Origin of the sequence: Salinispora pacifica CNR114, from assembly GCF_000514775.1 — a bacterium.
In the GTDB taxonomy this organism is placed as follows: Bacteria; Actinomycetota; Actinomycetes; order Mycobacteriales; family Micromonosporaceae; genus Micromonospora; species Micromonospora pacifica.
In genome coordinates this window covers 57,060-102,001 of sequence record NZ_AZWO01000022.1, presented here as the reverse complement: position 1 = coordinate 102,001, position 44,942 = coordinate 57,060, and the positions used below count along the sequence as shown (strand labels likewise).

Here is a 44,942-nt window from a genome sequence, read left to right as displayed (position 1 = left end):
GGGGAGGTGGTGGGGGTTCACCAGCGGCCTCCGTTGGCGCGCCATTGTTGGGCGGGGGTGAGCCGGCCGACGCGTCCGGGTTGGGGTTCGGCGAGGGTGGGTTGGGTCATCCACGCCGGCAGGTTGACCGGCAGATTCGCTGGGCGGCTCGGGCCCAGGGCTGGGGCGCGGTACGGCGCGTTTGTGCCGTGCGGGCGGGGCGGTGCGGCGTTCTTCTGACGCCGACGGAACCAGCGGATTCGCATTTGGTCTCCTTGGTGTTGGTGGAGGACCGCCCCACGGGTGGGGGCGGTCCGACAGCGCCTCCGGCGGGATAGGACCTCCACCGGCTCACGCCGTTTCGCGGAATCAGTCTGGCTATCAGTAGTGGACAGTAAAACCCCATCGACGTATGGTCCGAAGACATCCGAAATGCCTTCCGGAGGGGCCCATGAACGAGGCACTTCGGCTGGCCATGAACGAGGCTGGCCACACCGCTCAATCGCTCGCCGAACGGGTCGGGGTCGACCGGAAAACGACGACGCGGTGGCTCGTAAAGGATCATGTTCCGCACCCGGCGCACCGTACGGCGGCGGCGGATGCGCTCGGTGTGGACAAGGAAGACATCTGGCCGGACACTTCGAGACGTCGCAATCCGATCTGGTTCCGCCCGTGGCAGGAATTCGAACGTGAGGCGACGTCGCTGCGGTCATTTGAGTCCGTTGTTGTGCCGGGTTTGCTGCAGACCGAGGCCTACGCACGCGCGGTGCTGTCCAGTGGGGGTTTGCGGGGGCGCACGGCGGTCGACCGGCTCGTCGCCACCCGGCTCTCGCGCCAGGCCATCCTCACCAGGGAGGACCCGCCACAGTTCGCGGCCGTGGTTGACGAGGTCGCCCTCCGGCGCCCGGTCGGTGGCCGGGAGACGATGCGGGAGCAGGTGTCTGCGCTGTTGGCGGCGTGCGCGGCCCCCCACGTCCGGTTGCACGTGGTGCCGTTGACCGTCGGTGCCTACGCGGGCCTCAACGGGCCGTTCGTCATCGGCACCGGTGCGGACCATCGGATGGCGGTCTACCTGGACAGCCAGCTGGAGGGAGAGATGGTTAGCACCCCGAACGACGTAGCGGCGATACTGGAGGTGTGGGAGAACGTGCGGGGTGAGGCGTTGTCCCACTGGCAGTCAGTTGATCTTCTGAGGGAAGTGGCTGAATCATGGACTTGACCGGGGCACATTGGCGTAAGAGCAGCCGCAGCAGCGGCAACGGCGGTAACTGCGTCGAGGTCGCCGACAATCTGCCCGGTGTGGTGGGGGTCCGGGATTCCAAGGATCCGACCGGCCCGGCGCTGCTCTTCGGGCCGGCGTCGTGGCGGGCGTTCATCGCCCAACTCCCAGGACGCGACTGACCGACCACCGATACGCGACGCGCCCGTCCCCTCGCGGGGCGGGCGCGTCGTCGTCGGGCCACCTACCGCTTGTCGCGACGTCCGGCAGGAACCAACAGAACGCCAATCGCTCGCTATTGACCCCGCTCCTGGCCACCCGAGCTAAGGATGGCGAACGCCCCCGGATCATGTGCGGCGAACAGGGCCAGATCCGGTTCCGCGCGAGCCCGCACGGCCGCGAGGCGGGCGTGGTTCTCGCGTACCCGCTCTCGGTCGAACGCGGCGAGAGTTTCCAGCGCCCGCAGGACGAACGGCGTGCCCCCAGCCCCACCGATGCTGCCGGGGTGATAGAAGGTGTCACCGGCGTGCAGCAGCCACCGGTCGCCCGCGTCGACCGCTACGGCGGCGTGACCGCGAGTGTGACCGGGCAGCGGGATCAGGACAATCCCGGGCGCTATCTCATCCAGCGGCTTCACCCCTGCGAAGCCACGCCACGGTTCTCCCGCCGCACCATGTTCGATGATTCGTGGACCATGCCCCCACTGGGCGGGGCGAAACCGACTTCTCTCGCGCCGGGTCGGTGGGTTCTGCGCACCGAGCACCTCATCGGCGGTGGTGTGAACAGCCGCGTGCGGGAAGTCGGAGAGGCCGCCGATGTGGTCGGGGTCGAAGTGGGTGACGACGATATGCCGTACGTCGTCACGTCGGAAACCGAGCCGTTCGACCTGACGGGCGGCTGTCTCCGCCGGATCGAGTACGGGCCGCACGATGTGCCGTACCGGACCTATCCGGCCCTTGGGGTCGGCGATGTCGCCGAGACCATAGCCGGTGTCGATGAGGACCAGGCCGTTGTTGGCCTCGACGAGTAGCACGTGGCACACCAAAGGCAGATGGAACGCCCGCATGCTCCCACAGTTGAGGTGATGTACCTTCACTGTGCTGCGGCCGGACTGGGCAAGGACGTGTGGCGGACGTACCGAGGTTCCTTCATGGATGCGCAGCTGGTCACCAGGCGAATTAGATCCATGAGATGACTGCTTGTCTAGTAGTTCGGCCGAGCGGCTACCAACCATCCCCCGTGCGGGCGCGTTCGTCGTTGCGCCGGCGGGCTCCTTCGGCCTGGGTGATCTCCCTTCGGGTGCGCTGGATTACATGCTCACGGGCGGTGCGGAGACCTCATCGCGGTGCCTCCGTGTTGAGGACAAACCTATTGGCGGCGCGGCCGTATGTCGCGACATGATCGTTGCCATGGCGTCTCTCATCCCCTCGTTCGCTGTCAAGCCAACCCTGGTCGGAGAGTGGGTGCTGTTACGTCCGGTCGCTGCCGACGACGCCGTGGGGCTCGTCGAGATGCTGAGCGATCCCGAGGTTCGGCGGCTGACCGGAACACATGGCCAGGCGTGTCCCGGGACGGAGCTGGAACGCGCCGAGCAGTGGTACTCCTCTCGCGCCGGGCACGACAACCGGTTGGATCTGGCGATCGTCGAACAACGCACCAACAGCTACGTGGGGGAGGTGGTCCTGAACGAGTTGGATGCCGACAATCGGTCCTGCTCGTTCCGGATCGCGCTGGTGGGCCCTCGGGTCTTTGGCCGTGGCTACGGCACCGAGGCCACCCGCCTGGTTCTGTCTCATGCCTTTGGGACCGTTGGCATGCATCGGGTGACGCTGGAGGTCTTCGCCTTCAACCCGCGGGCCCGGCATGTCTACGAGCAGGTCGGCTTCGTCCACGAAGGTACGATGCGCCAGGCACTGCACTGGCAGGGCGACTGGGTCGACGCTCACCTCATGGCGCTCCTCGCCGAAGACTGGTCGGCGCATCGCGGGTATCCCAAGCTCAGCGGATAGCTACGCCGCTTCAACCAGTGGCAGTACTGCTGGCTGACGTTGTAGCTGCCCTGTTTCTGTTGAAACGACCGATGGTGGGGCCACAGTCGACATGTGGCCCCACCATCGGTCGGGCTGTTCAGTTGGTCTTTTCGAGGCAGAGCACCCGGTCGTTGCCGGAGCCCGAGAGGATCAGTTTCGGCCCCGGGCACTCTTCCTCGGAGTTCACTCTCGACACGACTGTGTGTGCCTCGGCGTCACCGCAGTCCACCGCTTCCCCTGTGTTCCCCGATTGCTTGACGCAGCTTCCGACTGCCGGGTTGAAGCTCTGTGCCGAATCGTTCCCGCCGATCTTGCCGAGCAGCATGAGCAGCCCCAGCGGTATGGCCAGGATCAGCACCGCGGCGACGAGCACCGCAGCCAACACCCGGCCGTTACGGACCTTTGGAACAGGCGCATCGGCAGCTGGCTCGGCGATCGGTTGGAACGCGTCGAAGCGGCTTTGGTCCGCGTCCGAACTGGCCGAGCCATTCTGGTCCCAGGATGGGGTTGAGGGCTGCGCTGGCGGCTGGGCCTGGTCCCAGGCTGAGGTTGGGGGCTGGGCCTGGCCCCAGGCCGGGGCCGGGGGTTGGGCCTGGTCCCAAGCCGGGGTCGGGGGCTGCGCCGGTGGTGGGAACGCTGCCTCGGGTTGCGGGGCGAAGGCGGTGGTGCTGTTGACGCTGGCGGCACCCGTCACCGGTTCGCCGAATCGATCGGCGGGGCGTTCCTCGCCCGGATGTGGCCGGGTGCCATTGACCGGTCGGTCGCTGGCCTGGGCGTCGGTGAAGGCGGGGATGTTCGGCGGGAAGGGCGCCGCGGGAGCTGGTACGACGGGCGCGTAGCCGGCGGGGCGTTCCTCGCTGCCGCGACCGAAGCCACCGTCCGAACTAAAGCCGCCGTCCGAACCGAAGCCGCTGCCGGGGCTGGGTTCGTTGGCTGGGCCGAAGCCACGGTTGGCGTCGAGCCCAGTGTCTTGGCCGTCCTCCGGCGGACTCTCCGGAGTGAATCGTTGCGGGTCGGCCTGGTAGCCGTCGACCTCGGCTGGCTCCGGCGGCGCGGGTCGGCCGTACACGCGTGGCTGTGGCGCTGACACGGGGGCTACCTGGGCCGGGTCGACCGGAGGCGTCACCCGGTTGCCCAGCGGCACAGCGGCGCTGGCCGAAACACCGCCGGACACTGCCGGGGGTGCGGGCTGATCGGCGGGCTCCGGGGACGTGCGCGGCGCGGGCACCGCCGGAGGCGCGGAGGGCTCGCCCGGTCCGGCCGGCGGGGGCCATCCGTGCTGGTCCGCCTCGAATCCAGGGTCGGGGCGAGCAGGTTCCGGGGCGCCCGGCGGCGCGGAAAAATCGGCCGGCGCGGCGAATCCAGCCGGTGGTGGCACAGCGGCCGGTGGTGGTGGCGTGGCGAAGTCGGCCGGTGGTGGCACAGCGAAGTCGGCCGGTGGGCTGGCCGCCAGGCTGGCGCCGGGTATCCGCTGCTCCTGCGGCGGGAGCGGGACCGCATTGGCGGGAGAGATGCCGGGGCCCAGCGTTGGCTGGTAGGCCGGAGGCTCCTCGGGGGCGGCCGGCTCCTGCCCGGTAGCCGCCGAACGTTCGGCGTTACCCCAGGCCTCCTCCGGCGCCCACGGTTCGACGCCGGGCATGTTCAACCCATCGGCCGCGCTGCGTGGTGCGGGTACCCAGGGCGGTGTGGGGCGCTCGCCGGGCGTAGCCGTGCCGGTGAAGCTCGACGGCGGCTCCCCGGGCTGCCAGCCGCCCTCGTTGCTGGTGGCGACAGCGGGACTTCCGGGCGCCCAAGCGGCTGCCTCGGGTGCCCAGCCGCCCGACGGTGCCGGATCTGGTTGGCCGGCTCCGACGTTCCACTCGGGGATCGGCGCTGGCCGGCCGCTCGCCGCGGGGGCGTCCGGTATGGACTGGCTGGGCGCTGGCTGGGGCACCTGCGCGGTGGCCCGGATGACCGGGGGCGGCTGCTGCGTCCAGGCCGGTTCGGTGGACTGGGGCGGGGCCCAAGCCGCCTCCGGTGGGCCGCCGCGTCCCGGCCCAGGCTGCGACATCTCCGGGTCCGGGGCCCATCCCGCCGAAGCGGGCGTCATGTGCGGTTCCGGTGGCGCGGCGGTGCCCCTCGCGGGGACCGGTGGTGCCTCGGTTGCCCAGGCGGGCCCGGGCGGGCTGGGGTGGGCGGGGGGCGGAGGCGCCCAGCCCAGGTCCGGCTGCCCCGCGGCGTATCCGTTGTCCTGCTGCCCCGGCCGGTCGCCATATGGCGTCGGTCCGCCAGCGCCCGGCGACGCCTCTTCCGGCTGCTGGCCGGGGTGGTGCGTGCCTTCGGACGTCATGCGTGCGCCTCCTCCATCAGCTTCGGCCGCGGACGCCGGTGCGCGACACGGCAACCGGCATCGCCGGTCCGCGCGCCCCGGCCGCTCTCCGCACCGTATCCGGTCCTCCTGAAGGGAGGTTTCGGGAGCGTCGGGCCGCTACTCCGTGTTGCCGGGCGGTTTCGATTGGGTTCGATCCGGAACCGCCCTGCCGCATCGGCGGGCGACGACCGAACACCACCGTACCGGGCGACGGGTGACGGCGAAATCCCGGTGTCAGCCGCCACAGGACCCGGTCGACGCGTGCGCGCAGCCGAACGGCGAAGGCCCGTCCGGCGGAGCCGGACGGGCCTTCTGGGAGGAGGCGAGAAAAGTCGTGGGCGGGTCAGTACATCTGACGCTGCGCGATGGTGAGGATCTCGTCGCGGACCGCCGGCGAATTGGCGGAACGCAGCGCGCGCTCGATGGCACGGGCGCGGCGGCTGGCGTCGCGACGGTTGCGGAATCGGTCGATCATGCTCATGGGGTCTCACTCCTGGCTATTCGGTTGTCGTTAGCCCCTGCTGACACCAATTGAAGCGCAACCGAGTCCGAGATCGCCAACGATTCTTAGGTGAGCTCGGACACGAGCCGAACGATCTAAGGCAAGTAAGCTGTCTGACCGAAGGTGTCTCGCCAAAGGTGACGGCCGGTGTGCCCGGGGCGTCAACCCCGGGCACACCGGCCGTCAGTGGATCAGCCGATCGCTACCGGTCAGGTCCAGGCGAGTAGCGCCGCCTCCGGGTCGGCGAGGAAGTCGCCGATGTCCCGTAGGAAGCGCGACCCGAGTTCCCCGTCGATGATCCGATGGTCGAACGAGAGCCCCAGCGTGGTGACCTGGCGGGGCCGGACCTTGCCCTTGTGCACCCACGGCATCTTGCGGACCGCGCCGAAGGCCAGGATCGCCGACTCGCCCGGCGGCAGAATCGGGGTACCGGTGTCCACGCCGAAGACCCCCACGTTGGTGATGGTCAACGTGCCACCGGACATGTCCGCCGGTGAGGTCTTTCCGGCCTTGGCGGTCTGAACGAGATCGGTCAGCGAGTCCGCCAGTTCCCGCAGGGTGAGCCGCCCCGCGTCCTTCACGTTCGGCACGATCAGGCCACGCTCGGTCGCCGCCGCGATGCCGAGGTTGACGTAGTCCTTGACGACGATCTCCTCGCCCGCCCAGGTCGAGTTCACCATCGGGTGCCGCCGGACCGCCAACAGCACGGCCTTGGCGACCAGCAGCAGCGGGGAGACCCGAACATCCCGCCACTCCCGCCGCTGGCGGAGCCGGTCCAGGGCCTTCATCGCCCGGGTCATGTCGACGGTCAGGAACTCCGTCACGTGCGGCGCGGTGAACGCCGAGCGGGACATGTTCTCCGCGGTCAGCTTCCGGACCCCCTTGACCGGGATCCGCTGCTCGCGGTGCGCCCCAACGCTCGCCGCCGGGCTACCGACCGCCGCGGCCGCCGCCAGCGGTTGCGCCGTCGTCACGGTGGCGCTCGCCGCCTGCCGTACGTCCTCCCGGCTGATTGAGCCGAGCGGACCCGACCCGATCAGGGTGGACAGGTCGACGCCGAGATCCTTCGCGAGCTTGCGTACCGGGGGCTTGGCCAGCACCCGAGCGCCACCGGCCGGACCGCTGTGCCCGTTGCCGGTGGCACGCGGACCGCTGGCCGCCGGCGCGGGAGCCGTCTGGGCCGGTACGGGAGCCGGCTGGGCCGGTACGGGAGCCGGCTGGGCGGGTACGGGGGCGGCCTGGGCTGGCGCGGCCGGAGCGACACCCTTGCGGGGGCGGCGCTTCGCGGCGGTGGTACGCGGGCCGTAGCCCACCAGCACGGGAGTGCGCCCACCGGACGCGGCATCGCCGTTCTGACCGGACTCGGCCGAGCCCTTGGCGGGCTCCCCCGCCGCCGACGAGGCCTTCGCGGCGTCGTCGGTCGGCTCCGGCGTCTCCAGCGGGCCGGCGGTCGGATCCGTGTCGATCGCGATGATCGGCGTTCCGACCTCGACGGTCGCCCCCTCCGCCTGGAAGATCGACTGCACCCGGCCGGCCCACTTCGCCGGGATCTCGACCGCCGCCTTGGCGGTCTCCACCTCGACGATGGGCTGGTTCAGCTCAATCGTGTCGCCGACCTTGACCAGCCAGCTGAGGATCTCCCCCTCGGTCAGGCCCTCGCCCAGGTCGGGCAGGTTGAATTCCTTGACTCGCGACATCTCGCTCACCAGCCGAAGGTGCGGTCGACGGCGTCGAGCACCCGGTCGAGGTCGGGCAGGTACTCCTCCTCCACCCGGGAGGCCGGGTAGGGGATGTCGTAGCCGGTAACCCGCAGCACCGGAGACTCCAGGGAGTAGAAGCACTCCTCGGTGATCCGGGCCGCGACCTCGGCTCCGAGGCCGATGTTCGACGGCGCCTCGTGCACCACGACGGCCCGCCCGGTGCGGCGCACCGACTCGTACACCTGGCCCAGGTCCAGCGGGGCGAGCGTGCGCAGGTCGATGACCTCCAGCTCACGGCCGTCCTCGGCGGCGGCGGTCGCCGCGTCCAGGCAGGTACGCACCATCGGCCCGTACGCGATCAGGGTCGCGTCGGTGCCGGGCCGCGCGACCCGGGCGGCCTGCAGCGGGTAGGCCTCCGGGAGCGGCTGGTCGACCTCGACCGGGCCCTTCTCCCAGTAGCGGCGCTTGGGCTCCAGGAAGACGATCGGGTCGTCCGATGCGATGGCCTGCTGGATCATCACGTACGCGTCCTGCGGGTTGGCGCAGGTGGCGACCTTGAGCCCAGGGGTGTGCGAAAAGTACGCCTCCGGCGACTCGGAGTGGTGCTCCACCGCCCCGATGCCGCCCCCGAACGGAATGCGGATCACCATCGGGATCTTCAGCTTGCCGCGGGAGCGGTAGTGCATCTTCGCCACCTGCGACACGATCTGGTCGTACGCCGGGTAGACGAAACCGTCGAACTGGATCTCGCAGACCGGCCGGTAGCCGCGGATGGCCAGGCCGACCGCGGTGCCGATGATGCCCGACTCGGCGAGCGGGGTGTCGATCACCCGCTGGTCGCCGAAGTCCTTCTGCAGCCCGTCGGTGATCCGGAACACGCCGCCGAGCTTGCCGACGTCCTCGCCCATGATCACGACCTTCGGGTCGTCCTCCAGGGCCTTGCGCATGCCGGCGTTGAGGGCCTTGCCGAGGGTGAGGGTCTCCGTGGCCATCAGTGCGCGCTCCCCTCGAACGACTCCAGGTACTGCGTGAACTGCGCCCGCTGCTGGTCAACCAGGGGCGATCCGTTGGGGTAGACGTGGTCGAACATGCTGCTCGGCTCCGGGTTCGGCATCTCCAGCACCCGCTCGCGCAGGTGCACCGACTCGCGCTTGGCCTGCTCGTCCACCTCGGCGAAGAAGTCGTCGCCGGCGATCTTCTGCTTTTCCAGGAAGGCCTTCATCCGGGCGATCGGATCCTTCGCCTGCCAGGCCTCGACCTCGCTGGCGATCCGGTACCGGGTGGGGTCGTCGGAGGTGGTGTGCGCCCCCATCCGATAGGTGTACGCCTCGATCAGGCTCGGCCCCTGCCCGTGTCGCGCGTTGTCCAGCGCGTGCCGGGTCACCGCGTAGCTGGCCAGTACGTCATTGCCGTCCACCCGGACGCCGGGGAAGCCGAAGCCGGCGGCCCGCCGGTAGAGCGGGATGCGCGTCTGGCGCTCCAGCGGCTCCGAGATGGCGTACTGGTTGTTTTGGCAGAAGAAGACCATCGGCGCGTTGAAGACGCTGGCCCAGACGAACGACTCGTTGACATCGCCCTGGCTGGTGGCGCCGTCACCGAAGTAGGCGATCACCGCCTCGCCCTCGTCGGTGCCGGTCTTGCCGTCCATGGTGATGCCCATGGCGTACCCGGTCGCGTGCAGCGTCTGCGCCCCGATCACGATCGTGTACATGTTGAACTTGAACTCGTTCGGGTCCCAGCCGCCCTGGTCGACTCCGCGGAACAGGCCCAGCGGCATGATTGGGTCGATGCCCCGGCAGTAGAGGACGCCATGTTCCCGGTAGGTCGGGAAGGCCATGTCCTGCGTACGCAGCGCCCGACCGGAACCGACCTGGGCCGCCTCCTGGCCGAGCAGGCTCGCCCAGAGGCCCAGCTCGCCCTGCCGCTGCAGGGCGGTCGCCTCGGCGTCCAGCTTCCGCACCAGCACCAGGTCCCGATAGAAGCTGCGGTACTCCTCGTCGGTGAAGTCGACCCGGTATTCGGTGCCGTCCGGCCCGGTCACACTCTCGATGCGCTCACCTTCGGGGGTGAGCAGCTGCACCAGCTCGGGGTCGCCGGTCGCGCCCTTCCTGGATCGGGGTACGGCCCGCCGGCCGCGGGTGCTGACCCCGGGGTCGCCTTTTGCCATCCGTCTCTCCCTGTCGTGTCTGCGTCGGCGTCGGGGGTAACCCGACGGCGCGCAACTCGTGCGCCTGCCCGACTGCTGCCGGACAAGATCCTGGCGGCCACGCCTAGCCCCGGTGAGGGTTGCCGCGCGGCGTGAGCCGGATCCAGGGGAGTGGATCCGGTTCGGGAGCGCCGGCGTCCAGCCGTACCGCCTGCGGGGTGCGCGGAGGTCCGGCTGCGTTGCCGTCGTGGTCCATACTCGCATCACACGTGAGCACGCCCACAGTCCGGCCCGGCCGCGTCCGGCCGGGTGCCCGCTTTGTTATCCGGATTCCCGAGTGTCGACGGCAGTGGTGCAACGCCAACCGGGACGGTTCGTGCCACTCCTGGCGTATTGGCGTGTCGACACGCTGTGCTAATTGTTATACGCAGTGTTACTACCTCAGAGTGAGGGTACTGCCAGCGCCGAGGCTGCCCGGTCGGGGTCACTCCCGTTGGCTGAGGACGACGAGGAGGGTGGCGTGTCCGAGGCAGGTGACGCGGCGGGCCCTCTCCCTGCCGGCCGGCACCGCTCGGCTCCCGGCTATCGACGGCTCGTCGGCGCTCACCGTGCCCCCAGCGGCGCACGTTCCTCCCGCGGCTACCTGTTCACGATGGCGCTGCTCGCCGGGACCGCTTCTATGCCGCTGCTCGCCGCGGCCGGTGCTGGCTCGGCCATGGTGCCTCCGTCGGCCACCATGCCCCCGTCGGCTGACCGGTCCTCGCCGCCGTCGTCCACGCCAGCGGTCTCGCCGCCCCCATCACCCTTGCCATCCGTTGTGTCGCCTCCCTCCCCTGCGCTCTATCCGTCCCCCACGCCCTCTCCCCATGCGCGTCGAACATCGCCCCAGCGTGCCAGTTACCGGATTTTTGCACCTTTATAGGTGTAGGTCAGGTCTTATTCATTAATGGACAATTGATATCGGTATCTGTGTTGCGTATTTGTAACATTGCTCGCGGCAAAGTCATATTTCAGATAGCTCCCCGGTCATGGATGTGGCTCTGAATCGGTCTTTCGGTATTCCGGTTGCAGGAGTTGGTGGCGGCTATGGCAAGATCGTCTGGCCAGTCCAGCTGATTTCACCTAATTAATTTGGAGCTATTGTGTCGTTTGTCGATGCCATTCGTTCAGTACTTACCCAGTACCTCGGATTCCGTGGGCGGGCTCGTCGTTCTGAATACTGGTGGTTTTATCTCTTCCACTCCATCCTCGGTTTCCTGGCGGCGTGCCTTAGTGGTGAGGCGGGCGGCTCCTACATTGCCGTGATCGTGGGCCTGGCACTCATCCTGCCGTCACTCGCGGTCAGCGTGCGACGTCTGCATGACACCGATCGTTCCGGCTGGTTCTTGCTGCTCGCGCTGATCCCGATTGTCGGGGGGATTGTCCTGTTGATTTTCTACGTGCAGGACAGCAAGCCCGGTCCGAACCGCTTCGGTCCCAACCCGAAGGACCCCGCCGTCCCCGGCCTGGTCGCCTGAGACGCTTCGGCCGCTGGTCAGGGCCGGCCCGGCCAGGTCAACGGACCGTAGGCCGAGCTGCTCAACCAAGCCCCCCAACTGGTGCCGAAGGCTTTGATGTGCGTCAAAGCCTTCGGCATCAGTGTGTTCGAGGTGGGAGGCCGATGCGTCGCGGGCCTTTCGTTCGTGTGAGGGCCGGTGTTCAGGACCCTTCGTCGGTGAGATGGTGTCGGTTCGCCTCGATCCACGCGTCGAGTGCGGCCGGGTCGTCCGGGTTGACGCCGTCCGCGAGTAACTGCGCGACCGCCGCGGTCGCCGGGCTGCGCCGCTCGCCGGTGCTGTAGAGGCGGGCGAATTCCGGCACCATCTCATCAATAGCGGCATTGGTGCGGGCCGTCGCCGATGCTGACAGCCCTCGCCTGCGGCCCGCGTACGCCGCCCAACCCCGCACCACCCGTGGTAGGAGCGCCGCGTCGTCCATGTCCAGGACGGCCCGCCGGTGCACCCAGTCCAGCAGGAACAGCCCGGCGACCGTCGGGCTCCACCGCAGCGGGTCGGGGTCGGTGAAGGTGGCGGTGTGATCCAGCAGCAGCCCGAGGCAGAAGTGCAGGGAGGCCAGCTGATCGTCGTCGAGGGAGTCCAGCCCGAGCTGGGCGGCCTCCGGTGCGGCGAGGAACCGCCGGATCAGGTCCGTCCGCTCCGCCGTGGTGAGTGGCTCCGCCCGCTGCTGGGTTGCTGTCGCCCGGCTGGTTGGCAGCAACGTGAGTCGGGCCCCGACCAGGGCGCGGTCGGTGGCGAGGGACCCTTCTCCGGGTAGCTCGCTGAGCTCGTCGGTGATGGCCAGATGCCGGCTCACCTCGGTGTGCATGGCGGCTGGTGTCTCGTCCCGGAACCAGGTCAGCTCGTCTTCGGCGCACATCTGGCGGATCTGGTCGAGGACCCGGGCCGGTGGGCCACCGACGAAGATGTCCTTGGTGATGCCGATGTTGTGGTCCACGAGTGCCACCAGGGCGTGTTCCGGTCCGCCCGCCGGATCGTCGTAGGCGAAGGTCGCCAGGTAGGAGGTCTGGTCGCCGAAGACGTCCCCGTACGCCCAGCAGCCGGTGAGGTGGACCCGGCCGAGCTGCCCCGACCAGGCGGGTGCGGCGGCGCCCGGCCGGACCCGGTCGGCCCCGGGCGCGTCCGGCACCAACGCGGCGAAGACCGAGCGGATGGTGGTGGCCGCCGCCGCCCGGCGGCGGGAGGTGGCGGCGAGGAAGTCGCGGACGAAGGCGCGGACGGCATCGTCTCGGTGGGCCTCGGCGACCGCGTAGACGCTGCCCAGCAACGCCGCGCCGAGCCGCTCCGCGTCCAGGGCGTTGTCGAGCTCGGCCACATCCCGAGCCGCGTGTAGCACCGCGTCGTAGGGGGTCTGCGCAGTTCCCATCCACCGACCCTACGCTGCTGTCCGCCCACGGTGGCATCGGAAGCGGCCGGGCGTCCCACCACCCCCGATAGGTCCCGCGCCCCCAGGTCGCGGCCGGCTTGGGGATGGAGTCGGGGTGGTAGGCCGGGCGACCATGCGGCGACGAAGAGTGACTTGCGCCGGGTACGCTCAACCCCGACTTGACGATCGCCGACGGCATGGCAGTATTGAGTCCGGTCCACTCAACTTGTGCGGGATGCGCTGCGGCGGCGCCCGTAAACGGTTCAATCGAACGAAGCGAGGAAGCGAAGATGGCACGTGCGGTCGGCATCGACCTCGGCACGACGAACTCCTGCGTCAGCGTCCTGGAGGGCGGTGAGCCCACCGTGATCGCCAACGCCGAGGGCTCGCGGACGACCCCGTCGATCGTCGCCTTCGCCCGAAACGGCGAGGTGCTCGTCGGTGAGGTCGCCAAGCGGCAGGCGGTGACCAACCCGGACCGGACGATCCGGTCCGTCAAGCGGGAGATCGGCACCGACTGGTTCGTCGACATCGACGACAAGAAGTACACGCCGCAGGAGATCTCGGCTCGTACGCTGATGAAGCTCAAGCGGGACGCCGAGGCGTACCTGGGCGAGCAGATCACCGACGCCGTGATCACCGTTCCGGCGTACTTCAACGACGGCCAGCGGCAGGCCACCAAGGAGGCCGGTGAGATCGCCGGCTTCAACGTGCTGCGGATCGTCAACGAGCCGACCGCGGCCGCCCTGGCGTACGGGCTGGACAAGGGCTCCAAGGAGCAGACCGTTCTGGTCTTCGACCTCGGCGGCGGCACCTTCGACGTGTCGTTGCTGGAGCTGGCCGAGGGCGTCATCGAGGTCAAGTCGACCAGCGGCGACAACCTCCTCGGCGGGGACGACTGGGACCAGCGGATCATCGACCACCTGGTCAAGACCTTCAACGGTGAGCACGGCATCGACCTCGCCCAGGACAAGATGGCGATGCAGCGCCTCAAGGAGGCGGCGGAGAAGGCCAAGATCGAGCTGTCCGCCGCCGCCACCAGCAACATCAACCTGCCGTACATCACCGCTGGTGCCGCCGGCCCGCTACACCTCGACGTGACGATCACTCGCGCCGAGTTCCAGCGGATGACGCAGGACCTGCTGGACCGCTGCAAGGTCCCGTTCGAGCAGGCCGTCAAGGACGCCGGGATCAAGGTCGCCGACGTCGAACACGTCATCCTGGTCGGTGGCTCGACCCGGATGCCGGCCGTGACCGAGCTGGTCAAGCAGCTCACCGGCCGGGACCCGAACAAGGGCGTGAACCCGGACGAGGTCGTCGCCGTCGGTGCCGCCCTGCAGGCCGGTGTGCTCAAGGGCGAGGTCAAGGATGTCCTGCTGCTCGACGTGACCCCGCTGAGTCTCGGCATCGAGACCAAGGGGGGCATCTTCACCAAGCTGATCGAGCGCAACACCACCATCCCGACCAAGCGTTCCGAGGTCTTCACCACGGCCGACGACAACCAGCCGTCCGTGCTGATCCAGGTCTTCCAGGGTGAGCGGGAGATCGCCGCCTACAACAAGAAGCTCGGCACCTTCGAGCTGACCGGCCTGCCGCCGGCGCCGCGCGGCATGCCGCAGATCGAGGTCACCTTCGACATCGACGCCAACGGCATCGTGAACGTCCACGCGAAGGACACCGGCACCGGCAAGGAACAGAAGATGACGGTCACCGCTGGCTCCTCGCTGCCGAAGGAGGACATCGAGCGGATGCGTCGGGACGCCGAGGAGCACGCAGAGGAGGACAAGCTGCGGCGGGAGGAGGCGGAGACCCGCAACGTGGCCGAGGCACTGCAGTGGCAGACCGAGAAGTTCCTCGCCGAGAGCGGCGACAAGCTGCCCACCGAGTCCCGGGACCAGATCAACGAGGCGCTCGGCGAGCTGCGCAGCGCCCTCGGTGGTCAGGACATCGAGAAGATCAAGTCTGCGCACGCGCAGCTGGCCCAGGTTTCCCAGCAGGCCGGCTCCCAGCTCTACACCCAGCAGCAGGGTGAGCAGGCCGGTGCGGCCGGCGACCAGGCGGGTGCTCAGGCGGGTGCTCAGGCCGGCGGCCCGGACGACGTGGTCGACGCGGAGATCGTGGACGAGGACAAGGACAAGGACAAGAAGTGACCGTTCTCGGACACGGGTTCCACGTACAGGGATGAGGTAGCCGTATGACGGACAAGCCACGAGCCACCGACCCGGACGCTGCCGGGTCGGTGCCGGGTGGCTCCGCCTCCGCCGGCGATGCCGGTGCGGAGCCGCGGGTCGTGATCCGTGACAACCGCAAGATCCGCGATGCCACGGGGTCCGGCTCGGAGGCCGCCGACGCGGAATCCGGCTCGGACCCGGCGAGCACCGCCTCGGATACGGCCGGCTCCGGCTCGGACACGGCGAGCACCGCCGCGGATGCCGCCGGCTCCGGCTCGGACGCCACCGCCGCCGACGCCGGGTCGGACGTCCCGGCAGCCGGGCTGGTCGAGGAGGCGGATGTCGTGGTTGACGAGATTCAGGCCGAGACCACCGAGGAGACGTCCGCCAACCCACCGGTGGTGGACGCGCCGGCCGAGCCGGTTGACGCCGCCACGGCGACCTCACTCGGTGCGGAGTTGGAAGCGTTGCGGGTCGATCTGGATGAGCGGACTCGGGACCTACAGCGGGTGACCGCGGAGTACGCCAACTACCGCAAGCGGGTTGACCGAGATCGGGCGCTCGTCACCGAGCAGGCCACCGGCTCGGTGCTCGCCGCGCTGCTGCCGATCCTCGACGACCTGGACCGGGCTCGTGAGCACGGCGACCTGGTGGGACCGTTCGGATCGGTGGCGGAGCAGCTCACCACCGCGCTCGGCAAGTTCGGGCTGACCCCGTTCGGCGCCGAGGGCGACCCGTTCGACCCGACCCAGCACGAGGCGGTGACGCACCAGACCTCCGCCGAGGTCACCGAGCCGACCTGCGTACAGGTCATGCGGCGGGGCTACCTGGTGGGGGAGCGGTTGCTGCGGCCGGCGTTGGTCGGAGTCGCCGACCCGGAGTGAACGGGTGACACGACGGCATGATCGTCCCGCCCGCCCGACCGGGGCGGGCGGGACGATCACTCGACGGAAGGGGGCGGACCGGTGAGTTCCAAGGACTGGATCGAGAAGGACTACTACGCCGCCCTTGGAGTGGGCAAGGCCGCCTCCGCTGACGAGATCAAGAAGGCGTATCGGAAGCTGGCGCGCGAGTCGCACCCGGATCGCAATCCTGGCGACACGTCAGCCGAGGAGCGGTTCAAGGCGGCCTCCGAGGCGTACACGGTGCTTGGCGATGACGCGAAGCGCCAGGAGTACGACGAGATGCGGTCGTTGTTCGGTTCGGGCGCGTTCCGGCGTAACGCCGGCGGAGCGGGCCCGCCCGGCGGGATGCCGTTCGATGTTGGTGACCTGTTCGGCGGCGCGGCCGGTGGCGACCGGCGGTTCAGCGGGGCTGGGTTTCAGAACCTGTTCGGTTCGATCTTTCCGGGTGGGGGTGGGGCCACATCGCGGGGCCCGGCTCGGGGACGGGACGTGGAGACCGAGGTCGCGCTCGACTTCGACGACGCGATGCGCGGGGTGACCCTGCCGCTGACGTTGCGGACGCCGGGGGTGTGTGAGACCTGTCGTGGCGACGGGGCGAAGCCGGGCACGCAGCCGCGGGCCTGTCCGACCTGTCGCGGTGCCGGGGTAACCACCCGTAATCAGGGCTCGTTCAGCTTCTCCGAGCCCTGTTCTGACTGTCAGGGCGTCGGCACGGTGGTGGACGAGAAATGCCCGGAGTGCCAGGGCAGCGGTGGCGTCACCAAGAACCGGACGTTGAACGTCCGGTTCCCGGCTGGGGTGTCCGACGGTCAGCGGATCCGGCTGGCGGGGCGGGGGGAGCCCGGGGCCCGGGGCGGGCCCGCCGGTGACCTGTTCATTCAGGTCCGGGTCAGTCCGGACGACCTGTTCGGCCGAGCCGGTGAGGACCTGACACTGACGGTGCCGATCACCTTCGCGGAGGCGGTACTCGGCACTGATCTGCGGGTACCCACCTTCGATGGCGCGGTAACTCTCCGGGTGCCTCCGGGTACGCCGAGCGGACGCGTCCTTCGGGCCCGGGGCAAGGGGGTGGCCCGTACCGATGGACGGGCCGGCGATCTGTTGGTCACCCTTGAGGTGGTGGTACCAGAGAAGCTGTCAGAGGAGGCCCGGGCGGCGTTGGAGACGTTCGTTGCCCAGACCCCGCCGGCTGCTCGGGAACATCTCGACGCGCGGGTGCGTCGGGGGAGCTGACCGGGCGGCGGGCTCGGTGGAGTGCACGCGGAGGTGAGCGGGGATGGCGGACAACTTCGTCGGTGCGGATGACCCTGCCTACGAGGCCAAGGTGCTGATGATCTCGGTGGCTGCCCGGATGGCGGGCATGCACCCACAGACGCTGCGCCAGTATGACCGGCTCGGTCTGGTGCAGGCCGGCCGTGCGGCCGGGGGTGGTCGTCGGTACAGCGTCCGGGACGTGGTGCTGCTCCGCGAGGTGCAGCGGCTCAGCCAGGACGACGGCATCAACCTGGCCGGGGTGAAGCGGATTATCGGGTTGGAGCGGCTGCTGGAGCAGGCGCAGCAGCGGGTGGCCCGGCTGGAGGTGGAGCTGGAGGCCGCGTACCGCCGGATCGCCGAGTTGGAGGCGGTGGCCCGCTTCCCCGGCAGCGACCTGGTGCCTGCCCGTCGTACCTCCACCGCGCTGGTGGTCTGGCGTCCCCGGCGGAACCCGGAGCGGTGAGCTCGTGCCGGATTCGGGGTTCGGCCCCGGGGAGCGTCCAGGTCGGCTAATCTCAGGATTAGCTCCAAATCTACCCAAATCGGACGTCGCTGGTAGGGGGTCATGGCGGAAACAGCCAAGAGTCTCGCCCAACAGGCGGAGGAGAGCCTCGAGCAGGTGGCCGAGGCGGTCCGAAAGCGGTTCGACGAGCTCACTGAGGGAAGGTTCAGCGACCAGATCAGGCAAGGACGGTTCGCGGAATCGGGTGACTCTGGCGCCGACCAGGGACACCCCGCGGATCAGCATCAGCGTCGCTGACCGAGCCGGTCGACCGATGGGCGGGCCGGGACCCACGGGGGGTCCCGGCCCAACCGGTCACACGGGGGGTCCCGGCCCATCGGGTCAGGGGAGGCGGCGGTTCTCCCGGACCAGTCCCCCCTCGCACCAGTCGCGGTAGACGAAGACGTCCGGTTGGGCCAGCAGGATCCGGCTGTTCCGCGCCCACGTCCGCATCGGCTCGTCCCCCTCCCGCTCGGCCCGCTCCACCAGCTTCCAGAACCGCCGCTTCGGGTGGGCCCGAAACCCCGATCGGATCCCGCCCGCGGCGTAGATGTAGAGGCAGTGCAGCGCGAAGCGGCGGGCCGGACAGGCCGGATCCATCGCCAGGTCGAAGAGGGTGGCTACCAGCCCGTTGCCGGCGACCAGGAGATCCCAGTCCTGCGGCATGGAGGCCAACGGCACCGAGTCGGGTTGGTAGGCCCAGGCCCGTAGCTCCGCCGGTGACGGGTCGACGGGGTTCGCGAAGCCACGAAAGGTCGAATCCTGCGCACTCACCGGCCAACCCTCCGCTCTTCACCTGGGCGACGGCCCCGGGTACCCCTTTCCCCGCTGTTGGGCGGCAACGGTAACGCGAGCATGCCAGCGGCGGTAGCCCTCGCCGGGGCGGAGTCATTACCCGAGGGGGGCGGGGCCGGGCCGCCGGTGGCCCGCGCGGGGCAGGCCACCGAGGCGGGGCGGATCAGTCCCCGACAGGCACCGGTTGGGTCTGCTGCTTGGCGGCGCGTTGCCGCAGCCAGCTCTTGAACCAGTCGAGGTCGGGCACCCGGGCGAGCGTCGGCCCGACCACCACGGTGATCAACACGTACGCCGTGGCGAGCGCGGCCAGTTGCGGATCGACACTTCCGGCCGCCACCGCCAGCCCGGCGATGACGATGGAGAACTCCCCGCGCGGTACCAGGGTGAGTCCGGTGCGCCAGCGGCCGGGCTCGGCGATGCCGGCCCGCCGGGCGGCGAGGTACCCGGTGAGCGTCTTCGTGCCCATCGTGACCACCGCCAGCGCGAGCGCCGGCAGTAGCACCGGCGGGATGTCGCGTGGGTCGGTGACCAGCCCGAAGAAGAGGAAGAACACCGCGGCGAACAGGTCCCGCAGCGGCGTCAGGAGTTGGGTGGCATGGTGCGCGACCGGTCCGGAGATCGCGATGCCGACCAGGAACGCACCGACGGCGGCCGAGACCTGGAGCTTCGCGGCGACCCCGGCGACCAGCAGGGTCAGGCCGAGTACGCCCAGGAGCAGCGCCTCCGGATCACGGGCCGACATGACGTTCGAAATGGTCCGGCCATACCGGATCGCGACCACCAGCACGACCAGCACCGTGGCGACCGCGACGGCGAGCGCGGCGCCGCCGGCGACCAGCCCGGCTCCGGCCAGGACGGCGGTGAGTAGCGGCAGGTAGAAGGCCATCGCCAGGTCTTCGATGACCAGCACCGACAACACCACCGGGGTTTCCCGGTTGCCGAGCCGACCCAGGTCGCTGAGGACCTTCGCGACCACGCCGGAGGAGGAGATCCAGGTGATGCCGGCGAGTACGACCGCCGCCACCCAGTCCCAGCCGAGCAGCAGTGCGAAGGCGGCGCCGGGCAACGCGTTGAGCAGCCCGTCGATCAGCCCGGCCGGCGCGGCGGCTCGGAGGTTGCCGACCAGCTCGCTCGCGGAGTACTCCAGGCCGAGCATGACCAGCAGGAGGATCACGCCGATTTCGGCGCCGATCGCGAAGAACTCCTCGCTGGCCTTGAAGCCAAAGACACCGCCGTGCCCGAAGAGGAGCCCGGCGAGTAGGTAGAGGGGGATGGGGGAGAGCCCGATCCGGCGGCTGAGTCGGCCGAGGAGTCCGAGCAGGAACAGCAGCGCGCCGACTTCGATGAGCAGTGTGGTGGTGTCGTGCATCCGCCTCAGCCGTCCGGGTCGCCGTCGGCGAGGATGGCAGTCACTCCGTCGAGACCCTGTCGAGTCCCGACCACCACGACAACGTCACCGGCCGCGAAGCGGAATGCGGGTTCTGGGGAGACGATCACCTCGCCGTGGCGAAGCACCGCCACGATCGAGGCGCCGGTGCGGGTACGTGCCTTCGTGTCGCCGAGCTTGCGGCCCACGTACGACGAGGCCGCGGGGATGGCGACCTGCTCGGTCAGCAGCCCGGCGGCCTGCTCCCGCAGCCCGGAGAGCTGGCCGAGGAGCAGCGACGCGCCGAGGATGTCGGCGAGCGCCTCGGCCTCGTCGTCGGTCAGCGGGATGTCGGCCTGGCAGGCGTCGGGATCATCCGGGTCGTAGAGGACGAGATCTCGCCGGCCGTTGCGGTGGGAAACCACGCCGAGCCGCCGTCCGGACTCCGTCATCAGATCGTGGCGGACACCGATCCCCGGAAGAGCAGTCTGTTCGACACGTACTCGCACGTGGACAAGGCTACCGCGCGCGTCAGGTCGAGATGATCGAGCGGGATCACGGAGCCAGTGTCAGTGGGACACCCCCGATTGGGTGACTCACTTCACACCGGCAAAGTTGAGCGGAATAGGCTCAACTTTGGCAGTGTCCGTACCAGTGGACACGCCGACCCGGGGGAGCCCATGAACACCGAACGTCTCACCACGAAGAGCCGCGAGACCATCACCGGCGCCGTCGCCCTCGCTGGGCAGCGTGGACATGCCACCGTGGAGCCCTGGCACCTGCTGCTGTCCCTGCTGGACACCGCGGGATCAACCGCGGTCGGCCTGCTGCGCGCCACCGGAGCCGACCCGGACGAGTTGCGCCGGGCTGCCCAGCGTGCGGTAGCTGCGCTGCCCGTCGCCCGTGGGTCCAGCGTCGCCGAGCCGACCCTGGCCCGGGAGTTCGTCAACGCCATCGGCGCCGCCGAACAGATCGCCCGCCCGCTCGGCGACGAGTACACCTCGACCGAGCATCTGCTTGCCGGCCTGGCCCAGGTCGGCGGCGCGGTGTCGGCGGCGCTGGGGAGTGCCGGGGCCACCGAGGAGGCCCTGGTGGCCTCGTTCCCGACCGTACGGGGCGGGGACCGTCGGGTCACCAGCGCCGACCCGGAGCAGACCTACCAGGCCCTCGCGAGGTACGGCGTTGACCTCACCGCCAGCGCCCGGGATGGCCGGATCGACCCGGTGATCGGCCGGGACACCGAGATTCGCCGGGTGATCCAGGTGCTGTCTCGGCGGACGAAGAACAACCCGGTCCTGATCGGCGAGCCGGGCGTCGGCAAGACCGCGATCGTCGAGGGCCTGGCCCAGCGGATTGTCGCCGGTGACGTCCCCGAGTCGCTACGGGACAAGAAGCTGGTCTCCCTGGATCTCGGCGCGATGGTGGCCGGCGCGTCGTACCGGGGCCAGTTCGAGGAACGGCTGAAGTCCGTCCTTGAGGAGATCAAGAATTCGGATGGGCAGGTCATCACCTTCCTGGACGAACTGCACACCGTCGTCGGCGCTGGTAAGGGCGAGGGCGCGATGGACGCCGGCAACATGCTCAAGCCCATGCTGGCCCGGGGCGAGCTGCGGATGGTGGGCGCGACCACGCTCGACGAATACCGCCAGCACGTCGAATCCGATCCGGCCCTGGAACGTCGGTTCCAGCCGGTGCTGGTCGGTGAGCCAACCATCGAGGACACCGTCGGAATCCTGCGGGGGCTCAAGGAGCGGTACGAGGTGCACCACGGCGTGCGGATCACCGACGGCGCGCTGGTCGCCGCCGTCACCCTGTCCGACCGTTACATCACCGACCGGTTCCTGCCGGACAAGGCCATCGACCTGGTCGACGAGTCCGCGTCCCGGCTCCGGATGGAGATCGACTCACGGCCGGTCGAGGTGGACGAGATCGAGCGGGCGGTGCGCCGCCTCGAGATCGAGGAGATGGCGCTGGCGAAGGAGGCAGACGCCGCATCCGTCGAACGGCTGGAGCGGCTGCGCAAGGAACTGGCCGACAAGCGCGAGCAGCTCACGGCCCTTTCTGAACGCTGGCAGACCGAGAAGCGGCACATCACCCGCCTCTCCGCCGCCAAGGAGGACCTGGAGCGGCTCAGCGGGGAGGCCGAGCGGGCCGAGCGCGACGGCGAGCTGGAGCGCGCCGCCGAGCTGCGGTACGGGCGGATCCCGACGCTCAGGGCCGACCTGACCGAGGCGGCGGAGGAGCTGGCCCGGCTCCAGGCGGACGGTGCGATGCTCAAGGAGGAGGTCGGTGCGGATGACGTCGCCGCCGTGGTCGCCTCCTGGACCGGCATTCCCGCCGGCCGGCTCCTGGAGGGCGAGACGGCGAAGTTGCTGCGGATGGAGGAGTCGCTCGGCGAGCAGGTGGTCGGCCAGGCCCGGGCCGTGGGCGCTGTCGCCGACGCGGTCCGGCGGGCCCGTGCCGGTATCGCGGACCCGGACCGCCCGACCGGCAGCTTCCTCTTCCTCGGTCCGACCGGGGTCGGCAAGACCGAGCTGGCCAAGGCGCTCGCGGGGTTCCTCTTCGACGACGAGCGGGCAATGGTGCGAATCGACATGAGCGAGTACGGCGAGAAGCACTCCGTCGCCCGCCTGGTCGGCGCCCCACCCGGCTACGTCGGGTACGAGGAGGGTGGTCAGCTCACCGAGGCGGTACGCCGTCGGCCGTACTCGGTGATCCTGCTCGACGAGGTGGAGAAAGCCCACCCGGACGTCTTCGATCTCCTCCTGCAGGTGCTCGACGACGGCCGGCTCACCGACGGCCAGGGCCGGACGGTGGACTTCCGCAACGCCATCCTGATCCTCACCTCGAACCTCGGCTCGTCGGTGGTGGGTGACCTCACCGTGGCGGAGGAGCAGCGCCGCGAGGGCGTCCTGGCGGTGGTTCGGTCGCACTTCAAGCCGGAGTTCCTCAACCGCCTCGACGACACCGTGGTATTCGCCGCCCTCCAGGGCGAGCAGCTGCGGGCCATCGTGGACATCCAGCTGGAGCGGATGCGCCGACGGCTCGCCGACCGTCGGCTGGGTCTGGAGATCACCGACCCGGCTCGGGAGTGGCTCGCCGAGCACGGCTACGACCCGGTTTACGGCGCCCGCCCGCTTCGCCGCCTGGTGCAGACCGCCATCGGTGACCAGCTGGCGAAGGCACTGCTGGCCGGGCGAATCCGCGACGGTGACACCGTCCGGGTGGGCCTGACCGACGGCAGGGACGCCCTCACCGTGACCGCCGCCTAGGCGCCCCTCGTCGCCCGGGTGCGGGCGCTTGCCAACTCCGCCGAGGTGCGCCGGGTTGTTATCGTCTCCGATCGACATGCCTGGGGAGGTGGTCGGTGAACGGGCCGGTGGCGTATCTGCTGACGACGGTGGGCTGCCTGGCGGTGGTGGCCGGGGTGGTGATCGCCGCGTGGGCCCAGCGCCGGACCAGCCGCCGTCCCCCCGGTACGCGGGTCGCCCAAGAAGACCCGCTGCGCGATCGCGACGCGGACGCCCTTCGGGGCGACCCGCGGCGACTCAAGCCCGGGGACCTCGTCGAGGTCTCCGGCGGCGTGACGTACGCGGTGCGCGGCTCCGTCCGGCTGGTGGAAGGTGCGTGGAGCTGGACGGAACACCTGCTCGACGACGCGGACGGCGTCCGGCGCTGGCTCTCCGTGGAGGAGGATCCAGAGCTGGAACTGGTGCTCTGGGCGGCCGAACCCGGCACGACGATCACCCCGGGGGCGCCGACCATCGACTTCGCCGGCCGCCGCTACCGCTGGAGTGAGTCCGGTCAGGCCCGCTACACCGCGGTCGGCACCACCACGCTCGACCCGAGCGGCACCCTGCGCTACCACGACTATCAGGCCTCCGGCGGCGAGCGGCTGTCGTTCGAGGCGTACGGCGAGGCGGGCTGGGAGGTGGCCCGCGGCGAGCGGCTGCACCGCTCCGAGGTGATGATCTATCCGCGGGACGAGGTGGCCTGAGTGCTCGTCACCCTGGTCGCACCCTATGTCGACACCTGTGCCACCGACCTCAGCCTGGCGCTTGACGACGCCCCGCGACCCGCGCTGCACGTACTCCAGGTCGATTTGCCCGGCGCGGTCCAGGTGCGGCTGCGCCTGCTCGGCGCCTCGCACCAGGTGATGCTGCGTGCCCCGGGCGCCGCGCTGACCGAGACGGTGGCGTGCCTGCCCGGTCGCCGCCCCGACCTGCCCGACCGGGTCCACGACGAGTCCACCGGCTACCGGTTCACCGCCACCGTGCTGCGCCCCGGCGACGAGGGCCTGCGGGAACGGGTGGCGGCGCTGCGCGCCGAACTGGCGGATGACCCGTACGCCCTGGTCGGTGTCTTCCCCGGCGACGTTGATGCGGTGACCGCGTTGGCGGTGCGTCCGGGCCGGTCGGGCGGTGCCCTCGGCTGGCGCACCTGGCACGCGTACCCGCAGACCCGGGAGCTGGTCCTGACCGAAACGGTGGTGACTCCGCGATGACGTACCGACGCTGGTTTGTGGTGGGGACGGCGTTCGCCCTTCTCGGCGTGTTGGTCGTGGCCATCGCCATCAGCTACGGCAGCTTCTCCCCGCGCGGCTTCGTCGAGGACCGCTACCAGCGGGCCGCCGCGCACGACCTCGACAGCGCGGCGCTGGCCTACAGCTCGACGAAGCAGCCGAGCCAGGTGGCCCAGGAGCTCACCGACGCCTGGCAGCCGGCGGACCAGTACGTCGACAGCACCGGCGTCTATCTGCGCTACGACGATGATTCGGTGGTGATCCGGCCGGTCGCCGCGGGCTCACTGATCCTTCTGGAACGGCTTACCACCGCGTACCCGCGCTACCACTCCCGGGTCGGAGGCCACTGGGGCTGGGGTCGGGGCAACACCGTCCGGGGCGGTGGCCCGGGCAGCGGCAAATAGGACCTCTGTCGACCGAACGAACCCCTGGAGCGCCCCTGTGTTGCAGACCCTCGTCACTGACCTCCTGCTCACCCTCGCCTACGGAGTGGTCGGGATCGCGCTCATGGGCGTCGGCTACGGTCTGGTTGACCTGGCCACCCCAGGTCGGCTCAATCAGCTGATCTGGAACGAACGCAACCGCAACGCCGCGCTTCTGCTCGCCTCGAACCTGCTCGGCGTCGGCATCATCGTGGTTGCCGCGATCGCCGCCAGCGAGGACGACTTCGTCGTCGGCCTGATCGGGGCGGCGTCCTACGGGTTCCTTGGTCTGGTCATCATGGCAGCCGCGTTCCTGTTGCTGGATCTCGCCACCCCCGGGCGGCTGGGCGAGATCCTCGTCGACCCGGAGCCGCACCCCGCGGTCTGGGTCACGGCCGCCATTCACCTCGCTGCCGGCGCGATCATCGCCGCCGCGATCAGCTGATGGCCCCGCGAGCATCCGCGCGGGGCGGGTGGGTGTGGGGTGGCATCGTCGTGGTGGCCGTCCTCGTCACCGTGGTCGCCGTTGGCGCCCGGACCGAGGACAACAGCTTGGTCGTACCGCCGCCCACCGCCACCGAACAGAACGACACGGTGGCTCTGCTGCGCGACGCCGCCGAGCAGCAGGACATCTGCTACGGCTGGGAGCTCAAGCAGGGAGGTGGGGACGTGGTCAGTGCCGGATCGAACCTCGGTGTCGGCCTTTCGGTGGTTGACCACCCGCAGTGTCCCCGCTGGCTGCGGGTCGCCGCGACCGTCGACTACACCCCGGAGAGCAGCGAGGCCGAGGACTTCGCCAGGGTGGTGGTCGACGGGTCGCCCGAATTCCTCTATGACCTCTTCAAGCTGGAGACCAGCTTGTCCCGGTTCGGTCTCGATGGAGCGGCCTTCCTCGCGGAGCCCGGATGGGCGGTGACGCGGGCCGCGGTGAGTCTTTCACTATTGGTCGTCGAACGTGGTGTGGTCAGCCCGGAGCCGGTGGTGACCAGCGCTCCTATCGCGGCGCCGAGCCCGCTGCCGGCAGCCGGCAGCGACCTGTGGCGGGAGCGTTCCGGCTGGCTGATTGGGGCCACCGGGATGGTGCTGATCGCCGTGCTGCTGGTCGTGGTCGGTCTGGTCGAGCGGCGTCGGCAGCGCGGCGGGGCGGCGGTTACGGCCCGGCATGGCAAGGGCAGAGCTCGGCGCGGCCGGTGAGGCGGGCGTGACGGTGGACATGGACGCGCCGATCCGGTGGCGGTCGGCTCGCGCCGCCGTGCTGGCCGCGGTGTTCGTCTGCGCGGCCTGCGGCCTGGTTTACGAACTGGCCCTGGTTGCGCTCGGTAGCTACCTGATCGGCGACACGGTCGGGCAGGCGTCGATCGTGCTCGGGGTCATGGTCTTCGCGATGGGGGTGGGAGCCCTCGCCGCGAAGCCGCTGCAATCGCGGGCCGCCGCCGTGTTCGCCGCGATCGAGCTGGCCCTGGCGCTGCTCGGAGGGCTGTCGGTACTCGGCCTCTATGCGGCGTTCGCCTGGCTGAACCTGTATCTGCCGGCACTGGTCGGCACCGCCTTCGTACTCGGGCTGTTGATCGGCGCGGAGATCCCGCTGTTGATGGTGCTGCTGCAACGGATCCGCCAGCAGGCGGCCGGCAGTGCGGTTGCCGACCTGTTCGCCGCCGACTACGTCGGCGCCCTCCTCGGTGGCCTGGCCTTCCCGTTCCTGCTGCTGCCGCTCTTCGGCCAGCTCAAGGGCGCGCTGGTGGTCGGCGCGGTGAACGCCGTCGCCGGCCTGGTATTGGTCTTCACCGTCTTCCGGCGGGAACTCAGCGGTCGGGCACGCACGGCGTTGACCGCCGGTTCCGTGCTGGTCGCCCTCTGCCTCGGGTACGCGTGGCTGACCGCCCATGACTTCGAGGTGACCGCCCGGCAGCAGCTCTATCGCGACCCGGTGGTGCACGCGGAGCGCAGCCGCTACCAGGAGATCGTCCTCACCGACTCGGTGGCCGCGCCCGGTGGCCAGACCGACCTGCGCCTCTTTCTCAACGGGGATCTCCAGTTCAGTTCGCTCGACGAATACCGATACCACGAGGCGCTGGTGCATCCGGCGCTCGCTGGTCCGCGCGGCGAGGTGCTCCTGCTCGGCGCGGGGGACGGGCTCGCCGTTCGGGAACTGCTGCGCTACCCGGACATCCGTCGGATCACCGTGGTCGACCTGGATTCGGCGGTGGTGGCGTTGGCCCGCACCGAGCCGCGACTGCGGCAGCTCAACGGTGGCTCGCTCGACGATCCCCGGGTTCGGGTGTTGCACGCCGACGCGTTCCGGTGGCTGCGGTCCACCACCGAGCAGTTTGACGTGGTGATCGCCGATCTACCCGACCCGGACGAGACGGCTACCGCGAAGCTCTACTCGGTGGAGTTCTACACGTTGGTCCGGAACGCGCTGGCCGTCGAGGGCCGGCTGGTGGTGCAGGCCGGTTCCCCGTACTTCGCGCCCCGGTCGTACTGGTCCATCGAGGCATCACTGCGGGAGGCCGGATTCGCCACCACCCCGTACCACGTGGATATCCCCTCCTTCGGTGACTGGGGCTTTCTGCTCGCCGCGCCCGGTGCGAACCCGCCCTTGCTGACCCTGCCCAGCGGCGCGCCGACCCTGCGTTTTCTGGACGCGTCCACGCTGGCCGCCGCCGAGGTCTTCCCACCGGACCGGGGCCGGGTCAATGTGCCGGCCTCAACGCTGTTGTATCCCCGAGTGCTCGACTACGCGCGTGCCGAATGGCGCGGGTACTGAGGCTCGTACCGTCGAGTCTGTTGGCCCGAGGCCGTACGGTGTGGGGCGCGAATGAGGGAAGGAGACTCGTGGTAAATCCGCACCAGCCCGTTCGGGTACGTCCGGGCGTCGTCACTATTTCCAGCTACCTACTTATGTTCTATGCCGCCCTGGCCGTACTCGATGTGGTGGTCGCTCTCACCACCCTGGGCGCGGCCCGGGAGGTCTACGAGGAGGCTTTCGCGGGCACCACAGCAGAGGGTACCGAGGGCGCCGTGGTGTTCGCGGCCGCCGCGACGAGCGTGGTCACTCTGCTGTTCGCGGTTGGCTTTGTCGTTCTCGCCCTGCTCAACAACCGGGGGATGAATCCGGCCCGGATCACGACCTGGGTCGTCGGTGGCATCGCGCTCTGCTGCGTCGCCGTCGGCTTGGCCTTCTCCGCAGCGGGTAGCGTGGTGGAGGGCGATGTCTCCGGTGACGTTGTCAGCCAGGAGGAGCTCAACCGCCGGCTGGACGAAGCCCTGCCGTCCTGGCACGAACCGGTGCTGACCGCGACCCTCGGTGCTATCGCCCTGTTGGTGGCCCTGATCCTGCTTGCCCTGCCGCCATCGAACGAGTTCTTCCGCAAGCCGCAGCAGCAGTGGGAGCCTCCGCTCCCGGGTCAGCCGGTGTATCCGCCGCCCCCGGGTCAGCCGGCGTATCCGCCGCCCCCGGGTCAGCCGGCGTATCCGCCGCCCCCGGGTCAGCCGGCATATCCCCCGCCCCCGGGTCAGCCGGACTATCCGCAGGCTGATCCGAGTTCGGGCGCCTCGGGGAACCCGGGTTCGTCAGATCCGGGTCAAGGTGGACAGTCCGGCTCCGGCGGGCTCGGCTAGCCGTCGGTGCTCTGCCCGCCGTAGAACGCGACTTCGACTGGTCCCTCCGGATAGCGTGCACCCCGACGCCTATCGGAGGGACCAGTCGTGTCGTACCCCGAACCGGCCCGCCGCCCGGCTGTGGTGACCGCGGCTGTCCTGCTGCTGGCGCTGATGGCGGTGGTCGCCGTCGCGTACGCCGTTACCGGCCTGTTCGTTCTGGTCAGTACGGTTGCCGCCTTCCGGCTGGCGGCGGCGGGAAGCGCGGCCTCGTCGGACGAGATCGATGGGGTAGTCCTGCTGGTCAGTGCCTGGACAGTGGCGGGTGCGGTGGTCAGCCTGCTCGCCGGGGCGCTCCTGGCCGCACTCGCCGGACTGGTGCGCACCGGCCGTTCCGGTGCGCGGGTGGCGACCTGGGTGGTCGCCGGCCTGGGGGTGGTCGCCGGCTGCTGTGGGTGCGCCGGTCTGGGCGGGATGCGGGCCTTCCCCATGCAGCCGGGGGACGAGGATCGCGCCACCGTTGAGCTGTTTGCCCAGCTGCCCGAGGCGTACCCGGACTGGTGGATTCCGCTCGGCGCAGGTCTTTCGGTTGGGCAGGTGCTCGGTTACCTTGTGGTAGCAATATTGCTGGCCTTGCCGCCGGCAGCTGGCTGGTTCCGTCGGACCATGCCCGGCATACACGTGCCGTATCCGCCCCCACATCCCCCGAGGTGAGACGCTCGTGCCGAGTGACCAGTCGACCACCGAGCGGCGTGCCTTGATCACCGGTGCGACGGCTGGGATCGGCGCGGAGTTCGCGCGCCAACTGGCCGCGGAGGGCTGGCACCTGGTGCTGGTTGCCCGGGACGCGGCCCGGTTGGGGGCGTCCGCAGCCGAGCTGACCTCCCAGCACGGCCGAGAGGTCGAAACGATCTCCGCCGATCTGTCCACCGACGATGGATGCGCGGAGGTGGAGCGCCGGCTCACCACGGGTTCCCCGGTCGAGTTGCTGGTGAATAACGCGGGGATCAGCCTCAATACGCCGTTTCTGCGGTCTTCGCCGGAAGACGAGGCGCGCCTGCTCCGGCTCAACGTGCACGCAGTGATGCGGCTCACCCTCGCCGCCGTCCAGCCGATGACCGAGCGGCGGAGTGGGGCAGTGATAAATGTCTCTTCGGTCTCGGGGTTCGGGCCGGTAATGCCCGGTTCGACGTACCCGGCGAGCAAGGCGTGGGTGACCAGCTTCAGCGAGTCGGTCGGTCTGTCGGTGCGGGCGCTCGGTGTCCAGGTGATGGCTCTTTGCCCGGGCTACACCCGTACCGAGTTTCACGACCGGGCCGGCATCGACCGGTCAAAGACGCCGGCGTGGATGTGGCTGCGGGCAGAAGATGTCGTCGCTGAATCCCTACGTGACCTGCGGAAAGGTAAGTTGATCAGCGTTCCGGTGTGGAAGTACAAGCTGCTCGTGGCGGCGATGCGGCACGCCCCCCGGCGGCTGGTGGAAGCCTTCTCGCAGGACACCCGCGGGCAGGTCGGCCGCGCGGAACAGTGATTGCCCGGAAGGGTCGTCGGCGCCGCCGACGACCCTTCCGGTTGCGGAGCGTGTTGGTATATCGCCCGCTGTCGCATCGCCCGCAGGGTTGACCCAGGCCGCCCCGACACATGGCTCACAGCATCGAGCAGTACCCTCTTCGCCATGGGGGACCACGACGACCTGCGTAAATTCATCACCGACCTGGCAGTGGTCCATGGTCGGGTGGTGCTCTCCTCGGGGCGTGCGGCGGACTGGTATGTGGACTTGCGGCGCGTAACGCTGCATCACGAGGCCGCACCGTTGGTGGGCCGGGTGCTGCGGGAGCTGACTGCCGACTGGGCGTACGACGCGGTGGGTGGGCTCACCCTCGGCGCCGACCCGATCGCGCTGTCGATGCTGCACGCCACTGCTGGTACCGACCGCCCGCTGGATGCCTTCGTCGTCCGAAAGACGGGCAAGGCACACGGGTTGCAACGCCGGATCGAGGGGCCCGACGTGGCTGGGCGCCGGGTGCTCGCGGTGGAAGACACTTCCACCACGGGCCAGAGCGTGTTGACTGCTGTGGAGGCTCTACGTGAGGCCGGGGCCGAGGTGGTGGGGGTAGCGGTTATTGTTGATCGAGGTGCCGGCGCCGCGGTGCGAGCCGCCGGACTGCCGTACCGGGCGGCCTATACGTTGGCTGACCTCGGCCTTGTGGCGTAAAAGTCTGCCGATTTGGATTCGCCGATATGCAGGCGAGTCAATGCTGCTGGTGGAAGGATGGAATACGTGGGAACTGCGTTGGCGGAAATGACAATGCCTCAGATCTCGCCGCTTGGCGGCGAGCCGATCGAACGAGCAGACGCGGAGCGGCTGGCCGGGGTCCTCAAGGCCCTTGCCGACCCCGCTCGACTGCGGCTGCTGAGCCTGATCCAGTCGGCTCCGGAGGGTGAAGCGTGCGTGTGTGATCTCACCGCGCCCCTTGGCCTCTCCCAGCCGACGGTCAGCCATCACTTGCGCATCCTGACTGAGGCTGGCCTGCTGGAGCGGGAGAAGCGCGGCGTCTGGGCGTACTACCGGCTGGTGCCGACCGCGATCGCGACCATCGCCGACCTCCTGACGCCGCCGCGTAAGCGTGCCGGCAAGAAGGCGCGCTGACCGCACCGTTCGTCCGACGCCCTCCGAGCGGGGTGGCGTCGGACGGTCGGTTTCGTGGATTGCGACCGGCCGGCTGACGGCTCGCCGATCGGAACGCGACTCGGGGTGCGCCCCGTCGCGCGATGCAGGGCGCCCTCTGGCTTGCCGCCCCGAGCGTGGACGCCAGCGGGGTCCCGGGGCGCGGCCACTCGGTGCCGTGCCCCGGCCATGTCGGTGCTCGCTTGCCCCCGGTCAGTGCTTGCCGTAGTGCTCCCGGGTTTCCCGGATCGCCTCCTCGGCCGCGGCCCGCTCCGCCGCGGTGGTGCCGCGCCTCGCCGCCAGACGGGCGCGCAGCAGCTCGACCACGATCGGGACCACCGAGAGCACCACGATCCCGATCAGGATCAGTTCGATGTTCGCCTTCACGAACGGGATCTGGCCGAGGAAGTAGCCGAGCACCGTCACGCCGGTGCCCCAGAGGATCGCGCCGATCACGTTGTAGATGACGAACGTGCGATAGTTCATCCGGCTGACCCCCGCCACAATCGGGGTGAACGTCCGGACGATCGGTACGAAGCGGGCCAGTACCACCGAGCGGGCCCCGTACTTCTCGAAGAACTCGTGCGACTTCAGCAGGTTCTCCTGCTTGAACAGCTTCGAGTTGGGCCGCCGGAACAGCGCCGGCCCGACTTTGCGTCCGAAGGCGTACCCCACCTGGTCACCGGCGATGGCCGACAGCGTGATGAGTAGGCAGACCAGCCAGAGCGGCGTGGTGATCCACTTGCCGTCGGCGGTGAGCAGGCCGGCGGTGAAGAGCAGCGAGTCACCAGGCAGGAAGAAGCCGATCAGTAGCCCCGACTCGGCAAAGACGATCACCAGGATGCCGAGCAGGCCGAAGGCCTCGATCAGCACCTCGGGATCGAGCCAGTCCGGCCCGAGAGCCAGGGTAGTGGTGGGCGTCGGCACGCGGTGACCTCCGTGGGCTGCCGGGCGGTGGACGTCGCCAGCGGCGACGGGAATGTCCGTAGTCTAGGTGGCAGCCCGGTCCGTCCGGTGCCTGACGTCATAGCTGTACCCACACCGCTGGTCGGGGTTCATTGGTCGAGGACCAGCCCCCACGCGGGCCACCGACGCGAACCTTGGCCGACCAGAATTGCACTCTTATGCGCGCTGCCCCGCCAACCGGGCAGGTTGACGGGGCAGCGCGGTGCCGCTGGGTAGATCAGGCGACGAAGCTGTTCCGCCGCCGGCGGGCGATCAGGAAGCCGGCCGCGCCGATGGCGAGCAGCAGGCCGCCGAGACCCGCCACCCGCAGGGTGGAGTCACCGGTGATCGGCAGGCTCGGGTCGGCGCCGCCGCCCCCGCCCCCGGTGTCGCCGGTCGCGTTGACCAGGATCGCGGCCTCGTCGTTGGCCGGCTTGAGATCGTCGTAGAAGCCGCCCTCGCACTGGCAGGGCACGTTGACCTGCACCGCGCCGGCAGCGTCCGCGATGACCTCGTCGACTCGGAGGGTGAAGTCGAACGTCTGCTGCTCGCCGACCTTGCTGAAGGAGGAGACGTAGCAGCGGTATTTCGCTGCGCCCGCTTCACCCCGGTCGCCAAACTGGTCACCGAGCAAGGGCGCGCAGAGATCGGGCACCCCGACCGCCGTGGTGCCCTGCGGGATGTCGACGTTGAGGTAGGTCACGGACGAGCCGGCCCGACTGTAGTCAAGGGTGGCCGGGCCGTTGTTGCGGAAGCCGATGGCCGCGTGGATCTCGGCGTCCTTCTCCCCCGAGAGTTCGGCGCCGATCGCCTCCAGGTCGGTGCTGTTTTCTCCGGTAGCCGAGATGAACATATCGGACCAGTTGTTCGACGGATCGGTATCGGCCTGCGGCGCCCGAGCCGACTGGATGCGGTTCTGCTCGGTCAGCGTGAGCTTCCCACCGGTGCCGGGCTCTCCCAGGGAGACACCCAGGTGGTGTAGGCGCGCCTCGTAGGCTTCGAACTCGGCCGGCGTGTGCCAGAAGAGCCCGCCGTACACGTGGCTCGGCGCCTGAGTGTCCGCCCCGAGGGTGTGGGTGAGGGAGGCGCTGTAGCTGGCCCCCGGTGCCAACTGTTCATCGAAGCGGCAGAAGAGCAGGTGGTCGCCGTCGTAGTTGCAGTTGCTGTAGCGCTGGTCGGCCCGGATCCCGTAGTCGTGGTCAAAGGACGCGACCGCCCCGTCGGCAGTGACCTCGCCGGCGTTGCTGACCGTCAGCGGTTCCGTGAACGTCTCGCCAGGTGCGACGGAGAACTCGTGCTCTGCCCCGGCGACGAGATCGACTCCGGTGCCGATGCGTACTGTCGCCTGGTGGGTGACAGGTGAGAAGCCCTGGGCGCTGAAGCTGACCCTCAGCACCCCTTCGTCACCGTTCGCGGCGGCGGCGGTGGGCACGAGAGACGCGCTGTAGGCGCCTCGGCTGTCCTCAATGGTGTCGGGGAAGGGTTGGACACAGCGCAACACATGTGGTTCTGGGGTGGTGCAGTCGCTGTCCAGGTTCTCCGAGGAGACATCGACCTTGCCGGCGAGGTCGCTGAAGTCGTACTGGACGGTCAGGTCGGTCAGGGTGACCGGCGCCGAGGCGGAGATGATCGACGCCCTGGCCTTGCCGGTGGAGCCGGCGGCGAGGGTGACGTTGTCGAAGTAGACGCCAAGTGTGATGTCGGTCTCGGCCGCCGAGGCGGGAGCGGCGGTGGCGACGAGCGCGCCGGCGAGGCCGATGCCGACGAGCCAGCGCCGGGCGGGGTGTTTGAGCATGGAAATCCTTCGGCTGGGGGGTTCACACCAAAGTCGGTTCGCGGATCATATTCGGCTCCTCGGAGTCTGGCTTTCCCAAGTGGGAGTAGCCCGCCTTTGTGAGCCGAACGTCCGAACAAACTTCACCGCATCGGCCAGTTGAGTCCCGGCTGCCGTTCCGGCCGCATCGCCCCCGACCGCATCGCCCCCGGCCCGTCGGTCGCCCGCTCAGCGATAGTCGTCCTCGTCGCCCCCGACGACCCGGGCCTGCTCCGTCGCGTCCCAACCGTTGACCTCCAGACCGCGGTGCGGCTCGACCTCCACCTCGCTTGGGAGCACCACCGTGGCCTGCTCGACCGCGTCCGCCGGCTCGGCCTCCGGGTCCCGCTCCTCCGGCGTGAGGTGCTCGCTCGGGGCGAAGTCCTCGTCGGGTAGGCCCATGGTCCCTCCCTGGATCTCGTGCGGACAGCTACCCACACCGTACGGGCTGGTCACGCTCCGCGTTGGGGGTGGCGTGGACCGTGCCGATCCGTTCGGAACCGGGAATGCCTCCCCGGCGTGGCGCCCCGGTGCCACGATGGGGGCATGGCCTCCGCCGGGTGCGAACGGGCGGTCCGGACCTTCTGATCAGCGTCGCTGGGCTGGGTCGAACCGGGGGTATCGGAACCGGGCGTGCCCGGGCCGGTGGTGCCGACCGTAATCAACTGCGGGATACTGCCGGCGGTGGACAGCGCGGTCCGGCGCACCCATGGACAACAGCGGCCGGCGACGGCCGAGAGCGTTAAGTAAGGAGCGTTCGACATGCCTATCGCTTCCCCCGAGGCCTACGCGGAGATGCTGGACCGTGCCAAGGAAGGCCGGTTCGCCTACCCCGCGATCAACGTGACCTCCTCGCAGACCCTCAACGCGGCGTTGAAGGGCTTCGCCGACGCGGAGAGTGACGGCATCATCCAGGTCTCCACCGGTGGCGCCGAGTACCTCTCCGGCCCCTCGGTGAAGGACATGGTCACCGGCGCGGTGGCCTTCGCCGCGTACGCGCACGAGGTCGCCAAGAAGTACCCGGTCAACATCGCCCTGCACACCGACCACTGCCCGAAGGACAAGCTGGACAAGTTCGTCCGGCCGTTGCTGGGTATCTCGCAGGAGCGGGTGCGGGCCGGCCAGGAGCCGCTGTTCCAGTCACACATGTGGGACGGCTCGGCAGTGCCGGTAGCGGAGAACCTCACGATCGCCGAGCAGCTTCTCGGTGAGGCCGCCAAGGCCAAGATCGTCCTTGAGATCGAGGTCGGTGTGGTCGGCGGCGAGGAGGACGGCGTCGAGAACGCCATCAACGAGAAGCTCTACACCACCGTTGACGACGGCCTGGCCATGGTTGAGGCGCTTGGCCTGGGAGAGAAGGGCCGCTACATGGCGGCGCTGACCTTCGGCAACGTGCACGGCGTCTACAAGCCGGGCAACGTCAAGCTTCGTCCCGAGGTGCTCAACCAGATTCAGGCGGCGGTCGGGGCCAAGTACGGCAAGGACAAGCCGCTGAGCCTGGTCTTCCACGGCGGCTCCGGTTCGCTGCTGTCGGAGATCCGTGAGTCGCTGGACTACGGGGTGGTGAAGATGAACATCGACACCGACACCCAGTACTGCTTCACCCGTCCCGTCGCGGACCACATGTTCAGCAACTACGACGGGGTGCTGAAGGTCGACGGTGAGGTCGGCAACAAGAAGAAGTACGACCCGCGGGTCTGGGGCAAGGCCGCCGAGGCCGGAATGGCCGCTCGCATCGTCGAGGCCTGCGAGGACCTCCGCTCCACCGGCACCCGGATGAAGTGACCTGATCGCCGTGGTTGACGGCCGGCTCCCCGTACCGGGAGCCGGCCGTCGCGCTTGGTGCCCCCGACGGCTGCCCGCGCAGAATCGGACCGGAGTCGGTGACCAGCAGCGCGACCGGCGGACGGCGGTGGGGCCGCTCGTGCGGTGTGCTGCGGTCGAGTCGGTCGACCCGCTCGCGGGCCGTCGAGGGAAGCGGGTTGAATAGGGCGATGCAGAACCTGTTGCCGGAGCCACCGGCCACCCTCCTGCCCGCGCACGATGAGGCCGACAGCGCCATCGCCGCTGCTGCGGAGAGCGGCGCCGACGAGGACTTCGCCGCGGTGGCGGCACGTTTCCCCACGTTCAGCGCGGCCTGGGCCGCGCTCGCGGTCCGCGCGTTCGCGGCGGACCAGGTGATCCAGGCGTACGCGTACGCCCGCACCGGTTACCACCGGGGCCTGGATCAGCTACGCCGAAGCGGTTGGAAGGGGCACGGACCGGTGCCGTGGTCGCATGAGCCGAACCAGGGCTTCCTGCGGTGCCTCTGGGTGCTGTCCCGGGCGGCCGACGCCATCGGTGAGGCCGACGAGGCGGCCCGCTGTGCCCAGTTCCTCCGCGACTGCGACCCGGCCGCGGCGGACGCGCTGGCGAGCGACTGAGCCGCCCGCGGGCGACCGACGCCGGGCTGGCAGCAGCCAGCCCGGCGTACCCGGCTCGCCTCGGTGGATCAGAGCCCTTCGGCCACCGCAGCAGCGATCTTGAGCCAGGCGTCCCGAGCGGCCGACGAGAGCGCCGCGTACCGGAGCGGCTCGCCGGAGTCGATGAGCCGCTCGTACGGGGCCAGGAGTACTGCCCGGGTCCGCGCTGCGAAGTGCGCCTGGATCGCCGGCAGGTCGATCTCTTTGCGAGACGGCGGCATCGATACGACGGTCACCGCCTGCCGTACCAGTCGTTGTCGGTTGCTCTGCTCCAGGTGGTCGAGCATCCGGGCGGCTGTCTCGGCTGAGTCGTTGCGGGCCGACATGGTCACCACCAGCTGATCGGTGGCGTCGATCGCGGCCTGCCAGTTCTGCGCCCGCACGTTGTTGCCGGTATCCACGAAGATCAGTTTGTAGAAGCGGCTGACCACCTCGCGGATTTCCGCGAATGCCGTGGCGGTGAGCATCCNCCCGCCGGTGGCCGACTCGTCCGACGCGAGGACGTCGAACATCCCCTCGCCCTGAGCCCGGACGTACTGCGAAAGGTCACCGATCCGGCCGTGGGAGCTGTGGAACTGACTCAGATCGTGCAGCAGGTCTCGCACCGTACGGGCGTGGAAGTCCTGCTGGGCGCGCATGCCCAGGGTGCCCTGCGTCTCGTTGTTGTCCCAGGCCAGGACGTAGCCGCCACGTTTCTGACCGAAGGTCATGGCGAGCAACAGGATCGCGACCGTCTTGCCGGCGCCGCCTTTCGGGTTGACCACGGTGACCTGCCGCAGCCCGCCGAAGTTGCGGCGGACCATCTCAATGTCGCGGCGCAACCCCTGCTCCTGGCGGCCAGGCGGGAGGCGGAGCCCCATCCTGTTGGCCATCGCCCGAAGGCCCATGGTGGCCATCGGGTCCGTGGGGCGCAGCTGCCGACGTCGGGCAAAGTCCTCGGCGGTTGGCGGCGCCTGCCCCGGTGACGTCCACCCGGTCCGCGAAGGTAGGGGGTTGCCGTGCACCGGTGCTGGGTAGGGGGCCGGGGCCGGTCCGGCGGTTGGTGGTCCCGAGGCTGGCGGCTCCACGGTTGGCAGTGCACCCGAGGTCGGGTCGTGGCGGTCCCCGCCGCCCGGGTCGTCGATGCCGGGGCGAGGTTCGTTGGCGGCGTGCGGGTCGTTGATGCCGTGGTGGGCATCGGTGGCGGTCTCCTGCGGTGCGGGACGTTGCCGTGGCACCACCCGCGGCCACTCGGTCGAGGTGCCGCGGTCGTCCCAGGCGACCCGGCTGACGGCGGGCTGGCTCTCCGTCGATGCCTCGGCGGTCGGTCTACTGGTTGACGTCCCAGGTGCCGGATCGGTCGGGTCGAGGCTGAACGGTTGGTGGAGATTGACGCCGGGAGCCGGCGCCACGTTGGGGACGTGGGGTGCCGGAGCATCGGCTACCGCGCTGTGCGGACCGCTCTCCGGGCTCGGCGCCCAGGCGCGCGCTGCCTCGGAGGGCGCGCGCCCCCACTCGACGGGGACCTGCGTCGCGTCGGGCTGCGGAGGTGGCTGATTCTGGTCATCCGGTGCCGTCGCCGGCGACCAGGACGCCGGTTCGGCTTCGGCCGCTGGCCACCAGGGTTCGATGTCCCGCTCCGGCACCGGCTGCTGGCCGGACGGGTACGACCGGTCGACGTTCTCGTTCACCATGGTTCCTCCCCGTGCCTCCTGCTGAGGATAAGCCTCGGAAAGTGATCTGAGTGGCTACCGGTGGGCGGTCGGGGGAGACCAGACCGCCCACGCACCCGGCTCGGTCCACCAGGACCGCTTACGCTTGAGCTCGCCCGCGGCGCCGTCGTCGAGGAACGGGATCGCCCCCTCCCGGGGCACCACGGCCACCGCCCGACCGCGGGCGCGGCGAACCTCCAGGCGGACCCGGCGGCGACCCCACCGGGACGAGGTGAGGACCGCCACCGCCACCGCGACCTCGACCAGACCGTCGCCCGGGTCGGGGGCGGCGAGCAGGGTCACGTCGGCGAGCCGGGCGTACCCACCGGCGTTGCCGATGGCACAGGCCAGTAGCGGGTCGTCGCCAGCGGAGAGGAGCGTGTCGTCGACCTCGACCCGGCCTCGCCAGTGCAGCGGCTGGCCCCCCTCGTCGGCCGCGCCGAGCAGTGCGCCGTCCAGCGTGACCGATCCGGCGTCATTGCGTAGCAGGTCGAGCCGGCGGGGCGCGCCCTCCAACACCGCCGCCGCCACCGCCACCGGGTCGCGGGGCAGCCCGAGCTGCGCCGCCAGATCTCGTGGTTGGCTTCTGCCGCGGGCCGGGTCGAGCGGCAGCACGCCGACCGGTGGCAGGTCCGGCACCGTCCGGTTGACCGGCAGATCCGTCGGACGGCGGCTCGGCGGCGGGGCGTACCGCCGGACGAGGCGACGTAGGACGGTGCGCAACTGTGCATCACTGGCGGTGCCGACAATCAGTCGGGTGCGGGAATCCGGGTCGGGCCAGCCGAGGCCGTCGGGTCGGGGCGGGCCATCGAGGCGGCACAGCACCTCGTCGATTTCCCGCTCGGACCTGGCGGTCACCAGGTCGACCCGAGCACCCCGGGCGGTGAGCGCGTCCGCGCAGGCCAGCACCGGTACGCGAGGGGTCTCGCAGCGGTCGGTCGAGGGCCCGTCGTTGGACTTGTCGGTGTCACCGTTGGCCATGTTGGTGTCGCCGCAGCAGGCACCGTCGCTGCCGCAGGTGCCCGGTGCGTCCCGTTCCGAGCCGAGCGTGAGCAGCACCACGTCGTACACGGGTCGCAGCCTCCTGCCTCTACGCGCGAACCCCTGCCGGCCGCGCTGTCACTTCTTGTTAGCCTGACACCCCGGGCTCGCCGACCGGTCGCCGCCTGGCACCCGAGCCTTCTGGAGGCTGAAGAAGATGCCAGCGATCGTGCTTCTCGGGGCCCAGTGGGGCGACGAGGGCAAGGGCAAGGTTACCGACCTGCTGGGGGAGCGGGTTGACCACGTGGTGCGCTACTCCGGCGGCAACAACGCCGGCCACACGGTCATCACTCCGGACGGGCAGAAGTATGCGCTGCACCTGATGCCCTCGGGTGCGCTCTCGCCGAACGCGAAGATTGTCATCGGGAACGGCGTGGTGGTCGACCCGAAGGTGCTGCTGGACGAGATCGACGGGCTCGCCGAGCGCGGTGTGGACGTCTCCCGGCTGCGGATCTCCGGCGACGCCCACCTGATCATGCCGCACCATCGGGCGTTGGACCGGGTGGTCGAGCGGTACCTGGGGTCGTCCCGGATCGGCACCACCGGCCGGGGCATCGGCCCGGCGTACGGGGACAAGGTCGCCCGGATGGGGATCCGGGTGCAGGACCTACTCGACCCGGGAATTCTCCGCAAGAAGCTGGAACTCGCGCTACGCGAGAAGAACCAGATGCTGTTCAAGGTGTACAACCGTAAGGCGATCGACGTCGAGGCGACCGTCGAGGAGTACCTGGGCTACGCCGAGCGGCTCCGCCCGTACATCGCCGAGACCCGGGTGATGCTCTGGGAGGCGCTGGACCGCGGCGAGACCGTGCTGCTGGAAGGCGCCCAGGCGACCATGCTCGACATGGACCACGGCACCTACCCCTTCGTGACCTCCTCGAACCCGACTGCCGGTGGGGCCTGTGTCGGAGCGGGAGTTCCGCCGACCGCCATCACGAAGGTGATCGCGGTCAGCAAGGCGTACGCCACCCGGGTCGGCGCCGGACCGTTCCCGACGGAGCTGCACGACGACAACGGCCAGCACCTGCGCAAGATCGGCCACGAGTACGGCACCACGACCGGTCGGGAACGCCGGTGCGGCTGGTTCGACGCGGTCGTCGCCCGGTACGCGTGCCGACTCAACGGGGTCACCGACCTGGTCGTCACGAAGCTCGACGTGCTGACCGGCCTGCCGAAGGTGCCGATCTGCGTCGGGTACGAGATCAATGGCAAGCGCTTCGACGAGATGCCGATGACGCAGACGGACTTCCACCACGCGACTCCGATCTATGAGGAGCTCGACGGCTGGTGGGAGGAGATCACCACGGCGCGGACCGAGGCGGAGCTGCCCGCCGCCGCCCGCCGTTACATCGCCCGGATCGAGGAGCTCTGCCGCACTCGGGTCAGCGTGGTCGGCGTCGGCCCCGGCCGGGAGGAGAACGTCGTCTACCACCCGCTGCTGCCCTGAGCTCCCCGCCGCCCGTCCCCACCCCAGGACCGGACGGGCTGCGAGTGGGGGCCGTAGGATCATCCCCGTGCGGGTACTTCTGATTGGTAGCGGTGGGCGGGAGCATGCCCTCGCGCTCGGGTTGGTGGCCGATCCCTCGGTCGAGGTGCTTTTCGCCGCGCCGGGGAACCCGGGGATCGGCACGGTCGCGGGGATGCGGGACGTGGTCTTCACCGATCCGGCCGCGGTGGCGGCGCTCGCGGTCGAGTGCAGTGCGGACCTGGTGGTCGTGGGGCCGGAGACGCCGCTGGTCGCCGGGGTCGCCGACGCCGTACGAGCCAAGGGCGTCCCCGCCTTCGGGCCGTCCGCGGCGGCGGCGCGCCTGGAGGGGTCGAAGGCGTTCGCGAAGGACGTGATGACCGCCGCCGGAGTGCCGACCGCCCGCGCGTACAGCTGCGCCGACGCCGAGAGCGTCGGTCGCGCGCTGGACGACTTCGGCGCGCCGTACGTGGTCAAGAACGACGGCCTCGCCGCCGGTAAGGGAGTCGTGGTCACCGAGGACCGCCCGGTGGCCGAGGAGCACGCGCGGGCGTGCGGCCAGGTCGTGATCGAGGAGTATCTCGCCGGCCCCGAGGTCTCGCTCTTCGTCGTCACCGACGGCGAGACGGCCGTTCCCCTGCTGCCGGCGCAGGATTTCAAGCGGGTCGGGGACGACGACACCGGTCCGAACACCGGCGGCATGGGGGCGTACGCACCGCTGCCGTGGGCGCCGCCCGGCCTGGTCGACGAGGTGATGCGCGACATCGTCCACCCGACCCTGGCCGAGCTGCGTCGGCGCGGCACGCCGTTCGCCGGGCTGCTCTACGTGGGCCTGGCGATCACCACCACCGGCCCTCGGGTGATCGAGTTCAACGCCCGCTTCGGCGACCCGGAGACGCAGGCGGTCCTGGCCCTGTTGGAGACACCGCTCGCCGGGCTGCTGCACGCCGCCGCCACCGGTGAGCTGGCCGCGCACCCGCCGCTGCGGTGGCGTGCGGGCGCGGCGGTCACCGTCGTGGTGGCCGCCGAGGGATACCCGGCGAAGCCGCGCACGGGCGACGTGATCCACGGGGCGGAGGTCTCGGGCATCATCCACGCGGGCACGGTGCGTCGGGCTGCCGACGGCGCGCTGCTCTCCGCGGGTGGCCGGGTCCTCTGCTGCACGGCCACCGGCTCCGATCTGGCCGCTGCGCGCGACGCCGCCTACGAGTTGGTCCGCGGCGTCGAGCTGGCCGGCTCGCACCATCGCACCGACATCGCCGCCGCGGCGGTGGCCGGCCGGATCACCATTCCCGGCTGACCGCCGTCGGCGGGCCGCCGCCTCATCGGGAGGCTGGTCGGGAGGCTGGCGGGTCGCGGTGCGCGGCGGGCAACCACTGCTCCCCGAGCGGCACCGGCCCCTCGCTCCGCCCCGTCGTTCCACCGGGCGGGGCGGGGGGATACCGGGGCGGGTCGTCCAACGCCGCCAACACCGGTAGCGGCGCGGCGACCAGCACGGCCACCAGGAGCGCACCGGCGAGCACCAGGAACGCGGTGGCGAGGCCCAGCCACTCCACCAGCGGGCCGGCCAGCAGGTAACCGGCGGGCCCGGCGGCGTACGCGAATGAGGTCATCACCCCGACCACCCGGCCGCGGAGTCGCTCCGGGGTGCGGGTCTGCATGGCGTAGTTGGCCAGCGGGTTGACCGGTCCGTAGGCGAGCCCGACCAGGCCGGCGAAGGCGAGCATTCCCGGGTACGGCGGCAGGAACGCGAGCCCGAGCAGGGCCAGGCCGGTGATCACGAGGGCGGCGGCCATCAGGGAGCGGCGGCGGATGAACCGACCGGCCGCCGACGAGCCCAGCGCACCTGCCACGGCTCCGGCGCTCATCGCCATCAGGACGGTACCGAGGCGGGCCGGTTCCCCTTCGGCGACGAACCAGGCGGGCAGCAGCACCCCCTCGACCGGCAGGTAGAGCGCGACCAGCACCATCGTGACCAGGGAGAGGGTGCGCAGCAGTGGGTCCCGCCAGACGAAGCCCAGCCCTTCCAGCGTGCCGCGCCACAGGCCGCTGGGTGGGCGTTCGGGACGGCCGGCGCCGGGCAGCCGGACGGCCGCGACCAGGAGAACCGACAGCGCGAAGCCGCCGGCGGTGACCCAGAATGTCGCCTCCGGGCCGACCGTGGCGATGAGTAGGCCGCCGACTCCGGGGCCGATCAGGAAGGCCAGCCCGAAGATCGCTTCGTGTACGCCGTTCGCCCGTTCGATCCGCCAGCCGGCGGCCTGTGCGGCGGCGGGCAGCAGCGTCTCCCGGGCGGTCATTCCGGCCGGGTCGAAGACCGCACCGAGGACGGCCAGCGCGACGATCCAGCCGAGGTTTAACCCGACCAGGGTGTCGACGAGGGGGATGGCGGCGACCGAGACGGCGGAGAGGGCGTCGGAGACCAGCGCGGTCCGTCGGCGTCCGAGCAGGTCAACGACCGTGCCGGAGAAGAGGCTGGAGAGCAGGAGTGGTAGTCCGCTGGCGGCGGCCACCACCCCGGCCGCGGTGGCGCTGCCGGTGCGTTCCAAAACCAGCCAGGGTAGCGCCACGATGGCCACGCCGTTGCCGGTGGCCGAGAGCAGCGTCGCCGCCTCGACCAGCATCAACGGTGTCCGGCGGCGGGGTTCGGTCCGAGTCATTGCGAAGATCATCATAGCCAGTACGTCGGGACTGGCAGCGAAGTATCCCAGCGTTGATGGCGCTGATAACGGCGCCGGCCGGGTGGAACCCGGGGGCCACTTCCCGGGCCCGGCCGCATCCGGGCCCGGGGGGCGGGGAGCATCCGGGCCCGGCAGCATCTGGGCCCGGGAAGTGGCCGGGGAGCCCGGCGCGGGGTCAGCGGATCTGGACGCCGGAGATGGCGCGGGCGACGACGAGCCGCTGGATCTCGGAGGTGCCTTCGAAGATGGTGTAGATCTTGGCGTCTCGGTACCACCGCTCGACCGGGTGGTCGCGGAGGAAGCCGGCGCCGCCGAGCAACTGCACCGCCTTCTCGGTCGCGCTGACCGCGACCTCACTGGCCTTCAGCTTGGACATCGAGCCCTCGCCGGCGGTGAAGGCCCGGTTGTTGCGCCCCATCCAGGAGGCGCGCCAGACCAGCAGCCGGGCGGCGTCGATCTCCATCTTCATGTCGGCCAGCGCGAACGCCACCGCCTGGTTCTCGATGATCGGTCGGCCGAACTGGACCCGTTCCTTCGCGTAGTCCAGCGCGTACTCGTGGGCGGCGCGGGCCACCCCGATCGCCTGCGCGCCGACGGTCGGCCGGGAGAGCTCGAACGTACGCATCGCCGCCTGGGAGGAGGCCCGCCGGCCGGAGCGGGCCCGGGCCAGCCGTTCGTCCAGCGCGTCCTTGCCGCCGAGCAGGCAGCGGCCGGGTACGCGGACATCGTCGAGGAAGACGTCGGCGGTGTGCGAGGCGCGTAGGCCCAGCTTGCGGAGCTTGCGGGTCGCGGCGAGCCCGGGGGTGCCCGGCGGTACGACGAACGCCGCCTGCCCACGGGAGCCGAGTTCCGGGTCGACCGAGGCGGTGACCACGTGCACGCCAGCGATTCCGCCGTTGGTCGCGTACGACTTCTGGCCGCTGAGTATCCACTCGTCGGCGGCCTCGTCGTAGACCGCGCGGGTGCGTATCGCGCCGACGTCGGAGCCCGCCTCGGGTTCGCTGGTGCAGAACGCCGCGACGGCGGGGGATTCGAGGTCGCCGAAGCACTGCGGCACCCACTCCATCAGCTGCTCCGGTGTGCCGGTGCCGTAGATGGCGGCCACGGCGAGGCCGGTGCCGAAGATGCTCAGGCCGATGCCGGAGTCGCCCCAGAAGAGTTCCTCACAGGCGATCGGTAGGGAGAGGCCGCTGGGGTCACCCCAGCAGGTTGCGAGGAACTCGAAGTCGTAGAGGCCGACCTTGGCCGCTTCCTGGATGATCGGCCACGGGGTCTCCTCCCGCGCGTCCCACTCGGCCGCGGCTGGGCGGACGACCTCGCTGGCGAAGCCGTGCACCCAGTCACGAAGATCCCGCTGTTCCTCGGTCAGATCGAGCGAGAACTCGGCCACTGTCAGCTCTTGGGAATGTCGAAGAGGTTCGCGATGTTGGCGGCCAGTCCCAGATCGCCCTTGGCCTTCAACTTGCCGCTCATGAACATCATGACCGGGTTGGCGCTGCCGGAGACGGTCTTGAGGAACTCCACCGGGCCCAGGGTGAGGCTCAGCTTCGGGTCGTGCTGGGAGGTCTGGTTGACGGTGCAGGCGCCGTCGGCGATGACCACCTCGTAGGTGTCGGTGCCGCCGTTGGGGCCGCCGGTGATGTTCCAGTGAATGACCGTGTTGGTCGAGCCCGCCCGGTCGGCGCGGAACAGCTGCGGCATCCGGCCGAAGACCTCGTCGAGGACCTTGCCGCGGAGGTCACCCGACATCATCTCGGTGATCTTGTCGTCGGGGGTGGACTTGACCAGCTG

General features: G+C 70.1%; 44 protein-coding genes and 1 pseudogene (1 of these 45 only partly in view). 25 read left to right on the top strand and 20 right to left on the bottom strand.

Features of this window, described 5'->3' with window-relative positions:
- Positions 1-17: 17 nt before the first annotated feature.
- Positions 18-245 carry a hypothetical protein gene (locus B118_RS30505; protein ID WP_080645039.1) on the bottom strand — a complete coding sequence of 76 codons (228 nt, stop codon included), beginning with the start codon at positions 243-245 and terminating at the stop codon, positions 18-20.
- Between the two features lie 185 nt (positions 246-430).
- Between B118_RS30505 and B118_RS0115580 the strand changes: the two genes are divergently transcribed.
- Both B118_RS0115580 and B118_RS0115575 read left to right on the top strand, forming a co-directional pair.
- On the top strand, positions 431-1,198 hold the full coding sequence (locus B118_RS0115580; protein WP_018811877.1) for a helix-turn-helix domain-containing protein: 768 nt from the start codon (positions 431-433) through the stop codon (positions 1,196-1,198).
- Complete coding sequence (locus B118_RS0115575) at positions 1,189-1,380, top strand: DUF397 domain-containing protein (protein WP_018811878.1); 192 nt, start codon at positions 1,189-1,191, stop codon at positions 1,378-1,380. The genes B118_RS0115580 and B118_RS0115575 overlap by 10 nt, the downstream gene beginning before the upstream one ends.
- Positions 1,381-1,493: 113 nt before the next feature.
- Here B118_RS0115575 and B118_RS0115570 read toward each other — a convergent pair whose 3' ends face one another.
- Positions 1,494-2,294, bottom strand: coding sequence for an MBL fold metallo-hydrolase (locus B118_RS0115570; protein ID WP_026270782.1), 801 nt, complete (start codon positions 2,292-2,294; stop codon positions 1,494-1,496).
- Between the two features lie 301 nt (positions 2,295-2,595).
- On the opposite strand from B118_RS0115570, the gene B118_RS0115565 reads away from it, so the two are divergent.
- The gene (locus B118_RS0115565) at positions 2,596-3,207 is read left to right on the top strand and encodes a GNAT family N-acetyltransferase (protein WP_018811880.1); all 612 of its coding nucleotides are present in this window, start codon (positions 2,596-2,598) and stop codon (positions 3,205-3,207) included.
- A 118-nt stretch (positions 3,208-3,325) separates the two neighbouring features.
- Here the strand turns inward: B118_RS0115565 and B118_RS0115560 are convergent, their stop codons facing one another.
- The 6 genes and pseudogenes from B118_RS0115560 to B118_RS33670 form a co-directional block, all read right to left on the bottom strand.
- On the bottom strand, positions 3,326-5,557 hold the full coding sequence (locus B118_RS0115560; RefSeq protein ID WP_026270783.1) for an LppU/SCO3897 family protein: 2,232 nt from the start codon (positions 5,555-5,557) through the stop codon (positions 3,326-3,328).
- A 364-nt stretch (positions 5,558-5,921) separates the two neighbouring features.
- On the bottom strand, positions 5,922-6,059 hold the full coding sequence (locus B118_RS32415) for a hypothetical protein (RefSeq protein ID WP_018221794.1): 138 nt from the start codon (positions 6,057-6,059) through the stop codon (positions 5,922-5,924).
- A 230-nt stretch (positions 6,060-6,289) separates the two neighbouring features.
- Positions 6,290-7,777 carry a dihydrolipoamide acetyltransferase family protein gene (locus B118_RS0115550; RefSeq protein ID WP_026270784.1) on the bottom strand — a complete coding sequence of 496 codons (1,488 nt, stop codon included), beginning with the start codon at positions 7,775-7,777 and terminating at the stop codon, positions 6,290-6,292.
- A gap of 5 nt (positions 7,778-7,782) precedes the next feature.
- Positions 7,783-8,772 (bottom strand): alpha-ketoacid dehydrogenase subunit beta, encoded by a 990-nt coding sequence (locus B118_RS0115545; RefSeq protein WP_018221792.1) that lies wholly within the window; start codon positions 8,770-8,772, stop codon positions 7,783-7,785.
- The gene (gene pdhA / locus B118_RS0115540) at positions 8,772-9,947 is read right to left on the bottom strand and encodes a pyruvate dehydrogenase (acetyl-transferring) E1 component subunit alpha (RefSeq protein WP_018221791.1); all 1,176 of its coding nucleotides are present in this window, start codon (positions 9,945-9,947) and stop codon (positions 8,772-8,774) included. Before pdhA ends, B118_RS0115545 begins: the two co-directional genes overlap by 1 nt.
- A 618-nt stretch (positions 9,948-10,565) precedes the next feature.
- Positions 10,566-10,781: pseudogene (locus B118_RS33670) on the bottom strand (hypothetical protein).
- Positions 10,782-11,068: 287 nt separating this feature from the next.
- On the opposite strand from B118_RS33670, the gene B118_RS28360 reads away from it, so the two are divergent.
- Positions 11,069-11,443: a DUF805 domain-containing protein gene (locus B118_RS28360; RefSeq protein WP_043541408.1), complete on the top strand. Its 375-nt coding sequence runs from the start codon at positions 11,069-11,071 to the stop codon at positions 11,441-11,443.
- Between the two features lie 181 nt (positions 11,444-11,624).
- Here B118_RS28360 and B118_RS0115520 read toward each other — a convergent pair whose 3' ends face one another.
- Complete coding sequence (locus tag B118_RS0115520) at positions 11,625-12,848, bottom strand: hypothetical protein (protein WP_018811883.1); 1,224 nt, start codon at positions 12,846-12,848, stop codon at positions 11,625-11,627.
- Positions 12,849-13,138: 290 nt separating this feature from the next.
- Between B118_RS0115520 and dnaK the strand changes: the two genes are divergently transcribed.
- From dnaK to B118_RS0115495, 5 genes are all read left to right on the top strand, one after another.
- The gene (dnaK, locus tag B118_RS0115515) at positions 13,139-14,998 is read left to right on the top strand and encodes a molecular chaperone DnaK (RefSeq protein WP_028192996.1); all 1,860 of its coding nucleotides are present in this window, start codon (positions 13,139-13,141) and stop codon (positions 14,996-14,998) included.
- 44 nt (positions 14,999-15,042) lie between these two features.
- Positions 15,043-15,903: a nucleotide exchange factor GrpE gene (gene grpE / locus B118_RS0115510; RefSeq protein ID WP_028192995.1), complete on the top strand. Its 861-nt coding sequence runs from the start codon at positions 15,043-15,045 to the stop codon at positions 15,901-15,903.
- Positions 15,904-15,984: 81 nt separating this feature from the next.
- Positions 15,985-17,157 carry a molecular chaperone DnaJ gene (gene dnaJ / locus B118_RS0115505; protein WP_018221785.1) on the top strand — a complete coding sequence of 391 codons (1,173 nt, stop codon included), beginning with the start codon at positions 15,985-15,987 and terminating at the stop codon, positions 17,155-17,157.
- A gap of 43 nt (positions 17,158-17,200) precedes the next feature.
- Positions 17,201-17,641, top strand: coding sequence for a heat shock protein transcriptional repressor HspR (locus B118_RS0115500; protein WP_018811886.1), 441 nt, complete (start codon positions 17,201-17,203; stop codon positions 17,639-17,641).
- A gap of 102 nt (positions 17,642-17,743) precedes the next feature.
- Positions 17,744-17,938, top strand: a complete 195-nt coding sequence (locus B118_RS0115495) for a hypothetical protein (RefSeq protein WP_018221783.1) — start codon at positions 17,744-17,746, stop codon at positions 17,936-17,938.
- 84 nt (positions 17,939-18,022) lie between these two features.
- Here B118_RS0115495 and B118_RS0115490 read toward each other — a convergent pair whose 3' ends face one another.
- The 3 genes from B118_RS0115490 to B118_RS0115480 form a co-directional block, all read right to left on the bottom strand.
- Complete coding sequence (locus B118_RS0115490) at positions 18,023-18,454, bottom strand: hypothetical protein (protein WP_018221782.1); 432 nt, start codon at positions 18,452-18,454, stop codon at positions 18,023-18,025.
- Positions 18,455-18,638: 184 nt separating this feature from the next.
- The gene (locus B118_RS0115485) at positions 18,639-19,844 is read right to left on the bottom strand and encodes a cation:proton antiporter (RefSeq protein ID WP_028192994.1); all 1,206 of its coding nucleotides are present in this window, start codon (positions 19,842-19,844) and stop codon (positions 18,639-18,641) included.
- A 5-nt stretch (positions 19,845-19,849) separates the two neighbouring features.
- The gene (locus B118_RS0115480; RefSeq protein ID WP_026185539.1) at positions 19,850-20,350 is read right to left on the bottom strand and encodes a cation:proton antiporter regulatory subunit; all 501 of its coding nucleotides are present in this window, start codon (positions 20,348-20,350) and stop codon (positions 19,850-19,852) included.
- A gap of 171 nt (positions 20,351-20,521) precedes the next feature.
- On the opposite strand from B118_RS0115480, the gene clpB reads away from it, so the two are divergent.
- From clpB to B118_RS0115420, 12 genes are all read left to right on the top strand, one after another.
- Entirely contained in the window at positions 20,522-23,113 is a 2,592-nt protein-coding gene (gene clpB / locus B118_RS0115475; protein ID WP_018221779.1) for an ATP-dependent chaperone ClpB, read from the top strand.
- A gap of 95 nt (positions 23,114-23,208) precedes the next feature.
- Positions 23,209-23,838 (top strand): DUF4178 domain-containing protein, encoded by a 630-nt coding sequence (locus B118_RS0115470; protein WP_018221778.1) that lies wholly within the window; start codon positions 23,209-23,211, stop codon positions 23,836-23,838.
- The gene (locus B118_RS0115465; RefSeq protein WP_018811890.1) at positions 23,839-24,345 is read left to right on the top strand and encodes a DUF2617 family protein; all 507 of its coding nucleotides are present in this window, start codon (positions 23,839-23,841) and stop codon (positions 24,343-24,345) included.
- On the top strand, positions 24,342-24,767 hold the full coding sequence (locus B118_RS0115460; RefSeq protein WP_018221776.1) for a DUF4247 domain-containing protein: 426 nt from the start codon (positions 24,342-24,344) through the stop codon (positions 24,765-24,767). Before B118_RS0115465 ends, B118_RS0115460 begins: the two co-directional genes overlap by 4 nt.
- Positions 24,768-24,807: 40 nt before the next feature.
- Positions 24,808-25,230, top strand: coding sequence for a DUF350 domain-containing protein (locus tag B118_RS0115455; RefSeq protein ID WP_080642633.1), 423 nt, complete (start codon positions 24,808-24,810; stop codon positions 25,228-25,230).
- Between the two features lie 32 nt (positions 25,231-25,262).
- Complete coding sequence (locus B118_RS0115450) at positions 25,263-25,979, top strand: hypothetical protein (RefSeq protein ID WP_028192993.1); 717 nt, start codon at positions 25,263-25,265, stop codon at positions 25,977-25,979.
- Positions 25,948-27,552: a polyamine aminopropyltransferase gene (locus B118_RS0115445; RefSeq protein ID WP_050592812.1), complete on the top strand. Its 1,605-nt coding sequence runs from the start codon at positions 25,948-25,950 to the stop codon at positions 27,550-27,552. The genes B118_RS0115450 and B118_RS0115445 overlap by 32 nt, the downstream gene beginning before the upstream one ends.
- A 38-nt stretch (positions 27,553-27,590) precedes the next feature.
- A complete protein-coding gene (locus tag B118_RS0115440; RefSeq protein WP_026185537.1) occupies positions 27,591-28,406 on the top strand; it encodes a hypothetical protein in 816 nt (271 codons plus the stop codon).
- Between the two features lie 87 nt (positions 28,407-28,493).
- Positions 28,494-29,099: a hypothetical protein gene (locus tag B118_RS0115435; protein WP_018221771.1), complete on the top strand. Its 606-nt coding sequence runs from the start codon at positions 28,494-28,496 to the stop codon at positions 29,097-29,099.
- Between the two features lie 7 nt (positions 29,100-29,106).
- Complete coding sequence (locus tag B118_RS0115430) at positions 29,107-29,916, top strand: SDR family NAD(P)-dependent oxidoreductase (protein WP_028192991.1); 810 nt, start codon at positions 29,107-29,109, stop codon at positions 29,914-29,916.
- 144 nt (positions 29,917-30,060) lie between these two features.
- A complete protein-coding gene (pyrE, locus tag B118_RS0115425; RefSeq protein WP_018221769.1) occupies positions 30,061-30,600 on the top strand; it encodes an orotate phosphoribosyltransferase in 540 nt (179 codons plus the stop codon).
- A gap of 57 nt (positions 30,601-30,657) precedes the next feature.
- Positions 30,658-31,035 carry an ArsR/SmtB family transcription factor gene (locus B118_RS0115420; protein ID WP_018816275.1) on the top strand — a complete coding sequence of 126 codons (378 nt, stop codon included), beginning with the start codon at positions 30,658-30,660 and terminating at the stop codon, positions 31,033-31,035.
- 231 nt (positions 31,036-31,266) lie between these two features.
- Here the strand turns inward: B118_RS0115420 and B118_RS0115415 are convergent, their stop codons facing one another.
- From B118_RS0115415 to B118_RS0115405, 3 genes are all read right to left on the bottom strand, one after another.
- A complete protein-coding gene (locus B118_RS0115415) occupies positions 31,267-31,980 on the bottom strand; it encodes a DedA family protein (RefSeq protein ID WP_018811895.1) in 714 nt (237 codons plus the stop codon).
- A 256-nt stretch (positions 31,981-32,236) separates the two neighbouring features.
- Positions 32,237-33,793: an LPXTG cell wall anchor domain-containing protein gene (locus B118_RS0115410; RefSeq protein WP_018811896.1), complete on the bottom strand. Its 1,557-nt coding sequence runs from the start codon at positions 33,791-33,793 to the stop codon at positions 32,237-32,239.
- A gap of 207 nt (positions 33,794-34,000) precedes the next feature.
- Positions 34,001-34,213 carry a hypothetical protein gene (locus B118_RS0115405; protein ID WP_018221766.1) on the bottom strand — a complete coding sequence of 71 codons (213 nt, stop codon included), beginning with the start codon at positions 34,211-34,213 and terminating at the stop codon, positions 34,001-34,003.
- A gap of 360 nt (positions 34,214-34,573) precedes the next feature.
- Here B118_RS0115405 and fbaA point away from each other — a divergent pair, with 360 nt between their 5' ends.
- Entirely contained in the window at positions 34,574-35,596 is a 1,023-nt protein-coding gene (gene fbaA / locus B118_RS0115400) for a class II fructose-bisphosphate aldolase (RefSeq protein WP_018221765.1), read from the top strand.
- A gap of 209 nt (positions 35,597-35,805) precedes the next feature.
- Complete coding sequence (locus B118_RS0115395; RefSeq protein ID WP_018221764.1) at positions 35,806-36,234, top strand: DUF3151 domain-containing protein; 429 nt, start codon at positions 35,806-35,808, stop codon at positions 36,232-36,234.
- A 68-nt stretch (positions 36,235-36,302) separates the two neighbouring features.
- On the opposite strand, the gene B118_RS0115390 is transcribed toward B118_RS0115395, so the two are convergent.
- Positions 36,303-37,946: a MinD/ParA family ATP-binding protein gene (locus B118_RS0115390; protein ID WP_028192990.1), complete on the bottom strand. Its 1,644-nt coding sequence runs from the start codon at positions 37,944-37,946 to the stop codon at positions 36,303-36,305.
- 54 nt (positions 37,947-38,000) lie between these two features.
- Positions 38,001-39,035, bottom strand: a complete 1,035-nt coding sequence (locus tag B118_RS0115385) for a hypothetical protein (RefSeq protein WP_018811899.1) — start codon at positions 39,033-39,035, stop codon at positions 38,001-38,003.
- A 127-nt stretch (positions 39,036-39,162) separates the two neighbouring features.
- On the opposite strand from B118_RS0115385, the gene B118_RS0115380 reads away from it, so the two are divergent.
- Both B118_RS0115380 and purD read left to right on the top strand, forming a co-directional pair.
- Complete coding sequence (locus tag B118_RS0115380; RefSeq protein ID WP_018811900.1) at positions 39,163-40,452, top strand: adenylosuccinate synthase; 1,290 nt, start codon at positions 39,163-39,165, stop codon at positions 40,450-40,452.
- A 67-nt stretch (positions 40,453-40,519) separates the two neighbouring features.
- A complete protein-coding gene (gene purD / locus B118_RS0115375) occupies positions 40,520-41,770 on the top strand; it encodes a phosphoribosylamine--glycine ligase (RefSeq protein WP_018221760.1) in 1,251 nt (416 codons plus the stop codon).
- Positions 41,771-41,792: 22 nt separating this feature from the next.
- Here purD and B118_RS0115370 read toward each other — a convergent pair whose 3' ends face one another.
- The 3 genes from B118_RS0115370 to B118_RS0115360 form a co-directional block, all read right to left on the bottom strand.
- Positions 41,793-43,142 carry an MFS transporter gene (locus B118_RS0115370; RefSeq protein WP_028192989.1) on the bottom strand — a complete coding sequence of 450 codons (1,350 nt, stop codon included), beginning with the start codon at positions 43,140-43,142 and terminating at the stop codon, positions 41,793-41,795.
- Positions 43,143-43,326: 184 nt separating this feature from the next.
- A complete protein-coding gene (locus tag B118_RS0115365) occupies positions 43,327-44,541 on the bottom strand; it encodes an acyl-CoA dehydrogenase family protein (protein ID WP_018221758.1) in 1,215 nt (404 codons plus the stop codon).
- A 2-nt stretch (positions 44,542-44,543) separates the two neighbouring features.
- Positions 44,544-44,942 carry the 3' portion of an SCP2 sterol-binding domain-containing protein gene (locus B118_RS0115360; protein WP_018221757.1) on the bottom strand. 54 nt of this gene lie beyond the right edge of the window, so only the last 399 of its 453 coding nucleotides appear in the window; its start codon lies beyond the right edge, outside the window — the gene reads right to left on this strand; its stop codon occupies positions 44,544-44,546.

Coding starts and splice junctions, on each gene's coding strand:
- B118_RS0115560 (WP_026270783.1), bottom strand. CDS start 5,557: ATGACGTCCGAAGGCACGCACCACCCCGGCCAGCAGCCGGAAGAGGCG.
- B118_RS0115370 (WP_028192989.1), bottom strand. CDS start 43,142: ATGATCTTCGCAATGACTCGGACCGAACCCCGCCGCCGGACACCGTTG.
- B118_RS0115445 (WP_050592812.1), top strand. CDS start 25,948: ATGGCAAGGGCAGAGCTCGGCGCGGCCGGTGAGGCGGGCGTGACGGTG.
- fbaA (WP_018221765.1), top strand. CDS start 34,574: ATGCCTATCGCTTCCCCCGAGGCCTACGCGGAGATGCTGGACCGTGCC.
- B118_RS0115520 (WP_018811883.1), bottom strand. CDS start 12,848: ATGGGAACTGCGCAGACCCCCTACGACGCGGTGCTACACGCGGCTCGG.
- pyrE (WP_018221769.1), top strand. CDS start 30,061: ATGGGGGACCACGACGACCTGCGTAAATTCATCACCGACCTGGCAGTG.
- B118_RS0115380 (WP_018811900.1), top strand. CDS start 39,163: ATGCCAGCGATCGTGCTTCTCGGGGCCCAGTGGGGCGACGAGGGCAAG.
- B118_RS0115550 (WP_026270784.1), bottom strand. CDS start 7,777: ATGTCGCGAGTCAAGGAATTCAACCTGCCCGACCTGGGCGAGGGCCTG.
- B118_RS0115495 (WP_018221783.1), top strand. CDS start 17,744: ATGGCGGAAACAGCCAAGAGTCTCGCCCAACAGGCGGAGGAGAGCCTC.
- B118_RS0115410 (WP_018811896.1), bottom strand. CDS start 33,793: ATGCTCAAACACCCCGCCCGGCGCTGGCTCGTCGGCATCGGCCTCGCC.
- B118_RS32415 (WP_018221794.1), bottom strand. CDS start 6,059: ATGAGCATGATCGACCGATTCCGCAACCGTCGCGACGCCAGCCGCCGC.
- B118_RS0115575 (WP_018811878.1), top strand. CDS start 1,189: ATGGACTTGACCGGGGCACATTGGCGTAAGAGCAGCCGCAGCAGCGGC.
- B118_RS0115485 (WP_028192994.1), bottom strand. CDS start 19,844: ATGCACGACACCACCACACTGCTCATCGAAGTCGGCGCGCTGCTGTTC.
- grpE (WP_028192995.1), top strand. CDS start 15,043: ATGACGGACAAGCCACGAGCCACCGACCCGGACGCTGCCGGGTCGGTG.
- B118_RS0115565 (WP_018811880.1), top strand. CDS start 2,596: ATGATCGTTGCCATGGCGTCTCTCATCCCCTCGTTCGCTGTCAAGCCA.
- B118_RS0115580 (WP_018811877.1), top strand. CDS start 431: ATGAACGAGGCACTTCGGCTGGCCATGAACGAGGCTGGCCACACCGCT.
- clpB (WP_018221779.1), top strand. CDS start 20,522: ATGAACACCGAACGTCTCACCACGAAGAGCCGCGAGACCATCACCGGC.
- B118_RS0115545 (WP_018221792.1), bottom strand. CDS start 8,772: ATGGCCACGGAGACCCTCACCCTCGGCAAGGCCCTCAACGCCGGCATG.
- B118_RS0115500 (WP_018811886.1), top strand. CDS start 17,201: ATGGCGGACAACTTCGTCGGTGCGGATGACCCTGCCTACGAGGCCAAG.
- B118_RS0115420 (WP_018816275.1), top strand. CDS start 30,658: ATGGAATACGTGGGAACTGCGTTGGCGGAAATGACAATGCCTCAGATC.
- B118_RS30505 (WP_080645039.1), bottom strand. CDS start 245: ATGCGAATCCGCTGGTTCCGTCGGCGTCAGAAGAACGCCGCACCGCCC.
- B118_RS0115460 (WP_018221776.1), top strand. CDS start 24,342: ATGACGTACCGACGCTGGTTTGTGGTGGGGACGGCGTTCGCCCTTCTC.
- dnaK (WP_028192996.1), top strand. CDS start 13,139: ATGGCACGTGCGGTCGGCATCGACCTCGGCACGACGAACTCCTGCGTC.
- B118_RS0115395 (WP_018221764.1), top strand. CDS start 35,806: ATGCAGAACCTGTTGCCGGAGCCACCGGCCACCCTCCTGCCCGCGCAC.
- pdhA (WP_018221791.1), bottom strand. CDS start 9,947: ATGGCAAAAGGCGACCCCGGGGTCAGCACCCGCGGCCGGCGGGCCGTA.
- B118_RS0115405 (WP_018221766.1), bottom strand. CDS start 34,213: ATGGGCCTACCCGACGAGGACTTCGCCCCGAGCGAGCACCTCACGCCG.